The 57,671-nt window shown below is 72.7% G+C and carries 52 protein-coding genes and 1 pseudogene (2 of these 53 cut by a window edge); 20 read left to right on the forward strand and 33 right to left on the reverse strand.

The window, feature by feature from the left end; translation table 11 throughout:
- The 12 genes and pseudogenes from ACFE7W_RS12815 to hisI form a co-directional block, all read right to left on the reverse strand.
- On the reverse strand, positions 1-1,458 hold the 5' portion of the coding sequence (locus ACFE7W_RS12815) for a glutamate synthase subunit beta (protein WP_375425183.1). The gene continues 9 nt to the left of window position 1, outside the view; only the first 1,458 of its 1,467 coding nucleotides appear in the window; its start codon is at positions 1,456-1,458; its stop codon lies off the left edge, out of view.
- Positions 1,459-1,533: 75 nt separating this feature from the next.
- Positions 1,534-6,081: a glutamate synthase large subunit gene (gene gltB / locus ACFE7W_RS12820; RefSeq protein ID WP_375425184.1), complete on the reverse strand. Its 4,548-nt coding sequence runs from the start codon at positions 6,079-6,081 to the stop codon at positions 1,534-1,536.
- A 210-nt stretch (positions 6,082-6,291) separates the two neighbouring features.
- Entirely contained in the window at positions 6,292-7,317 is a 1,026-nt protein-coding gene (lgt, locus tag ACFE7W_RS12825; RefSeq protein ID WP_375425185.1) for a prolipoprotein diacylglyceryl transferase, read from the reverse strand.
- Between the two features lie 9 nt (positions 7,318-7,326).
- Complete coding sequence (locus ACFE7W_RS12830; RefSeq protein WP_375425186.1) at positions 7,327-8,055, reverse strand: DsbA family protein; 729 nt, start codon at positions 8,053-8,055, stop codon at positions 7,327-7,329.
- Entirely contained in the window at positions 8,052-8,579 is a 528-nt protein-coding gene (locus ACFE7W_RS12835) for a MauE/DoxX family redox-associated membrane protein (protein ID WP_375425187.1), read from the reverse strand. Before ACFE7W_RS12835 ends, ACFE7W_RS12830 begins: the two co-directional genes overlap by 4 nt.
- Complete coding sequence (gene trpA / locus ACFE7W_RS12840) at positions 8,576-9,457, reverse strand: tryptophan synthase subunit alpha (RefSeq protein ID WP_375425188.1); 882 nt, start codon at positions 9,455-9,457, stop codon at positions 8,576-8,578. Before trpA ends, ACFE7W_RS12835 begins: the two co-directional genes overlap by 4 nt.
- 116 nt (positions 9,458-9,573) lie before the next feature.
- Positions 9,574-10,830: pseudogene (gene trpB, locus ACFE7W_RS12845) on the reverse strand (tryptophan synthase subunit beta); the annotation flags it as partial.
- Between the two features lie 94 nt (positions 10,831-10,924).
- Positions 10,925-11,728 (reverse strand): indole-3-glycerol phosphate synthase TrpC, encoded by an 804-nt coding sequence (trpC, locus tag ACFE7W_RS12850; RefSeq protein ID WP_375425189.1) that lies wholly within the window; start codon positions 11,726-11,728, stop codon positions 10,925-10,927.
- A gap of 14 nt (positions 11,729-11,742) precedes the next feature.
- The gene (locus ACFE7W_RS12855) at positions 11,743-12,009 is read right to left on the reverse strand and encodes an HGxxPAAW family protein (protein WP_375425190.1); all 267 of its coding nucleotides are present in this window, start codon (positions 12,007-12,009) and stop codon (positions 11,743-11,745) included.
- A 6-nt stretch (positions 12,010-12,015) separates the two neighbouring features.
- On the reverse strand, positions 12,016-12,684 hold the full coding sequence (locus ACFE7W_RS12860; protein ID WP_375425191.1) for a Trp biosynthesis-associated membrane protein: 669 nt from the start codon (positions 12,682-12,684) through the stop codon (positions 12,016-12,018).
- Between the two features lie 22 nt (positions 12,685-12,706).
- Positions 12,707-14,269, reverse strand: a complete 1,563-nt coding sequence (locus ACFE7W_RS12865) for an anthranilate synthase component I (protein WP_375425192.1) — start codon at positions 14,267-14,269, stop codon at positions 12,707-12,709.
- Complete coding sequence (gene hisI, locus ACFE7W_RS12870; protein ID WP_375425193.1) at positions 14,266-14,667, reverse strand: phosphoribosyl-AMP cyclohydrolase; 402 nt, start codon at positions 14,665-14,667, stop codon at positions 14,266-14,268. The genes ACFE7W_RS12865 and hisI overlap by 4 nt, the downstream gene beginning before the upstream one ends.
- Positions 14,668-14,749: 82 nt before the next feature.
- Here hisI and ACFE7W_RS12875 point away from each other — a divergent pair, with 82 nt between their 5' ends.
- From ACFE7W_RS12875 to ACFE7W_RS12905, 7 genes are all read left to right on the forward strand, one after another.
- Entirely contained in the window at positions 14,750-15,409 is a 660-nt protein-coding gene (locus ACFE7W_RS12875) for a TIGR03085 family metal-binding protein (protein WP_375425194.1), read from the forward strand.
- Positions 15,410-15,450: 41 nt separating this feature from the next.
- The gene (locus tag ACFE7W_RS12880) at positions 15,451-15,984 is read left to right on the forward strand and encodes a hypothetical protein (protein ID WP_375425195.1); all 534 of its coding nucleotides are present in this window, start codon (positions 15,451-15,453) and stop codon (positions 15,982-15,984) included.
- Between the two features lie 46 nt (positions 15,985-16,030).
- Positions 16,031-16,240 (forward strand): hypothetical protein, encoded by a 210-nt coding sequence (locus tag ACFE7W_RS12885; protein WP_375425196.1) that lies wholly within the window; start codon positions 16,031-16,033, stop codon positions 16,238-16,240.
- Positions 16,241-16,310: 70 nt separating this feature from the next.
- A complete protein-coding gene (locus ACFE7W_RS12890; protein WP_375425197.1) occupies positions 16,311-18,842 on the forward strand; it encodes a glutamate--cysteine ligase in 2,532 nt (843 codons plus the stop codon).
- A 39-nt stretch (positions 18,843-18,881) separates the two neighbouring features.
- Complete coding sequence (locus ACFE7W_RS12895; protein ID WP_375425198.1) at positions 18,882-20,666, forward strand: N-acetylglutaminylglutamine amidotransferase; 1,785 nt, start codon at positions 18,882-18,884, stop codon at positions 20,664-20,666.
- Between the two features lie 12 nt (positions 20,667-20,678).
- Entirely contained in the window at positions 20,679-22,568 is a 1,890-nt protein-coding gene (locus tag ACFE7W_RS12900; protein WP_375425199.1) for a S9 family peptidase, read from the forward strand.
- The gene (locus ACFE7W_RS12905; protein ID WP_375425200.1) at positions 22,565-23,914 is read left to right on the forward strand and encodes a hypothetical protein; all 1,350 of its coding nucleotides are present in this window, start codon (positions 22,565-22,567) and stop codon (positions 23,912-23,914) included. The genes ACFE7W_RS12900 and ACFE7W_RS12905 overlap by 4 nt, the downstream gene beginning before the upstream one ends.
- Here the strand turns inward: ACFE7W_RS12905 and ACFE7W_RS12910 are convergent.
- From ACFE7W_RS12910 to ACFE7W_RS12945, 8 genes are all read right to left on the reverse strand, one after another.
- A complete protein-coding gene (locus ACFE7W_RS12910; protein ID WP_375425201.1) occupies positions 23,832-24,383 on the reverse strand; it encodes a hypothetical protein in 552 nt (183 codons plus the stop codon). The genes ACFE7W_RS12905 and ACFE7W_RS12910 overlap by 83 nt on opposite strands.
- A complete protein-coding gene (locus tag ACFE7W_RS12915) occupies positions 24,380-24,949 on the reverse strand; it encodes a hypothetical protein (RefSeq protein ID WP_375425202.1) in 570 nt (189 codons plus the stop codon). The genes ACFE7W_RS12910 and ACFE7W_RS12915 overlap by 4 nt, the downstream gene beginning before the upstream one ends.
- Positions 24,946-25,512, reverse strand: a complete 567-nt coding sequence (locus ACFE7W_RS12920) for a hypothetical protein (RefSeq protein WP_375425203.1) — start codon at positions 25,510-25,512, stop codon at positions 24,946-24,948. The genes ACFE7W_RS12915 and ACFE7W_RS12920 overlap by 4 nt, the downstream gene beginning before the upstream one ends.
- Positions 25,513-25,528: 16 nt before the next feature.
- Positions 25,529-26,500 carry a hypothetical protein gene (locus ACFE7W_RS12925; protein ID WP_375425204.1) on the reverse strand — a complete coding sequence of 324 codons (972 nt, stop codon included), beginning with the start codon at positions 26,498-26,500 and terminating at the stop codon, positions 25,529-25,531.
- Positions 26,501-26,623: 123 nt separating this feature from the next.
- Complete coding sequence (gatB, locus tag ACFE7W_RS12930; RefSeq protein WP_375425205.1) at positions 26,624-28,114, reverse strand: Asp-tRNA(Asn)/Glu-tRNA(Gln) amidotransferase subunit GatB; 1,491 nt, start codon at positions 28,112-28,114, stop codon at positions 26,624-26,626.
- Positions 28,111-29,628 carry an Asp-tRNA(Asn)/Glu-tRNA(Gln) amidotransferase subunit GatA gene (gene gatA, locus ACFE7W_RS12935; RefSeq protein ID WP_375425206.1) on the reverse strand — a complete coding sequence of 506 codons (1,518 nt, stop codon included), beginning with the start codon at positions 29,626-29,628 and terminating at the stop codon, positions 28,111-28,113. Before gatA ends, gatB begins: the two co-directional genes overlap by 4 nt.
- Positions 29,625-29,921, reverse strand: a complete 297-nt coding sequence (gene gatC / locus ACFE7W_RS12940; RefSeq protein ID WP_375425207.1) for an Asp-tRNA(Asn)/Glu-tRNA(Gln) amidotransferase subunit GatC — start codon at positions 29,919-29,921, stop codon at positions 29,625-29,627. The genes gatA and gatC overlap by 4 nt, the downstream gene beginning before the upstream one ends.
- Before the next feature lie 120 nt (positions 29,922-30,041).
- Positions 30,042-31,217 (reverse strand): DUF1015 family protein, encoded by a 1,176-nt coding sequence (locus ACFE7W_RS12945; RefSeq protein WP_375425208.1) that lies wholly within the window; start codon positions 31,215-31,217, stop codon positions 30,042-30,044.
- A 91-nt stretch (positions 31,218-31,308) separates the two neighbouring features.
- Here ACFE7W_RS12945 and ACFE7W_RS12950 point away from each other — a divergent pair, with 91 nt between their 5' ends.
- From ACFE7W_RS12950 to ACFE7W_RS12970, 5 genes are read left to right on the forward strand one after another with little or no spacing between them, the layout of a single operon-like run.
- Complete coding sequence (locus tag ACFE7W_RS12950) at positions 31,309-31,932, forward strand: amino acid-binding protein (RefSeq protein WP_375425251.1); 624 nt, start codon at positions 31,309-31,311, stop codon at positions 31,930-31,932.
- A 56-nt stretch (positions 31,933-31,988) separates the two neighbouring features.
- The gene (locus tag ACFE7W_RS12955) at positions 31,989-32,216 is read left to right on the forward strand and encodes a hypothetical protein (protein WP_375425209.1); all 228 of its coding nucleotides are present in this window, start codon (positions 31,989-31,991) and stop codon (positions 32,214-32,216) included.
- Positions 32,213-32,953, forward strand: coding sequence for a polysaccharide deacetylase family protein (locus tag ACFE7W_RS12960; RefSeq protein WP_375425210.1), 741 nt, complete (start codon positions 32,213-32,215; stop codon positions 32,951-32,953). The genes ACFE7W_RS12955 and ACFE7W_RS12960 overlap by 4 nt, the downstream gene beginning before the upstream one ends.
- Before the next feature lie 16 nt (positions 32,954-32,969).
- Positions 32,970-34,478 carry an MFS transporter gene (locus tag ACFE7W_RS12965; RefSeq protein ID WP_375425211.1) on the forward strand — a complete coding sequence of 503 codons (1,509 nt, stop codon included), beginning with the start codon at positions 32,970-32,972 and terminating at the stop codon, positions 34,476-34,478.
- Positions 34,478-35,341 carry a phytanoyl-CoA dioxygenase family protein gene (locus ACFE7W_RS12970; protein ID WP_375425212.1) on the forward strand — a complete coding sequence of 288 codons (864 nt, stop codon included), beginning with the start codon at positions 34,478-34,480 and terminating at the stop codon, positions 35,339-35,341. Before ACFE7W_RS12965 ends, ACFE7W_RS12970 begins: the two co-directional genes overlap by 1 nt.
- On the opposite strand, the gene ligA is transcribed toward ACFE7W_RS12970, so the two are convergent.
- Positions 35,338-37,572: an NAD-dependent DNA ligase LigA gene (gene ligA / locus ACFE7W_RS12975; protein ID WP_375425213.1), complete on the reverse strand. Its 2,235-nt coding sequence runs from the start codon at positions 37,570-37,572 to the stop codon at positions 35,338-35,340. The genes ACFE7W_RS12970 and ligA overlap by 4 nt on opposite strands.
- Positions 37,573-37,639: 67 nt before the next feature.
- Positions 37,640-38,482 carry a siderophore-interacting protein gene (locus ACFE7W_RS12980; protein ID WP_375425214.1) on the reverse strand — a complete coding sequence of 281 codons (843 nt, stop codon included), beginning with the start codon at positions 38,480-38,482 and terminating at the stop codon, positions 37,640-37,642.
- A gap of 28 nt (positions 38,483-38,510) precedes the next feature.
- On the opposite strand from ACFE7W_RS12980, the gene ACFE7W_RS12985 reads away from it, so the two are divergent.
- Genes ACFE7W_RS12985 through ACFE7W_RS13000 form a run of 4 tightly spaced genes read left to right on the forward strand, consistent with a single transcriptional unit; the run spans position 38,511 to position 42,533 of the window.
- Complete coding sequence (locus tag ACFE7W_RS12985) at positions 38,511-39,593, forward strand: FecCD family ABC transporter permease (protein ID WP_375425215.1); 1,083 nt, start codon at positions 38,511-38,513, stop codon at positions 39,591-39,593.
- Positions 39,590-40,663 (forward strand): FecCD family ABC transporter permease, encoded by a 1,074-nt coding sequence (locus ACFE7W_RS12990; RefSeq protein ID WP_375425216.1) that lies wholly within the window; start codon positions 39,590-39,592, stop codon positions 40,661-40,663. The genes ACFE7W_RS12985 and ACFE7W_RS12990 overlap by 4 nt, the downstream gene beginning before the upstream one ends.
- The gene (locus tag ACFE7W_RS12995; protein WP_375425217.1) at positions 40,660-41,496 is read left to right on the forward strand and encodes an ABC transporter ATP-binding protein; all 837 of its coding nucleotides are present in this window, start codon (positions 40,660-40,662) and stop codon (positions 41,494-41,496) included. Before ACFE7W_RS12990 ends, ACFE7W_RS12995 begins: the two co-directional genes overlap by 4 nt.
- 20 nt (positions 41,497-41,516) lie before the next feature.
- Entirely contained in the window at positions 41,517-42,533 is a 1,017-nt protein-coding gene (locus ACFE7W_RS13000; RefSeq protein ID WP_375425218.1) for an ABC transporter substrate-binding protein, read from the forward strand.
- 4 nt (positions 42,534-42,537) lie between these two features.
- Here ACFE7W_RS13000 and ACFE7W_RS13005 read toward each other — a convergent pair whose 3' ends face one another.
- From ACFE7W_RS13005 to ACFE7W_RS13045, 9 genes are all read right to left on the reverse strand, one after another.
- On the reverse strand, positions 42,538-42,936 hold the full coding sequence (locus ACFE7W_RS13005) for a hypothetical protein (RefSeq protein WP_375425219.1): 399 nt from the start codon (positions 42,934-42,936) through the stop codon (positions 42,538-42,540).
- Positions 42,937-42,968: 32 nt separating this feature from the next.
- Complete coding sequence (locus ACFE7W_RS13010) at positions 42,969-43,970, reverse strand: hypothetical protein (protein WP_375425220.1); 1,002 nt, start codon at positions 43,968-43,970, stop codon at positions 42,969-42,971.
- A complete protein-coding gene (mnmA, locus tag ACFE7W_RS13015) occupies positions 43,967-45,040 on the reverse strand; it encodes a tRNA 2-thiouridine(34) synthase MnmA (RefSeq protein ID WP_375425221.1) in 1,074 nt (357 codons plus the stop codon). Before mnmA ends, ACFE7W_RS13010 begins: the two co-directional genes overlap by 4 nt.
- Before the next feature lie 19 nt (positions 45,041-45,059).
- Positions 45,060-46,238: a cysteine desulfurase family protein gene (locus ACFE7W_RS13020; RefSeq protein ID WP_375425222.1), complete on the reverse strand. Its 1,179-nt coding sequence runs from the start codon at positions 46,236-46,238 to the stop codon at positions 45,060-45,062.
- A gap of 20 nt (positions 46,239-46,258) precedes the next feature.
- Positions 46,259-47,206 (reverse strand): electron transfer flavoprotein subunit alpha/FixB family protein, encoded by a 948-nt coding sequence (locus tag ACFE7W_RS13025; protein ID WP_375425223.1) that lies wholly within the window; start codon positions 47,204-47,206, stop codon positions 46,259-46,261.
- Between the two features lie 43 nt (positions 47,207-47,249).
- Positions 47,250-48,044: an electron transfer flavoprotein subunit beta/FixA family protein gene (locus ACFE7W_RS13030; protein WP_375425224.1), complete on the reverse strand. Its 795-nt coding sequence runs from the start codon at positions 48,042-48,044 to the stop codon at positions 47,250-47,252.
- A gap of 66 nt (positions 48,045-48,110) precedes the next feature.
- Positions 48,111-48,455, reverse strand: a complete 345-nt coding sequence (locus ACFE7W_RS13035; protein ID WP_375425225.1) for a hypothetical protein — start codon at positions 48,453-48,455, stop codon at positions 48,111-48,113.
- Entirely contained in the window at positions 48,452-48,952 is a 501-nt protein-coding gene (locus ACFE7W_RS13040) for a hypothetical protein (RefSeq protein ID WP_375425226.1), read from the reverse strand. The genes ACFE7W_RS13035 and ACFE7W_RS13040 overlap by 4 nt, the downstream gene beginning before the upstream one ends.
- A gap of 132 nt (positions 48,953-49,084) precedes the next feature.
- Complete coding sequence (locus tag ACFE7W_RS13045) at positions 49,085-49,882, reverse strand: enoyl-CoA hydratase/isomerase family protein (RefSeq protein WP_375425227.1); 798 nt, start codon at positions 49,880-49,882, stop codon at positions 49,085-49,087.
- A 190-nt stretch (positions 49,883-50,072) separates the two neighbouring features.
- On the opposite strand from ACFE7W_RS13045, the gene glgX reads away from it, so the two are divergent.
- On the forward strand, positions 50,073-52,172 hold the full coding sequence (gene glgX, locus ACFE7W_RS13050; protein ID WP_375425228.1) for a glycogen debranching protein GlgX: 2,100 nt from the start codon (positions 50,073-50,075) through the stop codon (positions 52,170-52,172).
- A gap of 6 nt (positions 52,173-52,178) precedes the next feature.
- Positions 52,179-53,153: an alpha/beta hydrolase gene (locus ACFE7W_RS13055; protein ID WP_375425229.1), complete on the forward strand. Its 975-nt coding sequence runs from the start codon at positions 52,179-52,181 to the stop codon at positions 53,151-53,153.
- Between the two features lie 126 nt (positions 53,154-53,279).
- On the opposite strand, the gene ACFE7W_RS13060 is transcribed toward ACFE7W_RS13055, so the two are convergent.
- Positions 53,280-53,597, reverse strand: coding sequence for a putative quinol monooxygenase (locus ACFE7W_RS13060; RefSeq protein ID WP_375425230.1), 318 nt, complete (start codon positions 53,595-53,597; stop codon positions 53,280-53,282).
- A gap of 115 nt (positions 53,598-53,712) precedes the next feature.
- Here ACFE7W_RS13060 and ACFE7W_RS13065 point away from each other — a divergent pair, with 115 nt between their 5' ends.
- Together ACFE7W_RS13065 and ACFE7W_RS13070 are read left to right on the forward strand one after the other, a co-directional pair.
- Entirely contained in the window at positions 53,713-54,885 is a 1,173-nt protein-coding gene (locus ACFE7W_RS13065; RefSeq protein WP_375425231.1) for a DUF3500 domain-containing protein, read from the forward strand.
- A 31-nt stretch (positions 54,886-54,916) separates the two neighbouring features.
- Positions 54,917-55,537, forward strand: coding sequence for a dihydrofolate reductase family protein (locus tag ACFE7W_RS13070; RefSeq protein WP_375425232.1), 621 nt, complete (start codon positions 54,917-54,919; stop codon positions 55,535-55,537).
- A 10-nt stretch (positions 55,538-55,547) separates the two neighbouring features.
- Here the strand turns inward: ACFE7W_RS13070 and glgP are convergent, their stop codons facing one another.
- Positions 55,548-57,671 carry the 3' portion of an alpha-glucan family phosphorylase gene (gene glgP, locus ACFE7W_RS13075; protein WP_375425233.1) on the reverse strand. The gene runs 459 nt beyond the window's last position, so only the last 2,124 of its 2,583 coding nucleotides appear in the window; its start codon lies off the right edge, out of view — the gene reads right to left on this strand; its stop codon occupies positions 55,548-55,550.

Raw genomic sequence — 57,671 nt, forward strand, 5'->3', positions numbered from 1 at the left:
CATCTGGCGGGCGGTCGGCGGGATCGGCTTGGGCAGCTTGGTCGAGCCGGACAGGTACTGGTCGACCCCGGCGGCGCAGGCGCGGCCCTCGGCGATGGCCCAGACGATCAGCGACTGGCCGCGGCCGGCGTCCCCGGCGACGAAGACACCGTCGACGTCGGTGGCGTAGTCGAGGTCGCGGCGGACGTTCCCGCGCTCGTCGAGACCGACCCCCAGCTGGGCGACGACGGTGTCCTTCTCGGGACCGACGAAGCCCATGGCCAGCAGCACGAGGTCGGCCGGGATCTCCTGCTCGGTGCCCTCGACCGGGGTCAGCCTGCCGCCCTCGAAGACGACTTCGGACATGGTCAGCGAGGTCACCTGGCCGTTCTCGTCGCCGTTGAACCTGGAGGTGTTGACCGAGTAGACCCGCTCCCCCGCCTCCTCGTGCGCCGAGGAGACCCGATAGGTCATCGGGTAGGTGGGCCAGGGCTGGTGCGCCGGACGCTCCTCGGGCGGGGTGGGCATGATCTCCAGCTGCCGGATGGACGCGGCGCCCTGCCGGATCGCCGTCCCCAGGCAGTCGGCGCCGGTGTCGCCGCCGCCGATGATGACCACGTGCTTGCCGTGGGCGCTGATCGCCGGCGCGTCGACCTTGCCGCGGGCGTACCGGTTGGCCCCGGGCAGGAACTCCATCGCCTGGTGGATCCCGTTCAGCTCCCGGCCCGGAACGGGCAGGTCGCGACCGATGGTCGAGCCGACGGCGAGGACGACCGCGTCGTAGCGCTCCTTCAGCTGGGGCCCGGTGATCTTGACCCCGACCTCGACACCGCAGCGGAAGTTGGTGCCCTCGTCCTTCATCTGGCGGATCCGGCGGTCGAGGACGGCCTTCTCCATCTTGAACTCGGGGATGCCGAAGCGCATCAGACCGCCCGGCTCCTCCGCACGCTCGAAGACCGCGACGGTGTGGCCGGCGCGGGTCAGCTGCTGCGCGGCCGCCAGCCCGGCGGGACCCGAGCCGATGACGGCGACCGTCCGGCCGGTGTGCCACTCGGGCGGCTGGGGCAGCACGCGGTGCTCGTCCCAGGCCTTGTCGATGATCGCGACCTCGACGTTCTTGATCGTCACCGGGTCACGGTTGATCCCGACCACGCAGGCCGTCTCGCACGGCGCCGGGCAGAGCCGGCCGGTGAACTCGGGGAAATTGTTGGTCGCGTGCAGCCGTTCCAGCGCCTCGTCCCAGTCGCTGCGCCAGACGAGGTCGTTCCACTCCGGGATGAGGTTGCCGAGCGGGCAGCCGGTGTGGCAGAACGGGATGCCGCAGTCCATGCAGCGGCCCGCCTGCTCGGAGATGATCGGCAGCAGCGCGCGCCCCGGCGTGCCGGGGTAGACCTCGTGCCAGTCGTGGATCCGCTGGGCCACCGGCCGCCGCTCGGCGACCTTGCGCGGCGTGCTCAGGAAACCCCGGGGGTCAGCCATTCTCGTGGTCCTTCGTCTTCGGGTGGGTCAGGGAAGGCGCAGCCTCTTCGAGGCTGTCGACAGGCTCAGGACGCATCACGACTTGGCTGCCTCCATCATCTTGACGGTGGTGGTCTCGTCGTCCAGACCCTCGGACTCGGCCTGCTCGCGGGCGGCGACCACCCGGGCGTAGTCGCGGGGCAGGACCTTGCGGAACCGGCCCTGGGCTGTCGCCCAGTCCCCGAGCAGCGCGGCGGCCACCTCGGAGCCGGTCTCCTCCTGGTGCCGGCTGACCAGCCCGCGCAGCAGCTCGCCGTCGGCGTCGCTGACTTCGAGGGCGTCGACCAGGTCGCGGTTGAGCAGCGATTCGTCGAGGTCGAGGACGTAGCCGATGCCGCCGGACATGCCGGCGGCGACGTTGCGCCCGGTGCTGCCCAGGATCACGGCCACCCCACCCGTCATGTACTCCAGGGCGTGGTCACCGGTCCCCTCGACGACCGCCAGAGCGCCGGAGTTGCGGACGCAGAACCGCTCCCCCACCATGCCGGCGATGAAGATCTCACCGGAGGTCGCGCCGTAGCCGATCACGTTCCCCGCGATGATGTTCTCCGCCGCCACGAAGCCTGCGGCACGGTCGGGCCGCAGCACGATCCGGCCGCCGGACAGCCCCTTGCCGAGGTAGTCGTTGCTGTCGCCCTCGAGCCGCAGCGTGATGCCGGCGGGCACGAACGCCCCGAAGCTCTGGCCGGCCGAGCCGGTGAAGGTGAGGTCGATCGTCCCGTCGGGCAGCCCCTCGCCCTGGGTCGCGAGCGTGACCTCGTGGCCCAGGATGGTTCCCACGGTCCGGTTGACGTTGCGGATCTTGAGCGAGGCGCGGACGGCCTCACCGGAGGTCAGCGCCGGTCGGCACAGGTCGATCAGCATCTGGTCCAGCGCCATCTCCAGCGCGTGGTCCTGGCCGGTGACGTTGCGTCTCGGCGTGCCCTCGGGCAGCTCGGGCGCGTGCAGGATGGGCGCGAGGTCCAGCCCGTGGGCCTTCCAGTGCTCCTCCGCCGGCACGGTGTCGAGCACCCCGACCTGGCCGACGGCCTCGGCCAGCGTCCGGAAGCCCAGCGCCGCCAGGTGCTCGCGCACCTCCGTCGCGATGAACTCGAAGAAGTTGACCACGAACTCCGGCTTGCCCGAGAACTTGGCCCGCAGCTCCTGGTTCTGGGTGGCGACGCCCACCGGGCAGGTGTCCAGGTGGCAGACCCGCATCATGATGCAGCCGCTCACCACCAGCGGCGCGGTGGCGAAGCCGAACTCCTCGGCCCCCAGCAGGGCGCCGATGATCACGTCCCGGCCGGTCTTGAGCTGGCCGTCGACCTGGACGACGATCCGGTCCCGCAGCCCGTTGATCAACAGGGTCTGCTGGGTCTCGGCGAGACCGAGCTCCCAGGGGCCGCCGGCGTGCTTGAGCGAGGTCAGCGGCGCCGCACCGGTGCCGCCGTCATGGCCGGAGATCAGCACCACGTCGGCCTTGGCCTTGGAGACCCCGGCCGCCACCGTGCCGACGCCGACCTCGGCCACCAGCTTGACGTGCACCCGCGCGGACGGGTTGGCGCACTTCAGGTCGTGGATCAGCTGCTTGAGGTCCTCGATGGAGTAGATGTCGTGGTGCGGCGGCGGTGAGATGAGCCCGACGCCGGGCGTGGAGTGCCGCGTCTTGGCCACCCACGGGTAGACCTTCTGGCCGGGCAGCTGGCCGCCCTCGCCGGGCTTGGCGCCCTGGGCCATCTTGATCTGGATGTCGGAGGCGTTGGTCAGGTAGTCCGAGGTCACCCCGAACCGGCCCGAAGCCACCTGCTTGACCGCCGAACGGCGCTCCGGGTCGTAGAGCCGGTCGCGGTCCTCGCCGCCCTCGCCGGTGTTGGACTTGCCGCCCAGCCGGTTCATGGCGATGGCCAGCGTCTGGTGCGCCTCCAGGCTGATGGAGCCGTAGGACATCGCCCCGGTCGAGAAGCGCCTGACGATCTCGCTGACCGGTTCGACCTCCTCGATCGGGACCGGCGTCCGGTCGCGGAACTTCAGCAGCCCGCGCAGCGTCATCAACCGCTCCGCCTGGGAGTCGATGTGGGCGGTGTACTGCTTGAAGATGTCGTAGCGGCCCGAGCGGGTGGAGTGCTGCAGCCGGAAGACCGTCTCGGGGTCGAACAGGTGCGGCTCGCCCTCCCGGCGCCACTGGTATTCCCCGCCGACCGGCAGCAACCGGTGCGCCAGCGGGATGCCGTCAGCCGGGTAGGCGCGCAGGTGCCGGGCCCGGATCTCGTCGGCGATCTCGCTCAGGCTGACCCCGCCGAGCTTGGAGGTGGTGCCGGTGAAGTAGCGGTCGACGACCTCACGGGACAGGCCGAGCGCCTCGAAGATCTGGGCCCCGGTGTAGGAGGCGACGGTCGAGACGCCCATCTTGCTCATCACCTTGAGGACGCCCTTGCCGAGCGCCTTGACCACGTTGGTCACGGCGACCTCGGGCTCGACGGAGGTGTAGACACCACTGCGGGAGAGGTCTTCGACGCTCTCGATGGCCAGGTACGGGTTGACCCCGGCCGCACCGTAGCCGATCAGCAGCGCGACGTGGTGCACCTCGCGGACGTCACCGGCCTCGACGACCAGGCCCACCTGGGTGCGCGTCTTCTCCCGCACCAGGTGGTGGTGGACGGCGGCGGTGAACAGCAGCGACGGGATCGGCGCGAGCTCGGCGTTGGAGTGCCGGTCCGACAGCAGGATGATCCGGGCGCCGCCCTCGATCGCCGCCGAGATCTCGGCGCACAGCTGGTCGAGCTTGGCGCTCAGCGCCTCCGCCCCGCCGCTCACCTCGTAGAGGCCGCGGGCGACGTAGGTGGAGTAGCCGGGCAGGTCGCCGTCCCGGTTGATCTTGACGATCTTGGTCAGCGCGTCGTTGTCGAGCACCGGGAAGGGCAGCACCAGCCGTCGGCAGGAGGCCGGGCCGGGGGCCAGCAGGTTCTGCTCCGGGCCGATCGTGTTGTACAGGGAGGTGACGAGCTCCTCGCGGATCGCGTCCAGCGGCGGGTTGGTCACCTGGGCGAACAGCTGGGAGAAGTAGTCGAACAGCAGTCGCGGCTTCTCACTCAGCGCCGCGATCGGGGTGTCGGTCCCCATCGAGCCGATCGCCTCGGCGCCACCGGAGGCCATCGGCGCCAGGATCAGCCGCAGCTCCTCCTCGGTGTAGCCGAACACCTGCTGACGCCGCGTGACCGAGGCGTGGGTGTGGACGACGTGGTCGCGGTCGGGCAGGTCCTTCAGCCGCATGCGGCCGCCGACCAGCCACTCCCCGTACGGGGCGGCGGCGGCGAGGTCGGCCTTCACCTCCTCGTCGGAGATCAGCCGGTGCTGGTCGAGGTCCACCAGGAACATCCGGCCCGGCTGCAGCCGGCCCTTCTGCACGATCTTCTCGGCGGGGATGTCGAGGACGCCGGCTTCGGACGCCAGCACCACGAGACCGTCGTCGGTCACCCAGTAGCGGCCCGGACGCAGCCCGTTGCGGTCGAGGACGGCCCCGACCTGGGTGCCGTCGGTGAAGACGACGCCGGCCGGCCCGTCCCAGGGCTCCATCAGGCAGGAGTGGAAGGCGTAGAAGTCCTTGCGCGCCCGGTCCATCACCGCGTTGTTCTCCCAGGCCTCCGGGATCATCATCAGCATCGCGTGCGGCAGCGAGCGGCCGCCGAGGTGCAACAGCTCGACGACCTCGTCGAAGGAGGCCGAGTCCGACGCGTCTGGCGTGCAGATCGGGAACAGCCGCTCGAGGTCGCCAGGGATCAGGTCCGAGCGCAGCAGCGTCTCCCGCGCCCGCATCCAGTTGCGGTTGCCCTTGACGGTGTTGATCTCGCCGTTGTGGGCGATCATCCGGAAGGGGTGCGCGAGCTCCCAGGCCGGGAAGGTGTTGGTCGAGAAGCGGGAGTGCACGACGACCAGGGCGCTGGCCATCCGCTCGTCCAGCAGCTCGGGGAAGACCAGCTCGAGCTGCTCGGTGGTGAGCATGCCCTTCCAGACGAGCGTGCGGCAGGAGAGGGAGGAGAAGTAGACCCCCGTCTCGTGCTGGGCGCGGCGGCGCAGGCAGTAGACCATCCGCTCCAGGGGCAGCCCGCTCTGTCCCTGCCGACCGGCCACGAGCAGCTGCTCGAAGTACGGCATGTTCGACCGGGTCAGGTTCGACAGCGACGAGTCGTCGGTACGCACCCGCCGCCAGCCGAGGACGGTCAGCTCCTCCTCGGCCGCGATCTGCTCGATGCCGGCCTTGGCCCGGGCCCCGGCCTCGGAGTCGGTGGGCAGGAAGGCCAGCCCCACCGCGTACGCGCCGGCCGCCGGCAGCTCGAAGTCGACCTCGGCACGCAGGAACGCGTCCGGTACCTGCATCAGGATGCCCGCGCCGTCACCGGTCAGCGGGTCCGAGCCGGTGGCTCCGCGGTGGTCGAGGTTGCGCAGCGCCTCCAGGCCCTGGCGGACGATGGCGTGGCTGGCGACGCCGGTCAGCGTGGCCACGAAGGCGACCCCGCAGGCGTCGTGCTCGAACGTCGGGTCGTAGAGGCCCTCGGCACGCTGTGACCACGACCGGGGACCCGGCGAAGGGGCAGGGGCAGCGGTCATGAGGGAACCTCCGTGGTCGAAGCCGGTGAGCCGGGCGGGCTCGGGTCCGGGGTCGTGGCGAACGGCTTGGGCGCGTTCCCCCCGGGGTGGAGCACGAGCAGCGGGGACCGCAGGAGGGACGACGATGGCCCGAAGGTGGGGAAAGGCTAACGCAGAGTGTTCTGACCACGCGCCGCAATAGTTGCGATCACCGAACGGCCCGGGCCGAGCCTAGTCAGTGGCCCCGACATCACCAGCCGAGCGGCCCGATCTGGACACCTCGGCTTCGGCGTCCGGCTCCGGCTCGGCGCCGGCGGCCGGCTCGGCGGCCGGTTCCTGCCCCTGGACGGGCTCCGGCCCCTCGACAGGCTCCGGCCCCTCGACAGGCTGAGGGATCAGGGGCCCGCTCGGTGCGCCGGCTTCGACGACGTCCTCGCGGCCGGGCCGGTTGCGGACCAGCCAGACCAGTACCGCCAGCGCGACGACGAAGGCGATCGCGGCGGTGTAGTTGTTCAGCCGGAAGCCACCGATCCGGTTGACGGTGTCGATCCGCAGCGCCTCGATCCAGAAGCGGCCGGCCGAGTAGAGCATCACGTACAGCGCGAAGACCTTGCCGTGGCCCAGGCGGTAGCGGCGGTCCACCAGGATCAGGACCACGGCCATGGCGAGGTTCCACAGCAGCTCGTAGAGGAAGGTCGGGTGGAAGGTCGCGTACTCCCCGTAGCCGCTGGGCCGGAACTGCGGCGCGATCTCCAGGCCCCACGGCAGGGTCGTCGGCCGTCCGAAGAGCTCGGAGTTGAACCAGTTGCCGAGCCGCCCGATGGCCTGGGCCACCAGCAGCGGCGGGGCGCAGGCGTCGAGCAGCGCCGGGAACCGGATGCCTCGGCGTCGGGCCACCAGGTAGGCGCCGAGCGCGCCGCCGGCCACGGCCCCCCAGATGCCCAGGCCGCCGTTCCAGATCTTGAGTGCGTCCACGGGATGCCGCCCGGGCCCGAAGTAGAGCTCGTAGTCGGTGATCACGTGGTAGAGCCGGGCGCCGATGATCCCGAACGGGATGGCCAGCACCAGGACGGTCTCCAGGCCGTCGGCCGACCCGCCGCGGGCCCGCCAGCGGCGGTTGGCGATCACCATCGCCACGATGATGCCCGCGATGATGCACAGCGCGTACGCGCGCAGCGGGAAGGCACCGAGGTGCCACACGCTCGAGCTGGGGCTCGGGATGAACTGCGGCATCGGCGCAGGAATGGTCTGGGGCACGGTCGCCTCCTACTTCGCGCCCGAGGCGGCGTCGATCAGGGCCTGCAGCTTGGCCGGGGTCAGGCCCTCGAGGGCCACCGGCGCGCCGTCCAGGAACATCGTCGGGGTCTGGGTGACGCCCTTGGCGTCGGCGGTCGCGTTCACCGAGGTCACCCAGCCGGCGTTGGCGCGGGAGGTGACGCAGTCGGTGAAGGCGTCCGTGGGTGCCGCCCCCACCAGGCTCGCCAGGTCGACGAGCTGGGCGTCGTTCCACTCCAACGCGGGGTTGGCGAAGAGGCCGAGGTAGAACGGGAAGGCAAAGCCGGCCTCGCCGGCGCAACCGACCGCGTTGGCCGCGGCGCTGGAGCTGGCGTCGATGAAGGACATCGGGTAGAGCTCGAGCCGGGTGGTGCCCTCGGCCACGGCCGTCGTCAGCGTCGGCCCGAGCTCGGTCTCGAAGTCGGCGCAGTGCGGGCAGTGGAAGTCCTCGTAGAGCGTCACCGTGGCCGGCGCGGCCTCGGCCCCGAAGCGGAGCGGCTGGCCGTCGGTCACGGTCTGCGGCGCCTCGCTCACGGCCGCGGCGACGTCGGGGGCGGTGGTCGGTGCACGCTTGGTCCGGTACGCCTGGAAGCCGATCCCGCCGGCCACCACCAGCACGACCAGGGTCAGCATCACCGCCAGCAGCACGTTGCGGTCCTGGCGCCGGCGCGCGGCCTGCTCGGCCGCCTGCGCCGCCGCCTCGCGGGCACGGACGCTCACCGCACACCGCGCAGCTCGGGGGCGGACCGGCCGAGCTCGACCGGTGGCGGCTTGGCCGGGCCCAGGGCCAGCGCCCCACGGCTCGCCGGCCGGACCACGAGCCACAGCGCGAGCAACAGCAGGCCCGTGTCCCGCAGGATCTCGCCTGTGTAGTGGGTCTGCCCCGCCGCCACTGCGCCGCCGCCGCCGAAGCAGCCGCAGTCGATGCTCAGCCCGCGGGCCGCCGCCGAGGCGACGCCGCCGAGGAACCCCACCAGCAGCACGCCCGCCACACCGGCTGTCAGCCGGGTCCCGACACCAACCCCCAGCAGGAGCCCGAGGACGATCTCCAGGAAGGGCAGGCCCCAGCCCACGGGCGTCTCCAGCGCCGCCGGCAGCAGCCGGTACGCGCGGACGGCCGCAACCGAGCCCAACGGGTCGACGGCCTTCGTCACACCGGCGACCACGAACACCCCGGCCAGGACCAGTCGGGCCGCGGTGGAGACCCAGGGCGCCGCCGCCCCAAGGGCGGGGCGGCGGGTCACGCCGTGACCAGCCGCGGGCCCGCTGCCGGCGCGCCCGTCCGGACCCCGTCGACCAGGTTCGCGACCAGCCGGCGCAGCGCCTCCAGGTCGTCCGGGGTGCCGGCGGCCTCCGCGTCCAGCAGCGTTCGAACCAGGGCCGAGCCGACGATGGCGGCGTCGGCGAAGCCGGTCACCTCACGCGCCTGGGCGCCGTCGGAGATGCCGAGCCCGACCCCGATCACGGCGTCCGGGTCGATGGCGCGGATCCGGCGGACGAGCTCCGGAGCAGCCGAGGAGACCGAGGTGCGGGTGCCGGTGACGCCCATCACGGCCGTCGCGTAGACCCAGCCGCGGCACGCGGCGAGGGTGGCCGCGATCCGTTCGTCGCTCGAGGACGGCGAGACCAGGAAGATGCGGTCCAGGCCGTGCGCGTCGGAGACCGCCAGCCACTCCGCCGCCTCGTCGGGCGTGAGGTCGGGGGTGATGGCGCCGGAGCCGCCGGCCGAGGCCAGGTCCCGGGCGAAGCGGTCGGCGCCGTAGCGCTCGATCAGGTTCCAGTAGGTCATCACCACGGCCGGCGTCCCGGTCGCCGCCACGGCCTCGGCGGCGGCGAAGGCGTCCCGGGTGCGGACCCCGCGAGCCAGCGCCCGGGTCCCGGCCTGCTGGACGGTCACGCCGTCCATCATCGGGTCGCTGTAGGGCATCCCGATCTCGACCAGGTCGACGCCTGGGCGCTCGTTGGAGCCGCAGAGTGCCCTCAGTGCACGCAGTGACTGCGGCACGTCGGGGTAGCCGACGTGCAGGAAGCCGACCAGCGCGCCCCGGCCCGCCGACTTCGCCGCGGCGAAGACCTGGCCGGTCCGGCCGAGGTCGAAGGCGCCTGGCGGGGACGCCGTCACAGCTGCACCCCGGTGGTGCTCGCCGGACCGTCCTCCTGCAGGCCGAGGTCGAGCCCGTCCTCGCTGCTGAGGTCGGTGCCCACGGGCGCTCCGGACTCCGAGCCGGTGCCGCGGGTGTCGATGTCAAACCACTGGATGGCGGTGTCGACGTCCTTGTCCCCGCGACCGGACAGGTTGACCAGGATCAGGGCCGGCTGGCCGTCGGCGCGCGGCGGCAATCGGCGGGCCAGCCGCACCGCCCCCGCCAACCCGTGCGCCGACTCGATGGCGGGCAGGATGCCCTCGGTCCGGCACAGCAGGCCGAACGCCTCCATCGCCTCGGCGTCGGTCACCGGCTCGTAGTGGGCCCGACCGGTCGCGGCGAGCCACGAGTGCTCGGGGCCGACGCCCGGGTAGTCCAGTCCGGCGGAGATCGAGTGTGACTCCTTGGTCTGCCCGTCCTCGTCCTGCAGCACGTAGGTGCGCATGCCGTGCAGCACCCCGACCTCGCCGGCGGAGATGGTGGCGGCGTGCCGGCCCGTCTCCATGCCGTCGCCACCGGCCTCGAAGCCGTACAGCGCGACGCCATCGTCGGGGATGAAGTCGGCGAAGATGCCCAACGCGTTCGAGCCGCCGCCGACGCAGGCGGCGACGGCGTCGGGCAGCCGGCCGTAACGGTCCAGCACCTGGGCCCGGGCCTCGGTGCTGATCACCCGCTGGAACTCCCGGACCAGCATCGGGAACGGGTGCGGCCCGGCGACGGTGCCGATCAGGTAATGGGTGTGGTCGACCGAGGCGACCCAGTCGCGCATCGCGTCGTTCATCGCGTCCTTGAGCGTCTGGGTCCCCGACTCGACCGCGATCACCTCCGCGCCGAGCAGCCGCATCCTGGCGACGTTCAGCGCCTGCCGCTCGGTGTCGACCTTGCCCATGTAGACGGTGCACTCGAGCCCGAACAGCGCCGCCGCGGTCGCTGTGGCCACCCCGTGCTGGCCCGCCCCCGTCTCGGCGATCACCCGGGTCTTGCCCATCCGCTTGGTCAGCAGGGCCTGGCCGAGGACGTTGTTGATCTTGTGCGAGCCGGTGTGGTTGAGGTCCTCGCGCTTGAGCAGGATCCGCGGTGCCGGGCCCTCAGCCGGGGCGCAGGCCTGGCTGAAGCGCTCCGCCTCGCTGAGGGGAGTCGGCCGTCCGGTGTAGTCGGCGAGCAGGCCGGAAAGCTCGGCCAGGAACGTCGGGTCCACCATGGCCGTCCGGAACTCATGGTCCAGCTGCTCGAGCGCCGCGTAGAGCGCCTCGGGGACGAACTTGCCGCCGAACTGCTCGAAGTGCCCAGACGCGTCCGGGGTGGCGAACTGCGCCTCGTCGGCCGGTGGCGGGACGGTGTCGGTGCTCACTCGATCTTCCTCACGGAATTCTCCGGGCGGACCCGGCTCTAGCCCCTTCGACAGGCTTGGGGAAACGGTGAAAGGCTCAGGGGAGGTCGTTGTTTCAGGAGCGGTGCAGGGCCGGGTGGGCGCCAGCGGCGACCAGGTCGGCCACGCCGTGCCGCGGGTCCCCACCGGTGACCAGCGCCTCGCCGACGAGCACCACGTCCGCGCCGGCCCGGGCGAGCTCGATCACGTCGTGCGGGCCGCGGACGCCGGACTCGGCCACCCGGATGATCCCCGACGGGATCGTGGGCGCCGTCCGGGCGAAGGTGGTGGTGTCGACCTCGAGGGTCCGCAGGTTGCGGGCGTTGACCCCGATGATGCGGGCCCCGGCGTCGACCGCCCGGGACACCTCCTCGGCGTCGTGCACCTCGACCAGCGGGGTCAGGCCGATCGACTGGGCGCGCTCGACCAGGCAGATGAGCTCGTCGTCGGTCAGGGCGGCCACGATCAGCAGCACCAGGTCCGCACCCGCGGCCCGGGCCTCGAACAGCTGGTACGCGGTGACGATGAAGTCCTTGCGCAGCACCGGCACGTCGACGGCGAGCCGGACCCGGACCAGGTCGTCGAGGCTGCCGGAGAAGCGCCGGGCCTCGGTCAGGACAGAGATGGCGGCGGCGCCACCGGCCTCGTACTCACCCGCGAGCCAGGCCGGGTCGCCGATCTCGGCGAGGTGTCCCTTGCTCGGGCTGGAGCGCTTGACCTCGGCGATGACCGAGACCCCGGGACCGTGCAGCACGGGCATCGGGTCCAGGGCGGGGTCGATGTGCTGCACCCGCTCCTTGAGCCGGTGCAAGGGCACCTGCTCCTGCCGGAGGGCCAAGTCCTCCCGGACCCCCGCGATGATGTCGTCGAGCGCACCCACGTCTGATCAGCTCGTCAGCGAGCGCCGTGCCCGAGGACCTGCAGGACCTTGACCAGGATGAGCCCCACGACCATCACCGCAACCGCCACCCAGAAGAGCACCCAGTTCTGCATCATGACGCCGATGCCGCCCATGATCGTGGCGAGCATCGCGATCAACGAGCCGGTCCACGCGGCGGTGGTCCGGCCGTGGTGGACGTGCTTGTCACCTCCGGCGGCCGAGCGGGACTCGGTCTCCCCCACGGTGTCACCTTCGACCCGCGTCCTCGTGCTGTCAGCCATACGTCCTCATTCCGGCGGTCGTGTCTGGGGCCCGTCGCCCATTGTGTCCCGGATGCCGTCGGAAAGCACATCGGGTGGGCTCTCGGTCGACGACAGATCGCGTCGGTCGGTCCGGGCCTCGGCGGTCGGGTCGAGCCCGGCGTCCTGGGCCCGCCAGACCGCCGCCGGGTCGTCGGCCGCCGTGACCCGCGCCGTGGCCGCGGCCCGGCTGAAGCGGTCCGCGCGCTGCGGCCACCGTGCCGCGGTCGTGGTGACCAGGACGCCGGCGGCCAGCACCAGCAGCCCGGCCGCCGCGTAGACGTAGGGCCAGAGCGACGCAGTGAGCGCGAACTGGTCGGCCAGGCTGACCTCGCGGATCCCGGCCTGCACGGTGGCCGCGTTGGGTCGCGGCCGGACCGCCCCCAGCACGGCGACGGCGGCGCCGGTCACGGCGCTGAGCACACCCACCAGCTGTCGCCCCCGGCGCCGGAGCACCAGCACCAGCAGCCAGCCGGCCAGGGCCACGACGCCCAGCGCCTGGCTCAGACCGGCCGTGGTCGCGGTGCCGCTGAACGAGACCGACACCCCGGTGCTGCGGACGCGCCACCAGGACTGGGCGCCGGCCAGCAGGGCCAGAGCGGCGCCGGCCAGGCCGGCGACCAGCGCCCGCGTACGCAGCCGAGCGCCTCCAGCCACCGGCGACGGGCCAGGAGACGGGTCAGCCACCGGCCACCCGCAGCGGCTCGAAGCTCTGGGCCACCGCGATGGCCCTGACCACCGCGGCGGCCTTGTTCTGGCTCTCCTGGTCCTCGGTCGGGGCGTCGGAGTCGGCCACGATCCCACCGCCGGCCTGGACGTAGGCGGTGCCGTCCTTGAGCAGCGCGGTCCGGATGGCGATCGCGGCGTCGGCGTTGCCGGCGAAGTCGAGGTAGCCGACCAACCCCCCGTACAGACCGCGGCGCGACACCTCCAGGCCGTCGATGATCTCCATTGCCCGCACCTTGGGGGCACCGGAGAGGGTGCCGGCGGGGAAGGCCGCCAGCACGACGTCGAGGGCGCTGCGCCCCGCCGCGACCCGGCCGGTGACGGTCGACTCCAGGTGCATGATGTGGCTGTAGCGGCGGACCTCCATGAACTCCACCACCTCGACCGAGCCCGGAGCGCAGACCCGGCCCAGGTCGTTGCGGCCGAGGTCGACCAGCATCACGTGCTCGGCGCGCTCCTTGGGGTCGGCCAGCAGCTCGGCCTCCAGCGCCGCGTCGGCCGCCGGGGTCGCGCCCCGCGGCTTCGAGCCGGCGATCGGGTGGGTGACCGCCGTGTCGCCGGTGACGGTGACCAGCGCCTCGGGGCTCGAGCCCACGATGTCGAACGGGCGGCCGTCGACGTCGGCGAGCCGCAGCAGGTACATGTACGGGCTGGGGTTGGTCAGCCGCAGCACCCGGTAGACCTCGAGCGCGTCGGCGGTGGTGTCGACCTCGAAGCGCTGGCTGACCACCACCTGGAACGCCTCGCCGGCGCGGATCTCCTCCACCGCGGCGCGGACGGCGGCCTGGAACTCCTCCGGGGTGCGCTGCCGGCGGACCGGGAGCGAGGAGTCGAACGCCGCGCTGACCACGGCTGAGGGTGTCGGCCGGGCGAGCAGGTCGGCCATCGCCTCCAGCCGGGCGACCGCGTCGGCGTAGGCCTCGTCGACCCGGTCGGGGCTGTCGTCGAAGTTGATCGCGTTGGCGACCAGCCAGACCTCGCCGTCGTGCTGGTCCAGGACGGCGAGGTCGGCCACCAGCAGGAAGGCCAGCTCGGGGATGTCCAGGTCCTTCGGGTTGCTGTCGGGCAGCACCTCGACCCGACGGACGGCGTCGTAGCCGAGGTAGCCGACCAGGCCCGAGGTGAACGGCGGCATCCCGCTGCTGGTGGCCGGGGGTATCAGGGGGTCGTCCCCCTGCTCGCGGTCATGGGGAGTGTGCAGGAGTCGGAGGGTCTCCCGGAGCGCGTCCAGCGGGTCGCCGCCGCTGGGCATCCCCGCCGGCGCGTGGCCGGTCCAGCAGGCCTGACCGTCCGCCTCGGTCAGCGTGGCCACCGACCGGACGCCGACGAAGGAGTAGCGCGACCAGACACCCTGCTCGGCCGACTCCAGCAGGTAGCTGCCCGGCGCGTTGCGGGCCAGCTTGGTGTAGAGGCCGACGGCAGTCTCCGCGTCGGCCAGGAAGCGGGCGTGCACCGGGACCACCCGACGCTCGGCCGCCTGCTTCCGGAAGCCGTCCAGGTCCGGGACGACCCTCATCGCCGGCCTCCGGCGGCGACCACCGCGGGCAGTCGGCGCGCGTCGAAGCAGGTCCGGTCGCCGGTGTGGCAGGCGGCCCCGTCCTGCCGCACGGTGACCAGCAGCGTGTCGCCGTCACAGTCCAGCCGGACCTCGCGCACCCACTGCCGGTGGCCGCTGGTCTCGCCCTTGACCCAGTACTCCTTGCGGCTGCGCGACCAGAAGGTGGACCGGCCCGTGGTCAGGGTCCGGTGCAGGGCCTCGTCGTCCATCCAGCCCACCATCAGCACGTCCCGCGTCCGCTCCTCCTGCACCACGGCGGCTACGAGGCCGGCGGGGTCGCGCCTGAGGAGGGCGGCGATCTCGGGGTCGAGGCGGGATTCGGGGTCGGGCTGGTCGGTCACGGGCCCATTGTTCACGCCCGCGTTGGTCGGGGCGAACGCGTTATGCGGCCGGTGGAGGCGACGGGACCCTCCGACCGGACCGTTAGCATGACGTCTCGTGACCTTCGCCAAGACCGAGCGCGCCGAGCTGTGCGACCTGCTGGACCAGGTCGGGCCGGAGGCGCCCACGCTCTGCGAGGGCTGGGACACCCACGACCTGGCCGTCCACCTGTGGATCCGCGAGACGGACCCGATCGGCGCCCCGGGCATCCTGGCCAAGCCGCTCTCGGGCCTGCTCGAGCGGCGGATGACCGAGATCCGGGCGCGGTGGCCCTTCGAGGAGCTGGTGGAGCGGATCCGCAAGGGTCCGGCACGGCTCTCGGTCTTCGCGATCCCGGGCGTGGACGAGGGCGCCAACACCACCGAGTACTTCGTGCACCACGAGGACGTCCGCCGCGCCGGCCCGCAGCCGCAGACCTCCCGCACCCTTCCGGTCGAGGTGGAGGAGTGGATGTGGCGCCGGCTCAAGCTGCTGGCCCGCGCGTGGTTCCGGCGGGTCCCCGTCGGGGTCGTGCTGGAGGCCCTGCACCTGGGCGCCGGCCCGGCCGGTGAGCCGGAGACCATCCGGGCGACCAGCGGCTCCTCGATCGTCACCCTGGTCGGGGCGCCGAGCGAGCTGATGCTCTACGCGCACGGACGTGGGGCCGTGGCCGAGGTCAAGCTGGTCGGCGAGCCCGACACGATCGAGCAGCTGACCAACGCCGACCTGCACCTCTGAGCCCCTCCGCCGCGCCGGCAGGTGTGGCTACGCTGGCGGGCATGGGCGTCCTCTCCTGGGCCCGGAAGCGCAGGGCTCGGTTCGAGCGGGTGCAGCTGGTGGACGGGTTGGCTCCCCTCGAGCCGTCGCTGCCGGAGCAGACCGACGCGGTCTTCGCCATCGTGGCCGAGGCGGTCCTGCTGCAGGACGCCGCCGAGGAGGTGCTGGTCTCGGTGGGCCGCGGGGAGCACCTCGGCCTGGTCGCACCCCGGGGCGGGCCGCTCGTCCGACGGTTCTTCGCCCTCCGCGATGCGCTCCCCCGGCCCCGGGACCCGTGGCTGCAGGCCCGGGTGGCGGCTCTGGACACCATCCTGCTGCACCACGCCATGCAGGTCGCCACGTCGATGGAGTTCCTGGCCGTCGCGGGCCGCTCGGACCGGTTGTCCGAGGTCACCGGCTCCTACGGCGGGCTGGGCCGCCCGGCCGAGCTGCTCGACCAGACCTACGCCGAGCTGAGAGCCCGTCGAACCGACGCGTCAGACCACGTGTCCGATATCTCCTCGGTGTCTGGTTCCCCGCGCGGACGGCCGATCTAGTCTGGTCGCAGGCCCGCAACTCGGACCGATGACCCCAGGAGCACCCGTGAGTTCACGTCCGGCACGCATCGTCACCATCGTGGTCGGGGTCCTCGCCCTGCTGATCGGGGGGGTCTGGACGGCCCAGGGCTCCAACCTGATGCCGGGCAGCGGCATGTCCGGACAGCGCCAGTGGCTCGTCATCGGGCTCGTGGTGGCGATCGTCGGCGTGCTGCTGCTGGTCCGCGGCTTCCGCCGCCCGCGCACCACCCGGTAGCGGAGCAGGCCTCTCGAACCAGAGGCGCGGGTCACCCCGACGTAACACGGGCTGGCTAGATTGCCTGCGGATGAGTGCCGAACTGACGCTGGGTGCCGAGGAAGAGCTGCACCTGATCGACCTGGACAGCTGGAAGCTCTCCGCCCGGGCCCCCCAGCTGCTGAGCAGGCTGCCCAAGGAGAACTACTCGGCCGAGATCCAACGGACCACGGTCGAGACCAACACCGAGGTCGTCGACTCTCTCGCCGGCCTGCGGTCGGAGCTGGTCCGGCTGCGCTCGGGCCTGGTCGAGGTCGCCGCCGAGGACAACATCGGGATCGCCGCCGTGGGCACCGCCCCGACGGCCGCGTTCGCCGACTTCGAGCTGACCACCACCGGCCGCTACGGGCGGATGCAGGAGCAGTACCGGATGCTCGTGGACGAGCAGCTGATCTGCGGGCTGCAGATCCACGTCGGGGTCAGCAACCGCGACCTGGCGGTGCAGATCATGCAGCGGCTCGCGCCGGACCTGCCCGTCCTGCTGGCGCTGTCGGCCAGTTCCCCGTACTGGAACGAGCAGGACACCGGCTACTCCAGCATCCGTTCGATCATCTGGCAGCGCTGGCCGAGCGCCGGCGCGACCGGTCCCCTGCACTCCGCGCAGGAGTACGACGACCTGCTCACCGACCTGATCAACACCGGCGTCATCGCGGACGCCAAGATGGCCTACTTCGACGTCCGGCCGTCCTCGCACGCGCCCACCCTGGAGCTACGGGTCTGCGACGCGACGCCCATCGTCGACGACGCCATCCTGATCGCCGGCCTCTTCCGCGCGGCCGTCCGGGCAGCCGAGGTCGACATCGCCAACTGCCGCCCGTTCGTCCCGGTCTCTGCGCCGCTGCACCGGGCGTCGGTCTGGCGGGCCGCGCGGGCCGGGCTCAGCGGTGAGCTGCTCGACCACCTGCGGCACCCCAAGCCGCACCCGGCGCGGCTGGTCGTCCGTGCCCTGGTCGCGCGGCTGCGACCGCAGCTGCAGGAGATGGGGGACTGGGAAGAGATCAGCGAGCTCGCCGAGAACGCCCTGGCCCGCGGCAACAGCGCCGACCGGCAGCGGGCGGCGTTCGCCGAACGCGGGCTCCTCAGCGACGTCGTCTCGCAGGTGGTCGCCGAGACCCGCGGACCCTCCGGGGGTCCCGAGCCGGCCGTCCCGGCCCTGCGCCGCTACCGTGCCCGCGCCGGTGACGAGGCGGTCGGGCCCGGGCTGGCCCCCCGGGTGGCCTACCGCGAGGTGATCGACTTCTACCGCAGGCTGGACGAGGCCGAGGTCCAGGCCCGCTCGCAGCGCCGCGACGCCTGGGTGGACGACGCGGGGCTGACCTTCGGGGTCGGGGGTGAGCAGCGTCGGTTCGCCGTCGACCTGGTCCCGCGCGTCATCAACCCGCACGAGTGGCAGGCGCTGGCCGCGGGACTCAGCCAGCGGGCGCGGGCCATCGAGTCGTTCCTGCAGGACGTCTACGGCGAACAGCGGCTGCTCCGCGACGGCATGCTGGCCCGCGACCTGGTCGAGGACTCCCCCGGCTGGCGACCGGAGGCGCTCCGGCTGCCCGCCGGTACGGTCCGGGCGCCCATCATGGGCTTCGACCTGGTCCGCAACGAGTTCGGCGGCTGGCGGGTGCTCGAGGACAACCTGCGCAACCCCAGCGGGGCGGCGTACGCGCTGGCCATCCGGGACCTGATGGACGCGGTGCTGCCCGACCTGCCCCGGCCGGAGGCCCTGGTCGACCCGGCCACCGCCCTGACCGAGCTGCGAGGCGGCCTGCTCGCGGGCCTGGACGAAGCCGCGGTACCCGCCCTGCTGTCGAGCGGACCGGACAGCTCGGCGTGGTTCGAGCACCGGCTGCTCGCCGAGCGGGCCGGGCTGCTGCTCTGCCAGGCCGACGACCTCGAGGTGACCGACGGTGAGGTGCGGCAGCGCGGCACCGGGACCCGGGTCGACGCCCTCTACCTGCGGCTGGACGTCGAGCTCGTCGACCTGGTGGCCGAGGACGGCCGTGCGGTCGGCGCCGAGATCTTCGAGGTCGCCGCCACGGGTGGCGTCCGGCTGGCCAACGCCCCGGGCAACGGGGTGGCTGATGACAAGGCGATGTACTGCTACGTCCCCGAGCTGATCGCCTACTACCTGGGCGAGCACCCGACCCTGGAGTCGGTGCCGACCTACCGGACCAGCGACGACGCCGAGTACCGGATCGTGCTGGACCGGGTCGGGGAGCTGGTCACCAAACCGGTCGACGGCCACGGTGGCCTGGGCGTGCTGATCGGCCCGGACGCCGCCGCCTCGGCCGTGTCCGAACGCCGGGCCGAGATCGCCGCCAACCCGGCCGGCTGGGTCGCGCAGGAGGTCGTCGCCCTGTCGTCCCACCCGACGCTGGAGGGCGGCCAGCTGGAGCCCCGGCACGTCGACCTGCGGGCCTTCGTGTACGTCAGCGGAACCGGCCCGGACGACTGCCGGCTGGCCGGTCTGGCGCTGACGCGGATGGCGCCCGAGGGCAGCCTCGTGGTCAACTCCTCCCGCGGCGGGGGCGCGAAGGACACCTGGATCATCGCGCCGGAGGACGCGCGATGAGACTTGGACCGACGACCGAGATGTGCGAAAGGGGTTCCCGTGTGCGGGTTGGCCGGTGAGATCAGGTACGACGGTCGGAGCGCGGACGTGGCGGCGTGCGCGCGGATCGGCAGCTGCCTCGAGCACCGGGGGCCGGACGGGGACGGCATCTGGGCCCGCGGTCCGGTCGCGCTGGCCCACCGGCGGCTGTCGATCATCGACCTCAGCGCCGCGGGCTCCCAGCCCATGGTGGACACCGCGCTCGGGCTGACCCTGGTGTTCAACGGCTGCATCTACAACTACCAGCAGCTGAAGGTCGAGCTCGAGGGCCTCGGTCACACCTTCTTCTCCACCTCCGACACCGAGGTGATCGCCAAGGGCTACGCCGAGTGGGGGCTGGACTGCGTCGACCACTTCCTGGGCATGTTCGCGTTCGCCGTCTACGAGCACCGCAGCGGCCGGCTCGTCCTGGGCCGGGACCGGCTGGGCATCAAGCCGCTCTACCTGGACCAGACACCCGACCGGCTGCGCTTCGCCTCGACGCTGCCCGCCCTGCTGGCCGGCGGTGGCACCGACACCTCGATCGACCAGACGGCCCTCTCGCACTACCTGACCTTCCACAGCGTGGTGCCGGCCCCGCGGACGATCCTGAACGGGATCAAGAAGCTGCCGCCGGCCACGGTCCGGGTGGTGGAGCCGGACGGTACCTTCGTCGACCGCCGCTACTGGTCGCCCGACTTCAGCCGCGACCCCGACCGGGCCGACTGGACGTCGCAGGACTGGGAGGCGGCGCTGCTGGAGAGCCTGCGGGTGGCCGTCGACCGCCGGATGGTCTCCGACGTGCCCGTCGGGGTGCTGCTGTCGGGCGGCATCGACTCCTCGCTGGTGGTGGCGCTGCTGGCCGAGATGGGCCAGACCGATCTCAAGACCTTCAGCATCGGCTTCGACTCCGCGGGCGGTGAGTCGGGCGATGAGTTCGAGTACTCGACCCTGGTCGCCCAGCGGTTCGGGACCGACCACCATCGGATCAAGATCGACAGCTCGCGGCTGCTACCGGGCATCGACGCGACGGTCTCGGCGATGAGCGAGCCGATGGTCAGCCACGACTGCGTGGCGTTCTACCTGCTGAGCGAGGACGTCAGTAAGAGCGTCAAGGTCGTGCAGTCCGGTCAGGGTGCCGACGAGGTGCTCGGCGGCTACGACTGGTACCCACCGCTGTCCGGGGTGCCGCGGGCGGACGCGGTCGAGGCGTACTCCCAGGTCTTCTTCGACCGGCGCTGGGACGCGATGAGCTCGATGCTGAACCGGGACTGGCTGCTGGACCACGACGCGCCCACGGCGTTCGTCACCGAGGGGTTCGGCCGGCCGGGGGCCGAGACGGCCGTCGATGCGGCGCTACGTAACGACACCACCGTGATGCTGGTCGACGACCCGGTCAAGCGGGTCGACAACATGACGATGGCGTGGGGACTGGAGGCCCGGGTGCCGTTCCTGGACCACGAGCTGGCGGAGCTGGCGGGCCGGATCCCGCCCGAGCTCAAGCTGGCGGACGGCGGCAAGGGCGTGCTCAAGCGGGCGAGCCGGGGCGTCGTCCCCGATGAGGTGATCGACCGCACCAAGGGCTACTTCCCCGTTCCGGCCATCCGTCAGCTCGAAGGGCCCTATCTTGACCGGGTGCGCGACGCCCTGACCGACCCCCGGGCCTTGGCACGGGGCCTCTTCGACGCCGGAACCGTGGACGCACTGCTCGCCGACCCGAACCGGACCCGGACCACCCTCGGCTCCAACGCGCTGTGGCAGCTCGCCCTGCTCGAGATGTGGCTGCAGCACCATGACGTGGGCTGAGGGGGACCTCGGTTGACGGGGACCCGAGTCGCCGGAGCCGAGGCCGAGGCCGGCACGCTGGCGGAGGGCACTCTCGCGAACACCACTCTTGCGGACACTCTCGTCGACGCCTGGGGCAGCTGGGGCCCGACGCTGACCCCGGACTGCCGGCGGATCGCGTTCGTCAGCGACCGCAGCGGCGTGCCGCGGGTCTGGGTGGACGAGCTGCCGCCGCGCAGCGACCCGCCCGAACCGAGGATGGTCGAGCTCTCCGAGGACCCGGTCGTCTCGGTCAACTGGTCCGCCGACGGCGCCTGGCTGGCCTGCTGCCTGGCCACCGACGGCGGGGTCCGGACCCAGGTGTGGGTGGTCCGTCCCGACGGTGGCGGGGCCCGGTGCATCGCCGGCTCACGCGACCAGCACGCCGAGCTGGGACCCTGGACGCGGAGCGGTCACCGCGTGGTCGTGACGTTGCCCGGCGAGCAGGCCGGGGACCCGACGGTCTGCTTCCTCGCCGACCCGTCCACGGGCACGCTCACCGAGCTGGCCACCGGCGACCTGATCAGCGTGCTGGACCTGAGCGTCGACGAGGACTTCGTGATCGTCAAGGACGGCCAGCGCGGCAAGCAGTTCTGCGTGGTCGTCGACCGCGTCGCCGACGCCGACTTCCCCCTGCTGCCCTACCCCGCCCTCGGGTCGACCGACCGGGCGATCATCCGGCCGGCCCCGGACCTGGACCCGGAAGACCTGATCGCCTACGTCTCCACCGACGCGGGCCTGCCCCGGCGTCAGGTCGTGGCCGTCCCGTTGGGTGCCCAGGGCTGGCGCGGTCGGGCCGGCGTGCTGGCCGCCCGCGAGGACGCCGAGCTCGAGGGCCTGGACGCCGACGACCCGGGCCGGCTGCTGCTGCTCGTCTGGAACGTCGCCGGAGCCAGCGAGCTGCAGCTGTTCGACACCTCGACGCTGGTCGCCCGGCCGGTCCCCGACGTCCCGGGCCAGGTGGTCACCGGCGCCCTGCTCAGCCGGGACGGCTCCACGGCCGTGATGAGCGTCGAGGGTCCCGAGCGGCCCCGCGAGCTGTGGAGCCTGGACACCGCCAGCCTGACCTGGACGCAGGTGACCAACGCCCCGTTGCTGCCGGACACGGTGCTCGTGCGGCCGAGCCTGGAGACCTTCACCGGCCGGGACGGGCTGCCGCTGACAGGCTGGCTCTACCGGGTTCCCGGCCAGGTCGGGCCGGGGCCGGCGATGCTGAGCCTGCACGGCGGCCCGGAGGCGCAGGAGCGGCCGACCTTCAACCCGCAGCACCAGGCCATGGTCGCCGCCGGCGTCGCGGTGTTCGCCCCGAACATCCGCGGCTCGTCCGGGTTCGGCCGCACGTTCGTACATGCCGACGACGTGCACGGCCGCCGCGACGCCTTCGACGACGTGCTGGCCTGCCGCGACCACCTGCTCGCGATCGGCGTGGCCGACGTCGGCCGGATTGCGGTCACCGGCCGCTCGTACGGGGGCTACCTGACCCTGGCCATGCTCGCCTTCTCCCCCGGTATCTTCGCCGCCGGGGTCGACATCTGCGGCATGTCGGACCTGCACACGTTCTACCACGACACCGAGCCCTGGATCGCGGCGGCCGCCGTCAGCAAGTACGGCGACCCGGAGCGCGACTACGCGCTGCTGCGGGCCATCTCGCCGCTGCACGCCGCGGCCAACATCGACGTCCCGCTGCTGGTGGTGCACGGAGAGCTCGACACCAACGTTCCCCTCGGCGAGGCCACCCAGATCGTCGCGGCGCTGACCGCTCTGGGACGCCCGGTGGAGTACCTGCAGCTCGACGGCGAGGGCCACGAGTACCGCCGGGCCGACTCACGGCGGCTGCTGGTGGCGCGGATGCTCGACTTCCTGGTCCCCCCGCTGGGCTCGTGAGCGGCTTCGACGAGCTGCTCGGTCTGGCCGCCGAGACGCTGCGGCTGTGGCGGGGGCACCTGTGGACCCTGAGCGCGTGGTTCTGCCTGGGCGTCGCCGTGCACACCGCGGGCCTGGTGGCCTCGGCGAAGCTCGGCGCCACCCACCCCGTGCTGGCCACCGTGGTCTTCGTCCTCGGGGTGGTGGCGACCCTGGTCGCGCTGGTGCTGATGATCCACACGGTGCAGCCCTCGCTGCGTGCCCCGGCCGGCCTCGACCCCGACCCGGCCGCCCTGGCGAGGCGCCGGATCCCCGGCGGCGTCGTCCTCCGCGAGGGCCGGCTCGAGGTGGTGACGGCCGCCGTCGGCCCCTTCCTCGCGGTCTACGCGGTCTGGGGCTTCGTCGACGACCAGGTGACGGAGCTCTTCGGCACGAACTACCGGCTGCTGGGGCTGGACCCGCAGAGCTTCTCGATCAGCTTCGCTCCTGACCGGCTGCGCTTCTACCTCGTGCTGTCCGTGGCGGTCTGGGTGCTCCGACAGGCGCTGCGGCTGGTGCCGGCGAGGCGGCCGCTGCTGGGCGTGCGGCTGGTCGGGGTGCTGGCCGAGGCGGTCTGGGTGTTCGGCGTTTTCGCCCTGCTCGTGATCCTCGGCAAGGTGGTGCGCAGCTGGCTGCGTGGCCGGGTCGCCTACGCCGCGCTGGACGAGGGGTGGCAGCGGCTGCTGGCGGCGCTGCCGAGCTGGCCGCTGCCGTTCGGTCTCACCCTCCCGCGCGCGCTGGCCGGGCTGGTCGCCCAGGTGACCGGGACGGTGCTGCCCGGCGCCTGGCACGCCGTCGTGCCGCCGCTGGTGTGGTTGGCCCTGACGGCCACGGTGCTCGGCTGGCGGAACCTCGGCAGTGGCGACCTGCTGGCCGGGATCCCGCTGGCCGGCCGGATCAAGGGTCGACGCCTGCCCGGCGGCAGGCGCACCCGTACGGTCGCGGCCCTGCTGACCGGCGACCTCCGGACCAAGTACCTACCCGTTCTCGAGGCCCTGCAGCTCGTGGCCCGGAGCGGTCCGGCGTTCATGAGCGCCTACCTCCTGCTGGCCACCCTCATCACCAGCCTGCAGACCTGGTTCGACATCGCGTCCTCGGTGGTGCTCGGCCCGCGCAGCGCGGCGGCCTCGCTGGCCACCGATCCCGTCCTGACGCTGCTGTCGGGACTGCTCGTCACCCCGCTGTCGATCGCCCTCTACGCCGCGGGCTTCGACCGCGCGCTGGCCGCCGTCGGCGGGATCGAGCTCAGGGTGAGAACACCACCACGTGAGCGTCGTCGTCCCACGAGAGCCGCCACGTCACCCGCGACCCGTACCCCGCCGGGATGACGTAGCTCTCGCCGACGGTCACCGGGACGTTCCGGGCCAACGGCGCGTCGTCGGTGCCCGAGCAGGTGAGCCGCTGCGGGCGCCGGAGGTCGTAGGTGTAGTCGAGGTCGTCGGTCCAGACGGTGCCGTCGTCGGCGACCAGGGTCGCGTCGCAGAAGTGGGCGTCGAGCGGGACGGTGTCGTCGAGGATCGTCTGCTGCCAGGTGACGAGCACCAGCACCGAGCCGGCCGGTCCCGTGACGGGAGGGTCACCGGCGTCGGTGTCGGGCATCGTCGCAGCGACCGCGATGGAGCGGACGGACACCTGGGTGCCGGCGAGCGTGACGCTCTCGCCCACCCGGGCGGCGAGCGCCGCCGCCGGCGTCCGCTGGGCGTAGTAGAGGTAGCCCTGACCCCCGGTGACCAGGACCGCCACCAGCAGCGCCACCGCGAAGGCGGCCGGTGCGGACCGCCACCAGCGACGCCTCACGGGGTGACCCGGACCGTGGCGTCGGTCACCTTGAGCGGCCCCGGCAGCCGAGGGGTGTCAGGCCCGAGCCCGAGGTCGACGCGGACAGCCCGGGAGTAGACGTCGAACGCGGCGGCGTCGTGGTCGACCTGCAGCACCGCGCCGGCCACCCGGTCGTCCGGCACCTCGAAGACCTCGGTCGCCACCCGGGTGAAGCCGGGATCGGTCGCACTGAGCTCTGAGGAGATGGTGTCCTGACGCGCCTCGTACTGCCGGCCGTCCCGGGTGCTCAGGGTGACGTCGCTGAAGAACACGTGGGCGCGGGTCACCCGCGCCTCCACCGCGACGACGACGAAGGTGGCGTCGCTGACCAGCGGGTCCCCGTAGGACTTGACCACGGAGCCGGTCAGCCGGACCGAGGTCACCCGGACCGTCGCGTTCTCCAACCGTCCCCACTCACCGACGCCGACGTCGTCCCAGCGGCGCCGGTAGTCCATGGCCGGGTCCGGGGTCGCGACGGTGAGGGCGACGACCAGCACCAGGCATCCGACCAGGGCCAGCAGCCCCGGACGGGACCAGCGGCTCATCGGTTGTCTGGACACGGCAGGTCGAGGTGGGCTCGCGGCGTGGCGGTCACGTTCCACTCACCGGTGGTGAAGAGGTAGTTGGTGCCCTGCCGCTCGTCGCGGACGAGCACCCGGACGACCGGCGGTGACTGAGCCGGCGCGTTCGGCCAGCGGTAGTCGACGGTGATCTCCTGCGGCACGTCGGGGTCGAAGTCGCCCTCGCGCGGGCCTTTGAACTCGGGGTCCTCGCTGACGGGGAGCGTCGCCGTGGGCGTGGCCACGGTCACCAGGCGCGGGTCCATCCCGTAGACCGACCGCATCCCGGTGAAGGTGGCGCGCAGGTGCACCCGCAACGCGGGTCCGGCCTTCGGGTCGTACCGATCGGCGGGGATCAGCTCGACCGTGTGCACCACCAGCTGCCACCGGGCCAGGTCCAGCACCTCGTCGGCGTCGGCGCTCCGACCCTGGGCACCCCGCCCGGACCGGAACCCCCCGAACCCCGCCACCAGAGCCAGCACGACGACGACCGCAACGACCGGCACGAGCCACAGCCGTACGACGCCGCGCAGCTCTCCTCGGGTCACGGTCGCCCAGCCTAGGTCAGCGAGGGTCGTCGAGTGTGCGCGAAAGGGGTTCGAAAGCGCGGCGACGGCGCGATTCGCGCACACTCGGACTGAACAGAGCCACCCACTCGGCCGTGAACTTTGGATCGGGGCCTTTGTAGCCGCCCGCCCGCAGCGCCTGCAGCACGCGCCCGACCACAGCTCGCGGCCGATTCATCCGAGCAGCCGTCATCCGCACCAGCGTGCGGCCCTCCGCCGCGAAGCCTTCGTGCCGCTCGATGTCTCGGTTCCACTGCCACCGGTCCCGACGGTGCTGGTCACCCTCGTACTCGAGCAGGACCCCGAACTCGCGGTAGCGCATGTCCACCCGACCCACCGCCTCGAACTCATCACCGACCAGCGGGTTGCACTCGGGCTCGGGCAGCCCAGCGAGGACCAGGCACAGCCGGAGCTCGGTCTCGCGGGGCGAGTCCACTCTGGCCCGGACCAGCCCCGCCGCACGCCGGGCCAGCAACGCACCGCGGCCACGGGCCGTCGACGCCGTCGCCACCAGGAGCTCGGACGTCACCTGCCTCGTCCGCACCAGATGGTCGCCCGCGCTGACCAGCTCGACCAGGTCGAGTGCGGGTGCCGCGCCGACGAAGGCGCGCTCAGCGTGGACCACCCGGTGCCTCGCCGCGGGCAGGACGGCGGTACGAGTCACCTGAAGCCCGGGCCGCCGGACCGGGTGGACGTGGGTGGTGACCAGATGCAGCGGCCGCAGCGGACCCACCGCAAGGCCGTAGCAGCGCAGTGCGGTCACACCAGTCACGACGGCGTCGGACGGGGCCACCCGGAGCGCCGCCTCGACCAGGAGCGCAAGCGTGACCTCGGAATCCCCGGCGAGGTACGCGCCGGAAAAGATGCGCTGCACTGCTGGCCCTCGCAGCCGGCTCGGCGTCAATCCGGCGCGCATCGCGTCCTGGGTCGTGAAGGCGCCAGGCGGCAGCTGGCTGGGCAACGGATCCACCCCGTCAGCGTCGCCTCGAGGGGACCCTCGCAGGTGGCCAGCGACTCATCTGTGGATGGCGCCGCCGAGTGTGCGCAGATGTGGACAACTGTCGTCAGCTGACCACGATCTGCGCACACTCGATCAGCTGAGGCGCTCCAGGATGAGCTCGCGTACCCGACCCGCGTCGGCTTGACCGCGCATCTGCTTCATCACCGCGCCGATCAGGGCGCCGGCGGCGGCGACCTTGCCGGAGCGGACCTTGTCGGCCACGCCCGGGTTGGCGGCGATGGCCGCGTCGACCGCGTCGCCCAACGCCCCCTCGTCGGAGACGACCGCCAGCCCGCGGGACTCGACCACCTCGGCCGGGCTGCCCTCGCCGGCGGCGACGCCGTCGAAGACCTGCCGGGCCAGCTTGTCGTTGATCGTCCCGGCCTCGACGAGCGCCTGGATCTCCGCCACCTGGACGGGCGAGACGCCGGTGTCCTCGAGGTCGACGCCCTGCTCGTTGGCGCGCCGCGCCAGCTCGGTCAGCCACCACTTGCGGGCCGACTGCGGGGACGCGCCGGCCGCGACCGTCGCCTCGATGGCGTTCAGCGCTCCGGCGTTCACGACGTCGCGCAGCTCGAGGTCGGAGAAGCCCCATGCGGCGCTCATCCGGCGCAGCCGCTCGGCGGGCGGCTCGGGCAGCGTGCCACGAAGCTCCTCGACCCACTCCCGCGACGGGGCGACGGGTACCAGGTCGGGGTCGGGAAAGTAGCGGTACTCCTCCGCCTGCTCCTTGGAGCGCCCGGCCGCCGTGGTGCCCGGGCCCTCCTGCCAGTGCCGGGTCTCCTGCGTGACCCGGCCACCGTCGCCGAGCAGCGCGGCTTGGCGGGTGATCTCGTACCGGACGGCCCGCTCGACGCTGCGCAGGGAGTTGACGTTCTTGGTCTCAGTCCGGGTGCCGAGCGGGGACTCAGGCGTCGGCCGCAGCGACACGTTCGCGTCGCAGCGCAGCGAGCCCTGCTCCATCCGGACGTCGGAGACGCCGAGCGCGCGCAGCAGGTCGCGCAGCATGGCCACGTAGGCCCGAGCCACCTCCGGCGCCTTGTCGCCCGCCCCTTCGATCGGCTTGGTCACGATCTCGATCAGCGGCACGCCCGAACGGTTGTAGTCCAGCAGCGAGTGGTCGGCACCGTGGATGCGGCCCGTAGCGCCGCCCACGTGCAGGGACTTGCCGGTGTCCTCCTCCATGTGAGCGCGCTCGATCTCGATCCGGTAGGGCCGACCATCGACCTCGACGTCGGCCCAGCCGTCGTAGGCGATCGGTTCGTCGTACTGGGAGATCTGGTAGTTCTTCGGCTGGTCGGGGTAGAAGTAGTTCTTCCGCGCGAACCGGCACCACTCCGCGATCGAGCAGTTCAGCGCCAGCCCGATCCGGATCGCCGACTCGATCGCGAGGGCGTTGACCACGGGCAGCGAGCCCGGCAGCCCCAGGCAGACCGGGCAGGTCTGGGTGTTCGGCTCGGCGCCGAACTCGGTCGAGCAGCCGCAGAACATCTTCGAGGCCGTGTTCAGCTCGACGTGCACCTCGAGCCCGAGCACCGGGTCGAACGTGGCCATGGCCTCGTCGAAGGGCATCAGCGCGGTCATGCCGATGCTCCGCTCAGCGCGGGGATCCGGTCCAGCAGGTGGCCGCTCCACTGCGCGGTGAGCGCCCGCTCCAGGGCCGCGCCCACGCGGTAGAGCCGGTCGTCGGCCAGCGGCGGGGCCATCACCTGGAGTCCGACGGGCAGCCCGTCCTCCGGCGCCAGGCCCACGGGGAACGAGGCGCTGGCGTTGCCGGCCAGGTTGGACGGGATGGTGCAGAGGTCGTTCATGTACATCGCCAACGGGTCGTCGACCTTCTCGCCCAGCCGGAAGGCGGTCGTCGGGGTGGAGGGTGAGATCAGCACGTCCGCCGCCCCGAACGCCGCCTCGAAGTCACGGCTGATCAGGGTGCGGACCTTCTGCGCCTGGCCGTAGTACGCGTCGTAGTAGCCGCTGGACAGGGCGTACGTCCCGAGGATGATGCGGCGCTTGACCTCCGGGCCGAAACCGGCCTCGCGGGTCGCGGCCATCACCTGCTCGGCGCTCGTGGTGCCGTCGTCACCGACGCGCAGCCCGAACCGCATCGCGTCGAACTTGGCCAGGTTGGACGAGCACTCGCTCGGCAGGATCAGGTAGTAGGCCGGCATGGCGTAGACGAAGTGCGGGCAGGACACCTCGACGATCTCCGCCCCGAGCGAGGCCAGCAGCTCGACCGACTCCCGGAAGCGCTGCTCGACGCCCGGCGCGTAGCCCTCGCCGCCCAGCTCGGTGACCACGCCGATCTTCATCCCGCGGACGTCGCCGGACTTCGCGGCGGAGACCACGTCGGGAACAGCGGCGTCGATCGAGGTCGAGTCCAGCGGGTCGTGGCCGGCGATCACCTGGTGCAGCAGGGCCGCGTCCAGCACCGTCCGGGCGCACGGCCCGGGCTGGTCCAGGCTGGAGGCCAGCGCGACCAGGCCGTAGCGGGACGTGCCGCCGTAGGTCGGCTTGACGCCGACGGTGCCGGTGACGGCGGCAGGCTGGCGGATCGAGCCGCCGGTGTCGGTGCCGATGGCCAGCGGGGCCTCGAAGGCCGCGAGCGAGGCCGCCGAGCCGCCGCCGGACCCGCCAGGGATCCGGTCGAGGTCCCACGGGTTGTGGGTCGGGCCGTACGCGGAGTTCTCGGTGGAGGAGCCCATCGCGAACTCGTCCAGGTTGGTCTTGCCCAGGACCACCAGGTCGGCGTCCAGCAGCCGTTGGGTCACCGTCGCGTTGTACGGCGGCGTCCAGCCCTCAAGAATCCTCGACCCGCAGGTCGTGGGGGCTCCGGTCCAGGTCAGCACGTCCTTGAGGGCCAGCGGAACCCCGGCCAGCGGGCCGAGCGGCTCACCGGCAGCGCGCTTGACGTCGACCGCGGCGGCGGCGGCCAGCGCGCTCTCGCCGTTGACGTGCAGGAAGGCGTGCACGTCCGGCTCGACGGCAGCGATCCGGTCCAGGTGCGCCTGGGTGATCTCGACCGCGCTCTGCTCGCCGGACGCGATCCGGCCGGCGAGCTCGACGGCGGTGGCGTGGGTGGTGTCGCTGGGGGTGCTCACCGCTCCTCCTCGAGGATGCGGGGCACCCGGAACCGGTCCTGCTCGGCGGCGGGCGCACCGGCCAGCACGGCCTCCCGGGGCAGCGACGGGCGCACCACGTCCGGCCGGAAGACGTTGGTCAGCGGCAGGGCGTGAGAGGTCGGCGGGATGTCCTCGGCCGCCACGTCGGACACGTGCGCGACCGACTCCAGGATCACGTCCAACTGCGGCACCAGCACCTCCAGCTCATCCGCGGACAGGTCGATCCGGGCCAGCCGGGCCAGTGCGGCCACGTCGTCGGCAGTCAGTGCCACCTGCAGAGTCTCCTCGTCATGGGTCGGGCGGCCGTCACCCGACCGCTGATCATCCTAGGGGCGGCCCCTCATCCGAGCCGGCGGACTCCCAGCCGCGGACGTGCTCGGGCCCGGATCAGGTCACGCCAGCGGCCGGAGCACCAGGCCGGTCTTCAGCTTCGGGGTGAAGAACGTCGACTTGGGCGGCATCAGCAGCCCCTCGAGGGCGGTGCGCCGGATCTCGGCGACGCTCACCGGCCGGATCAGCACGGCGGCGCTCGCGGCCCCGGTGGTGACGGCGTCGAGTGTCTCGGCCAGTCCGTGCTGGTAGGTCACCGTGGCGTTCGACCCGTCCAACGCCAGCTCCAGCCAGGCGCCGTCCAGCGCGCGGGCGCCGTCGAACACCGCCTGTCTCGGTATCAGCCGCCAGGCCACGTCCGGTCCGACCAGGACGAGGAACCCGTGTTCCTCCATCGCCGCCAGCGTCGCCGCGTCCGGGAACGGGGTCGGCTCCAACGCGAACCAGGGCTGCAAGGCCCGGATCAGGTCGTCGAGGGAGACGCCGGCGTACAGCCGGTGGATGGCGGCCACGCTGAGCTGGTCGGCCACGAGCTCCTGGACGAAGGTCAGCGTCTCCTCGGCGGCGGAGTCGTGCCGGCCGGTGGCGGCCCGGACCTCGTCGCGGTAGGTCCGGCTGACGGCGTAGCGGTGGTGGCCGTCGGCGATGAGGACGTCCGCCGAGCCGACGGCGGCCGCGACGGCCGCCACCCGGTCCGCGTCGGCCACGCGCTCCACCCGGTGCTCCACGCCACCGCCGGTGACCGTGCCCAGCAGTTCCCCAGGCGCCGCGAGCAGCTGGGCCAGCCCGGACGCCAGCGAGAGCCCCCAGACCGGCGACAGGTTGGTCGCGGTGGCCCGGGTCAGGTCCAGCCGGTCGGTCGAGTCCTTCGGCGTCGTCCGCTCGTGCGGCAGCACGCCGCCCGCGCCATCGTCGACCACCTCGAGGCCGCCCAGTACCCCGGCGATGACCCGGATCGCGCCCGTCGCGTCGGCGAAGCGCATCCGGTACAGCGTGAAGGTGGGCTCCCGGTCCGCCACCAGCACCCCGTCGGCCCGCCACTGCCGCAGGACCGCGGCCGCCCGCTCGTAGCGCTCGGGTCCACCCCGCGGGACGTCCACGCGGACGATGTTGTGCTCCGAGCGGGCCGCGAACGCGCCGACCTCGGCCTCGCTGAGCACGTCATAGGGAGGCGCGGTCACGGCGTCGAGGTCGTCGGCTCCGTAGCGGAGCGCAGGAAAGGGGAGGAAGCGGGGCACCGCACCAGGTTGGCACGCGGGACTTCGTCGACGACCGCGCCGGGCCTGAAACCCCCCGGTAATCACGGTGTTGGAGGATGACCCCGTGTTCCTGATGCGCATACGCCTGCCCGACCGACCCGGATCGCTGGGTGCGGTGGCCACCGCTATGGGCGGAGTCGGCGGCGACATCAACGCCGTCGAGATCGTCGAGAAGGGTGACGGCGGCTTCGTGGTGGACGACTTCATCGTCGACCTGCCGCCCGGTCAGCTGCCCGAGAACATCATCACCGCCTGCCAGAGCCTCGAGGGCGTCAAGGTCGAGTGGATCTCCCGCTACCCCGAGGGCGGCGGCCTGCAGTCCGACCTTGAGGCGCTGGAGCGGATGACCGCCGACCCCAGCCACGCCGCCGAGACGCTCGTCTCGCTCTGCCCTGTCGTCTTCCGGTCGCACTGGGCCACCCTGCTGCAGACCGAGGCCGGCCAGGCCGCGCCCGTCTACTCCACCACCCTGGCCCCCGACCTGACGCCGGCGATCGCCGCCACGTTCGGGCCGTTCGACGTGACCCACCGGGTGGACCTCGCCTCCGGCTGGAGCCCCGGCTGGGGCGACACCACGCTGGTGGTGACCCCGCTGACCCGCGACCGGGTGATCGCCATCGGCCGGCTGGGCGGACCGGCGTTCCTGGACTCAGAGATTGCCCGGCTGCACCACCTGGCCGCGCTGGTGAAGTAGGGCGCTCCCCTTCCGCGGAGCGGCCCCCGGCATGGACGCCCTCTAGAGTGGACGGCGTGCCGAAGATCTTCAGCAACCTCAACCTGAACGGGTGCACGCCGCCGCGCGTGCAGCCGACCATCGGTGAGTGGGGCCCGCTGAAGGTGCCCAGCACCAAGGCCAAGAAGCGGATGCGGATCTGGGTGGGGCTGGCCCTGCTCGGCGCGATGATCGCGCTCTTCCTGCTCGGCTGGTACGTCTACCACGCGATGACCGGCAGCTGGGGCTTCGGCATCGGCTCGTGAGAGCACCTCGTCCGGCCGCGGGCGCCGCCCTGGCGGCTGCCTCGATCGCTACCCTGGGAGGTGCGTACCACCTCGGTTTCGGCGCCCACTCCCAACGCTTCGGCCCCTTTCCCTACACCGCTGCGGTCCCGGGCGAACAGCCGGTCATGGCGCTCACCTTCGACGACGGGCCGAACGAGCCGTGGACGAGCCGGCTGCTCGACGTCCTCGGCGAGCGCGGGGTCCCGGCCACGTTCTTCCAGGTGGGACGCTGCGCCGAGCGCCATCCCGGGACCACGCTCCGAGTGCTCGCCGAGGGCCACGTCCTCGGCAACCACAGCCTCAGCCACTCCTTCTCCCGCTACCTGAGCCAACCGCGGCAACGGGAGGAGATCGCCGGCGGCGCCGCGGTGCTGCACGCGATCACCGGCCGGAGGCCCACCCTCTACCGGCCGCCTTGGCTCTGCCACTGGCCCTGGGTGCTGCGCAGCGTGGTGGCGTCCGGCTCGTCGGTGGTCTCGGGCACGTTCGCCCACCCGCTCGAGGTGTTCCAGCCGTCGGCTTCCCGGCTGAGCGCCGGAGCGGCGACCAGGGCCCGGCCCGGCGCCATGCTGATCCTGCACGACGGCCGCGAGGCACGGGGCGGCCACCGCGCGCAGACCGTCGCCGCCGTGGGCCCGCTGGTCGACCGGCTGCGCAGCCGTGGCTACGGCTTCACCACGGTGGACCGGCTGCTCGGCGTCGCCGCCTACCGGTGAGGGTAGGGCGAGGACTGTGACCGCCCCCGTCTCCGCCGTGGCACCGACCCGGGCTCGGCTGCGGCTGCTGCTGGTGGCGCTGGCCCTCGCGCTGCTGCTCTCCGAGCTCGACCAGACCGTCTTCGCCACCGCCCTGCCCACCGTCGTCGGGGAGCTCGACGGCGTCGGCGACATGCTCTGGGTCAACACCGCCTACGTCCTCGCCGGGACCGTGACCATGCCGCTCTACGGCCGCCTCAGCGACCTGATCGGCCGCCGGCCGCTGCTGCTGGCCGGCCTGCTGGTCTTTCTCGCCGGCTCGGTCGTCGGCGGGCTGGCCCCCAGCATGGCCGTCCTGATCACCGCCCGAACGGTCCAGGGCCTCGGCGCCGGCGGCATGATCATCCTGGTCCAGGCGGTGGTGGCCGACGCCGTCCCGGCGCGGGAACGGGCGGCCTACCTGAGCGCGGTGGCTGCGGTGTTCGCGGTCGCCGCCGTCCTCGGACCGGTGCTGGGCGGCTGGCTGACCGAGGGCCCGGGCTGGCGCTGGGCCTTCTGGGTCAACCTCCCCGTCGGCGGCCTCGCCCTGGTGGCGGTCGCTGTCCTGCTCCACGAACCGCCCCGGAACCGCGCTCGGCTGCGTCCCGACGTCGCGGGCTTCGGGCTGCTGACCCTGGCCGTCACCGCCGTCGTGCTGCTCGCCTCGTGGGCGGGGACCCGGTTCGCCTGGGGCTCACCGGCGGTGCTCGGGCTCGCGGTCGTCGCAGTCCTGGCCACGGCCGCGTTCGTGGCCGTGGAACGGCGGGCCGCCGAGCCGGTGCTGCCGCTGTCGCTGTTCGCGGACCGGACGTTCCGCGCGGCGGTGCTGGCGGGGCTGGCCATGGCGGTGGCCATGTTCGGCACGGTCGGCTATCTGCCGACCTACCTGCAGATGGTCACGGGACTCGGCCCGACGGCCGCCGGGCTGGCCATGCTCAGCCTCGTCGCCGGCATCGGGCTCTGCACCGTGGGCTCAGCCCGGCTGGTCCGCCGGACGGGCCGCTACCGGACGCTCACCCTGCTCGGCTCGGTGCTCACCGCGGTGGCGCTCGCCCTCCTGGCCACCCTCACCCCGGCGACGCCGCTGCCCCTCACGGCCGGCTACCTGTTCGGTCTCGGGGCCGGGATCGGCTGCGCCTGGGAGGTGCTGGTGGTCGTGGTGCAGAACTCCTCGCCGCCCTCGCTGGTGGGCACGGCCACGGCGGCCAACAGCTTCCTGCGCGAGATCGGGGTCTGCCTCGGCTCGGCCGTGGTGGGCGCTGCCTTCACCTCGCGGCTGGCGCGCGCACTGCCGGTGACGCCCGAGGACCTGACGCCGGAGCGTGTCCGGCTGCTGCCGCCCGAGGCCCGGGCCGGCGTCGCCACCGCCTACAACGATGCCCTCACCCCCGTCTTCGGCTGGCTCGTGCCGGTGATGCTGCTGGCCGTGCTGGCCCTGGTCGCACTACGGGAGGTACCGCTACGCTCCATTCTTGCAACGATGGAAGAACCCGCCGAGGAGCGATGATGACCCTCACCCAGACCCGCCAGACCGATGAGCTGCCGCTGCCGCCCGACGCCGATGAGGAGACCGTGGGGATCGTCCGCGGCCTCTACACCGACGGCATCATCGCCCGGCGCGGTGCCTTCAGCCGGGAGTGGGCGGCGCAGATGGGGGCTGACCTCGAGACGGCCTTCACCGAGGCGCGCAGCCGCGAGAACGGGGCCGTCGGCCGCGGACCGAACCGGTACTACGTCGAGATCCACCCCGAACAGCTCAGCGGGTTCGTCGACCTGGTCGACCACCCGTGGGTGCGTCGGGTGGCCGAGGCGGTGCTCGGACCCGACTACGAGATCGTCGAGGTGGGCTTCGACATCCCCTTCGCGGGCGCGAAGCAGCAGCCGTGGCACCGCGACTTCCCGATGCCGGACGCGACCAGGACCGGAGGCCGGCTGACCTCGCTGGCCTTCAACCTCACCGCCGTCGACACCGCCGAGGACATGGGTCCGTTCGAGATCGCGCCCGGCACCCAGTGGGACTGGTCGGCGGAGTTCGACCACGGCATGTTCCCGCCGAAGCACCTCTACCCGCGGTACGAGGAGCGGGCCGTCCGGAAGTACCCGTCGATGGGCGACATCTCGGCCCGCTCGGCGCTGACCATCCACCGGGGGACCGAGAACCACTCGCAGCTCTCGCGTCCCGTCCTCGTGCTGGGCCTGGACGCGCCAGGGGCCGGCAACGCCGAGCACCACGCGATGGCCCTCACCCGAGCCTTCGATGCCGTGCTACCCGAGCGTATCCGTGCGCACCTGCCCTGCCCGGTCGTCGAGGAGCTGACGCCGATCACCCAGCTGCACACCATCGAGGGCCTGATGATGGGCGAGGCTTAGGTTGGCTCCCCCTCACCCGCCGGCACCTCCTCTGGCTCGGCCTTCTTGGCTCTGGTCTTCCTGGGTCTCGGCGTAGCCTCCTCGGCCCCCGGCTCCGGTGCCGGCTCCTCGGCGCGGGTCGCGATCTCTCCCGCGGCGTCGGGACCGTCCTCCAGCAGCACCCGAAAGGCCTCGACCCCGTCGAGAACGGGCACCCGGAGCTCGACCGCGCGGTCGGCTTTCGAGCCGGGCGACTCCCCCACCACCACGAACGCGGTCTTTTTCGAGACCGAGCTGGCGACCTTGCCGCCGCGGGAGGTGATGGCCTCCGCCGCGGTGTCACGGGTGAAGCCGGTCAGGCCGCCGGTGACCACGATCGAGAGCCCAGCCAGGCTCTGGTCCCGCTGCTCCGGCTGCTCCTCGGTCATCGCGGCGCCCGAGAGCTGCCACTTGTGGACGATCTCGCGGTGCCAGTCGACGGCGAACCACTCGGCGATCGTCGTGGCCATCGTCGGCCCCACGCCGTCCACCGCGGCGAGCTCCTCGGCGCTCGCGTCAGCGATGGCGTCGACCGAGCCGAACGCGCGGGCCAGGTCCGGCGCGGTCGACGGTCCGACGTGCCGGATGCTCAACGCCACCAGGAACTTCGAGAGCGGGCGCTCTCTTGCGGTCTGGAGGTTGTCCAGCAGCTTCTGGCCGTTGGCGCGCAGCGCTCCGTCCTTGGTGCTGAAGAACGGGACCCCGTTCAGCTGCTCGGCGGTCAGGTCGAAGAGGTCGCCCTCGTCGCTCAGCAGACCGCTGTCCAGCAGCGCCGTCGCCGACTGGTAGCCGAGGTTCTCGATGTCGAGCGCTCCCCGGCTGGCCACGTGGAAGAGCCGCTCCCGCAGCTGCGCCGGGCACGAGCGGTGGTTGGGACAGCGCAGATCGGCGTCCCCCTCCTTCTCGTGCCGCAGCTCGGTGCCACAGGCCGGGCAGTGGGTGGGCATCAGGAATGCGTGCTCGTCGCCCGTGCGCAGAGCGACGACCGGGCCGACGATCTCGGGGATGACGTCGCCCGCCTTGCGCAGGACCACGGTGTCCCCGACCAGGACGCCCTTGCGCTCGAGCTCGGAGGCGTTGTGCAGGGTGGCCATCCCGACCGTGGAACCCGAGACCAGCACCGGCTCCATCAGCCCGAAGGGGGTCACCCGGCCCGTCCGGCCGACGTTGACCTCGATGGCCAGGAGCTTGGTGGTCACCTCCTCGGGTGGGAACTTGAACGCGATCGCCCAGCGCGGCGCCTTGGCCGTCGAGCCCAGCTGGTCCTGGACGGTCCGTTCGTCGAGCTTGACCACCACGCCGTCGATCTCGTGCTCCACGGAGTGCCGGTGCTCGCCGAGGTACTCGATCCGGGCCCAGACGTCGTCCAGGGTCGGCGCGAGACTGCGGTGCGGGCTCACCGGCAGGCCCCAGCCGGCCAGGGCCTCGTACGCCTGCGACAGCCGCTCGCGGGTCCGGCCCTGCCAGACGCCGATGCCGTGGCTGACGAAACCGAGCCGACGCGACGCCGTGACCCTGGGGTCCTTCTGCCGCAGCGATCCCGCCGCCGCGTTCCGGGGGTTGGCGAAGGGGGCCTTGCCCTCGGCGACCAGCGACTCGTTCAGGGCGGCGAACTCCGCGGTGGCGAAGTAGACCTCGCCGCGCACCTCGAGCAGCTCGGGCGGCTCGTCGGTGGTCAGCGTCCGCGGGATGACCGAGATGGTGCGGACGTTGTCAGTGACGTCCTCACCGACCGTGCCGTCGCCGCGGGTGGCAGCCCGCACCAGTCGTCCGCGCTCGTAGACCAGGTCGAGAGCGAGGCCGTCGACCTTGAGCTCGCACAGGTAGCCGGACGCGGCCACCCGCGCCTCGCCCAGCTCGCGGACGGCCCGACCGGCCCAGCGCTCGAGCTCCTCACGGTTGAAGACGTTGTCCAGGCTCATCAACCGCTGGAGGTGCTGCACGGGGGTGAACGTCGTCGACGGTGGCCCCCCCACCTGCTGGCTGGGCGAGTCCGGCGTCCGCAGCGCCGGGAACTGCTCCTCCAGCGCCGTCAGCTCGCGCATCGAGTGGTCGTACTCGCCGTCGGAGACCGTCGGGTCGTCGAGGACGTGGTAACGCCAGCGCGCCTCGTTCAGCTCATCGCTCAGCTCCGCGTGCCGGGCGCGCGCGGCGTCGTCCGGCGGCGCCTGCTCAGCAGGGATCGCGTCGGCGAGATCGGTGTCGTTGACCACCCGAGCACAGTAACCGCGGCCTCCGACAGTTCTCGCGAGCCACGTTTCGCGCCCGCGGGCCGGGGCCTCAGACGGGCAGCGGGCGGCGCGTCTCGTGCTTCCAGAAGCCCGAGAACGTGATCCGCGACTTCGGCAGCCCGGCCCGGTGCAGGTGGCGGCGCCCTTCGGTCGCGAGCCTGGACTCCCCCACGACGAAGGCGTAGCCCTGGTCGTCGGTCGGCACGTGCCGCCGCAGCTCGGCCAGCGCGCCGCGGCCGGGAACCGGGTGCCCGTCACCGACCTGCTCGCGCACCACCCAGGTCACCGCGACACCGGCTGGGGCGTCGAGCTCGCGGACGTCCGCGGCGGTCGGGACCTCCTGGATGATCCGTCCGACGACATCCCGCGGTAGCGACCTGGCGATGCCGGCGACGGCAGGCAGGCCGGTCTCCTCGGCGACGACGATGACCTCGCTCGCGTCGTCGGGGCAGTCGAAGATCCGACCCTGGTCGAGCAGGGCCAGCTGGTCGCCGGGCCGTGCAGCGCACGCCCAGACCGCAGCGGCGCCCTCGAGCTCCCCGGCCGCGTTCGTGTGCACGACGAAGTCGACATCCAGCTCGGCGGAGCCGTCGTCGAGGACACGGAAGCCGGCGACCGTGTAGTTGGCGCAGTGTGGGCGCTCGGCCGCCGGGACCGCGAGGTAGGGCTGGTACCAGTCCCGCCCGCCGATCTCCGGCAGCGAGAGGTCCGGCTGGTGCGGCAACGGGACGAAGAGGCGGAACCAGTGGTCGTAGCCGGCGAAGCCGAACTCGTGCAGGTCGGGCCCGCCGACGCTCACCCGGTGCATCGACGGCGTGTACCGCCCCGCGCGAAGGACACGGGCCCGGAAGAGCCGTGGGTGCGTCGGCATCAGACGCGGGAGGTTCGCCATCAGGGAAGGCTAACCTAAGATGTCCGCCGTGCCAGTCCCCACCGCTCGGGCCCGACCCTGGACCCCCGCCTCCCCGGCCGCGCCCCCGGCCGACGCCGTCGGCCTGCACCGGTCCGCGCGCCGACGCCGGCTCGCGGTCGTCGTCGGGCTCGTGGCCGTCCTGCTGGTCGCGGTCGTCGCGAGCCTGCTCCTCGGCAGCAACCCCCTCGGGGTCGGCCAGGTGATCGAGGGGCTGCTGCGTACCGGGTCGAGCACCGACGCGGCGGTCGTCTGGGGCTCCCGGGTGCCGCGGACGCTCATCGGGGCGGCGGTGGGAGCGGCACTCGGCGTCGCGGGGCTCCTGATGCAGGGCCACACCCGCAACCCGCTCGCCGACCCCGGCCTCTTCGGCGTGTCGGCCGGAGCCGGCCTGGCGGTGGTCCTCGGCGTGTACGTCTTCGGCGTCACCGGGACCGGCGCCACCGTCTGGCTGGCGCTCGCCGGCGCCCTCGCGGCGAGCGTCGTCGTCTTCTCGGTGACGATCGCCGGCAGCGGGACGGCCAGCCCCGTGCCGCTCGCGCTGGCCGGCGCCGCCGTCTCCGCGCTGCTCGGCGCGCTGACGTCGTTCGTGGTCCTCACCGACCAGGACTCCCTCAGCGCCTACCGCCTCTGGGTGGTGGGGTCGATGGCCGCACGCCAGCTCGACGTGCTCGCTGCCGTCTGGCCCTTCCTGCTCGCCGGGCTCGCACTGGCGGTGTGGAACATCCGCGCCCTCGACGCGCTGGGCCTCGGCTCCGAGCTCGCGAGGGGTCTCGGCGAGAACCTCGTCGCCGCCCGGCTGGTCGGGCTCGGCGCGATCACGCTGCTCGCCGCCGGCGCGACCGCGGCCGCCGGGCCGATCGGCTTCGTCGGCCTGACCGTGCCGCACGTGGCCCGGGCCCTGGTCGGTACGGGGCACCGCTGGGCCCTGCCGGTGTCCGCCCTGGTGGGCGCGTCTCTGGTGCTGGGCGCCGACGTCCTCGGGCGGCTGGCCGGCGGGTTCTCCGAGGTCGAGGTGGGCATCGTCCTCGCCGTGGTCGGCGGCCCGGTCTTCGTGCTGATCGCCCGCCGCCGATCGCTGGTCTCCCTGTGACGGTCGAGATCGCGGCACCGGGCAGCCGGGGCGTCCGCTTCGGGCCGGTGGGCCTGGCCTGGCGGCCGCGGGTGCTCGCGGTCACCGTCGCCGCGGTCGTCCTCGCCCTGGCGCTGGTCGTGCTCGGGGTGGCGATCGGCTCGACCTTCATTGCCCCGGCCACCGTGGCGCGCTCCCTGCTGGGGCTGGGGAGCGGCCCGGAGGCCTTCATCGTCACCACGCTGCGGCTGCCTCGGGTCCTCACCGGCGCGCTCGTCGGTCTGACCCTCGGCGTCGCCGGCGCGCTCACCCAGACGTTCACCCGCAACCCGCTCGGGACGCCCGACATCATCGGCGTCACCTCCGGGGCGAGCCTCGGCGCGGTGGCGGCGATCGTCCTGGGCGGCGGCACCTACTCGGTCTCGGCCCTCGTGCTCGGTGGCGGTATCCCGGTCGCGGCGACGATCGGCGCCCTCGTGGCCGCGGTCGTGGTCTACGGCCTCGGCTGGCGCGGCGGGGTGCAGAGCTACCGGCTGGTGCTCGTCGGGATCGGGGTGAGCGCCACCCTCGACGCGGGGACGAGCTACCTGCTCGTGCGCGCGAAGATCACGCTGGCGGCGGCCGCGTCGCAGTGGCTCGTCGGCAGTCTGTCGAGCACGTCGTGGTCGAGCACCTGGCCGCTGCTGGCCGTCACGGCGGTGGCCGTCCCGATCGCCCTGGCCACGAGCGCAGCGCTCGGGATCGGCCAGCTCGGCGACGAGGTCGCCGTCGGCGTCGGGCTCGGGGTGCAACGACACCGGTTGCTGGTGATCGCCCTGGCCGTCGTGCTCACCGCGGCTGCCGTCGCGGCGGCCGGCCCGGTGGGCTTCGTGGCCTTCGTGGTGCCGCAGATCGCGCTCCGGCTCGCCGGGACCGACCGGCCACCGCTGCTGCTCGCCGGGGCGCTCGGCGCCACCCTCGTGCTCGCCGCCGACCTGCTCGCGCGCGCCGCCTTTCCCTGGCAGGTGCCCGTCGGCATCGTCACGACCGTGATCGGCGCCCCGTACCTGATCTGGCTCCTGATCCGCCACCGCAAGGAGATGTCCCGATGACCGCACCCGTGCTCGAGGCCCGTCGGCTCACGGTCGGCTACGACCGGCAGCCGGTGCTGCGCGACCTCGACCTCCGGATCGAGCGGGGGACGGTCACGACGTTCGTCGGCGCCAACGGCTGCGGCAAGTCCACCCTGCTCAAGGCGCTCGGCCGGGTGCTCCGACCCCAGGCCGGTGAGGTGCTGCTCGACGGGGTCCCGATCCGCCGGAAACCGAACCGGTCCGTGGCCCGGCGGCTGGCGATCCTGCCGCAGTCCCCGGTGGCCCCGGCGGGAACCAGCGTCTTCGACCTCGTCATGCGCGGCCGGAACCCCCACCAGTCGTGGGCGAGGCCCTGGACCGCCGAGGACGCCGCCGTGGCCGAGCACGCCATCGCCGCGACCGGCCTGACGGAGGTCGCCCACCGCGATGTGGCCACCCTGTCCGGCGGGCAGCGCCAACGCGCCTGGATCGCCCTCGTCGTCGCCCAGCAGGCCGAGACGCTGCTGCTCGACGAGCCCACGACCTACCTCGACCTGGCCCACCAGCTCGAGGTGCTGCGGCTCGTCCGGCGGCTCAACCGCGAGCAGGGGTCGAGCATCGTCCTGGTCCTGCACGACCTGACGCTGGCCGCGCGCTACTCCGACCGGCTCGTCGTGCTGCACGAGGGCCGGGCGGCCGCCGACGGGACACCGGCGCAGGTGCTCACCCCGGAGCTGTTGGCACGGGCGTTCGGCCTCCGGGCTCGCGTGCTCGCCGATCCGGTGACCGGCACCCCGATGGTGGTACCCGAAGCCGACGAGCACGACCTACCGATCCAGGCCGGATTCGCCGACGCGGAGGTATTAGGTTAGCCTCACCTAATGTGAATTCCTTGAGAAGCCGCCCTCTCGGCGCCACCCTCGTGACCGTCCTCGCCTCGGCCCTGCTGCTCACCGGTTGCTCGGGCACCGGCGGCACCGATACCTCTGACGGCACCGGCGGCGGCGCGAGCGCGTCGACCGGTGCCTGGTCCTACACCGACGCCACCGGCGCCACGGTCACGGTCGACCACCGACCCGAACGGGTCGTCGTCATCAACGACCTCGCGCTCTCGTTCGTGCAGTACGGCCTGCGCCCGGTCGGGACCTTCGGGCAGCTCGCGATGGCCAAGGACGCCCGCTTCGCCGACCTCGACACCACCGGCATCGCCCAGCTCGGCGTGGCCTACGGCGACATCGACCTGGAGCAGCTCGCCTCGCTGAAGCCCGACCTCGTGGTCACCTCCGTCTACCCGACCGACGGCAAGGGCACGCTGGACACGACCCAGCCTGGCTACGGCTTCAAGGACCAGGAGCAGCAGAAGCAGATCGAAGCCATCGCGCCCGTCGCCCAGGTCAAGTGGGGCGGCGAGGGCAAGGACGTCATCGAGCACATCGCCGACCTCGCCACGTCCCTCGGCGCGCCGAAGGCGACCATCGACGCCGCCGAGCAGCGCTTCGACACCGCCCAGGACGCGCTCGAACAGGCCGCGCAGCAGAAGGACCTGTCCGTCGTGTCGATGTACGCCGACGGCGACGGCGCCTACGTCACCCGGCCGAGCGACGAACCGGTGCTGCAGCTGTACTCCTCGGTCGGCGTCGACTTCGTCAACCCGAAGCCCAAGGGCTACTACTGGGGCATCTACTCGTGGGAGAACGCCGGCCAGATCACCGGTGACGTCCTCCTGCTGTCCCAGCAGGGCTACCAGGTGGCCGACCTGAAGAAGCAGCCGACCTTCGCCGACAACGCCGCGCTGAAGACCGGGCAGGTGCACAGCTGGACGTTCCCGGCGCTGGACTACGCCTCGCAGGCCGACTACATGACCAAGCTCGCGGGCTGGCTCGGGGACAGCCGCAAGCTCACCTCGTAAGGGCTCAGCGGGCCCGTGGCACGTCGGCCGAGACCGGGCCGGTCTTGGCCGACGGCAGCTCGCGGTAGGTGTAGGAGCAGTACGCGGTCACCCCGCAGAGGTACAGCACGCCCCAGAAGACGTGAATGCTGCGGGCGCCGGCGAACCCGAGCGCCACCTGGACGGCGACGGCGATCAGTAGCCCCAGCGGCAGGTAGAAGACCCAGCCGGGGCCGCCGCCGCGGCGGTGACCGAAGCCCAGCACCACCGCGAGCACGGTGAGCACGAGGACGGCGAACGCGTTGGTCGCGTGCGCGATCAGCAGGCCGCGGCCGCCCTCGAGGTAGCCGGAGCCGAGCCCGGCCTGCGCGATGGCGAAGGCGAAGAGCAGGGTGGACAGGATGCGGAGCTGCTTGGTCTGCACGCCCTCATCATGCCGCGTGCGGCCGGCCAGAGTTAGTCGGTGAGCTGCTCGGTCAGGATCGCCGCAGCCTGCCGCACCGTCCGGAGGCTCTGCACGGCCGCTGCCGCGGTCTGACCGGCCAGGCCGCAGGCCGGGGTCAGCACCAGCCGACCGGTCAGCAGGGCCGGGTCCAACCCGAGGGCTCGCAGCGGCACCAGGGCCCGCTGGGCGACCTGGTCGGCCGACCACGCCCGATCGGTAGGGAGGGCACCCAGGCCCAGCACGAGCCCGGCCTCCAGGGCGGCGCCCAGCACGTCCCAGTCACCGGTGGTGAGCTGGTCGAGATCGAGGGCCAGCGCGCGGACACCGGCCTGGTGCAGCAGCGCGACCGGCGTACCGGCGGCACAGCAGTGCACAGCGAGCGGCACCGACCCGAGCCGGTCGACGAGCTGGCGGTACGCGCCGCTCGCCTCGGGCAGGTCGACGACCCGGTGCCGGGAGAAGCCGCTGGCCGTCGGCACCGAACCCGCGAGCACGGCGGGCAGCAACGGCTCGTCCACCTGGACGACCAGGTCGAGGTCGGGCAGTCGGCGCTGCAGCTCCTCGGTCAGGTCGCCCAGCCCCTGGGTCAGCGACTGGCCGAGGTCACGCCGGGCTCCGGAGTCGGCGAGCACCCGGTCGCCGCGGGGACGCTCCATCGTCGCGGCCAGGGTCCAGGGTCCGGCGGCGGAGAGCTTGAACCGGCCGGCGTAGCCCTGGGCCAGCTCTTCGAGCAGGTCGAGATCGGAACGCAGGGTCGACCTGGCCACCCGGTGCTCGCGGCTGGAGCCGTCGGTGAGCCGCCAGCCGGCCGGCTGCAGGTCGACCGACAGCCCCGCCAGCAGGGCCGTGGTCCGCCCGACCAGCTGCCCGTGCGGTCCGCGACCGGGCAGCTCGGGCAGGTACGGCAGCTCAGGGGCCTCGCCAAAGGCGATGGCGATGGCGTCGGCCATGTCGGTGCCCGGCCACGAACCGATGCCGGTGCTGAGGACGTGGTCCGCTAGCAACGCGGTCACGGCTGGGTGGCCGCGATGGTGGCGCTGCCGACCACCCGGCTGCCGTCGTAGAGGACGGCGGCCTGGCCGGGCGCGACGCCCGCGGCGGCCTCGTCCAGCTGCAGCTCGACCCGGTCGGACTCGATCAGGGCCGACGCGGCCAGCGCAGCCCCGTGCGCCCGGACCTGGACGTGCCCGCGCCACGGGCCGGGCACGACGGGCCCGGCCCAGCGGGGACGCCGGCCCTCGATCCGACGGACGGCCAGCGCCTCGTGCGGGCCGACGGTGACCGTGTTGTCGACCGGGGAGATGTCCAGCACGTAGCGCGGCCGGCCGTCCGCGGCCGGGACGCCGAGCCGGAGGCCGCGCCGCTGGCCGACCGTGAAGTGATGACTGCCCTCGTGCGCCCCGACCGGCTCTCCCGCCTGGTCGACCACGACGCCTGGCCGAGACCCCAGGTGCCGGTCGAGGAAGCCGGCGGTGTCGCCGTCGGGGATGAAGCAGATGTCGTGGCTGTCCGGCTTGTCGGCGACCAGCAGGCCACGTCGCTGCGCCTCGGCCCGCACCTCGGACTTGAGCGAGCCGCCGACGGGAAAGAGTGAGCGCGCCAGCTGGGCGCCGTCGAGGACACCGAGGACGTAGGACTGGTCCTTGCCCGCGTCCAGCGCCCGGTGCAGCTCGACCCTTCCGACCGTGGCCACCAGGGTGGCGTAGTGACCGGTGCACACCGCGTCGAAGCCGAGCGCGACGCCGCGGTCCAGGACGGCGGAGAACTTGATCTTCTCGTTGCAGCGCAGACAGGGGTTCGGGGTGCGCCCGGCGGCGTACTCGGCCACGAAGTCCTCCACCACGTCGGCGGCGAACCGGTCGGAGAGGTCCCAGACGTAGAACGGGATGCCCAGCCGGTCGGCGGCCCGCCGCGCGTCATGGGCGTCCTCCTTCGAGCAGCAGCCCCGGGCGCCGGAACGGAAGGACTGCGGGTTCTTCGACAGCGCCAGATGCACGCCGGTCACGTCGTGCCCGGCGTCCACGGCGCGCGCCGCCGCGACGGCGGAGTCGACGCCACCAGACATCGCAGCCAGGACTCTCATGCGGGCCATTCTCGCAGGCTCAGACGAACGCGGCCGCGGCCCGAGCCCGGCTGACCGCCTCGGGCAGGGCGGCCAGCAGCGCGCGCACGTCGGCCCGGCTGGAGCTGTGACCGAGGGAGAAGCGGAGCGCCGAGCGGGCCGCGGTCTCCTCGACGCCCATCGCGGTCAGCACGTGGCTGGGCTGGGCCACCCCGGCGGAGCAGGCGGAGCCGGCCGAGCAGTCGATGCCCGCGGCGTCCAGCAGCATCAGCACCGAGTCCGCGGCGCAGTCGGCGAACCCCAGGTTCGTCACGCCGGGCAGCGAGTCGGCGGCGGCGAGGGTGCCGTTGAGACGAGCACCCGGGACCGCGGCCAGCACCCCGTCGACCAGCTCGGCGCGCAGCGCCCGCAGCCGCGCCTCCTCGGCCACCAGACCGGCCACCGCCACCTCGACGGCCGCCGCGAACGCCGCGATCGCCGCGACGTCCAGGGTGCCGGAGCGGACGTCGCGCTCCTGCCCGCCGCCGTGCTGGACGGCGGTGAGCGCGGTCGAGCGCCGGGCCAGCAGGGCGCCCACCCCGTACGGGCCGCCGAGCTTGTGGCCGGTGAAGGTCATCAGGTCCAGGCCACTGGCGGCGAAGTCGAGCGGCACGTGGCCGACGGCCTGGACGGCGTCGCTGTGCGAGACGGCCCCCACGGCCGTGGCCAGCCGAGCCACCTCGGCCACCGGCTGCCGGGTGCCGACCTCGTTGTTGGCCGCCATCACCGAGACGACGGCGGTGCGCTCGTCGACGAGTCTCTCGGCGGCGGCCAGGTCCAGCCGCCCCATGACGTCGACGGGCAGCAGGTCCAGCTCGGCGCCCTCGGCCGCAGCCAGCCAGCTCGCGGAGTCGAGGACGGCGTGGTGCTCGACCGCGCTGACCACGACCCGGTTCCTGCGGCCGTCGCGGCGGCTCCAGTAGCCGCCCTTGACGGCGAGGTTGTCGCTTTCGGTGCCGCCGGAGGTGAAGATCAGCTCGGCCGGACGGGCCCCGACGCGGTCCGCGATGAGCTCACGCGAGTCCTCGACGACGCGCCGGGCGGCCCGTCCCGAGCCGTGCAGTGCGGACGCGTTGCCGACCCGGGTCAGCTCACGGGTCATCGCCTCGACGGCGGCCGGCACCATCGGCGTGGTGGCAGCGTGGTCCAGGTAGACGCGGGACGCGCGGGGAACGGACACGCCAGGCAGCGTACTCAGCGTCAGGAACGACGCCTGGCCACCTCGGCCGCGACGGCGGGCAGCACGGTGTGCAGGTCACCCACCACGCCGAGGTCGGCGAGGGCGAAGATCGGGGCCTCGGCGTCCTTGTTCACCGCGACGATGGCCTTGGAGGTCTGCATGCCCGCCCGGTGCTGGATGGCTCCGGAGATGCCGGCGGCGATGTAGAGCTGCGGCGAGACGGTCTTGCCGGTCTGGCCCACCTGGTAGGCGTGGGGGTACCAGCCGGAGTCCACGGCCGCCCGTGAGGCGCCGACAGCCGCACCCAGGCTGTCGGCCAGCTGCTCGACCTCGTCGAAGTTGCCTCCGGTGCCACGGCCGCCGGACACCACGACGGCCGCCTCGCTCAGCTCGGGCCGGCCGCTGGCCTGCTTCGGCTCGACGGCGACGATGCGGGCGCCCTTGGCCTGGTCGGAGATCGTGACCGCGAAGCTCTCGACGGCCGGCGTGGCTGCCGCGGGCTCGGGCGTGACCGCGTTCGGCTTCACCGTGATGACGGGGACGCCCTGGGTCACCGACGCGTGCACGGCGTAGCTGCCGGCAAAGACGCTCTGGGTGGTCGAGCCGTCGGCCGCGACGTCGATGGCGTCGGTGATGAGGCCGGAGCCGAGCTTGACCGCGAGCCGGGCCGCGACCTCCTTGCCCTCCGCGCCGGAGGTGACCAGCACCGCGGCCGGCGTGGTGGTGGCGGCGATCTGCGCGAGCGCCTCGGCCTTCGGGGCGACGAGGTAGTCGGTGACGGCCGGGTCGGTCACGGTCAGCACCCGGGTGGCGCCGTACTCGCCCAGCCTCGCGGCGACCGCGCCGGTCGCCTCGCCGAAGACGACGACCACGGGGTCACCGATCCTCCCGGCCAGGGTCAGCAGCTCGAGGGTCGGCTTGCCGACGGCACCGTCGACGAGGTCGGCGACGACGAGGACCTGGGACATGAGGTGCTCCTGCTTCTTCGGTGAACTCGGACTTGTCGACGGCTCAGACGTACTTGCCGGCGGTGAGGAACTCCACGAGGGCGACCGAGCCGGCGCCGCCGTCGTCGGTGACGATCTGCCCGGCCTGCTTCGGCGGCCGCGGCTGGGCCTCCAGCACGGTGGTCCAGGCGGCGCCCAGGCCCACGCCGGCCGGGTCGACGCCGAGGTCGGCCAGGTCCCAGGTCTCGACCGGCTTCTTCTTGGCGGCCAGGATGCCGCGCATGGAGGGGTAGCGGGCCTCTCCGGACTGGTCGGTGACGCTGACGACGGCGGGCAGGGCTGCCTCGACGACCAGGGTGGCCGTGTCGCCGTCCCGGCGGATCCGGACGCCTCCCTCGACCAGCTCGAGCGTCGCCCCGAAGGTCACGGCCGGCCAGCCCAGACGCTCGGCGACCATGGCGGGGACGACGCCGCCGCTGCCGTCGGTGGAGGCCATGCCGCACAGGACCAGGTCGGGCGCGGCCTTCGCGACGGCCGCGGCCAGGATCGTGCTGGTCCCGAGGTAGTCGGTGCCGTGCACGGCGTCGTCGGTGACCCGGATGCCGCTGGTCGCGCCCATCTGCAGGGCCCGCTTGATCGCGTCGGCGGCGGCGTCGGGGCCGAGGGTCAGCGCGACCACCTCGACGTCACCGTCGGCATCGTCGGCGTCGTCGGCGATCCGCAGCGCCTGCTCGAGGGCGTACTCGTCGAGCTCGGACAGCAGGCCGTCGCTAGCGCCGCGGTCGAGGGTGCCGTCGGCGGCGAAGGTGCGCTCTCCGGAGGCGTCGGGCACGTACTTGACCAGGACGACGATCTTCATGGGCCGTATATTACTCACGAGTAACAAGCGGCGGGAAGCAACGAGGCGGCCTGGTTCGGCCGGGGCTCAGGCCGGCAGCCAGAGATCGGCCTCCGAGGCTGCCAGGCACCGGTTGCAGCGGCCGAGCAGGCCCGACCAGCCCAGGGCGCGGAGGGCGGCGGCAACCTGCGCGGCCACCAGGCACGGGTGGTCGAGGACGTCGAACCAGCCGTAGCGCAGGGTCGCCACCGCCGCGAGGACGAAGCGGTTGTCCTCGCGGAGGTAGTTGATCTCCAGCGACGACTCGGCCCCGGCCTCGACGTCTCCGAGCAGCTGCTTCAGCTGGCGGCGCCGAGGGTGCCGGGCTCGCAGCTCCAGGGCCGCCGCCAGCCGGGCCGGTCGCGTCCGGCGCTGCTGGACGGCGGTGGTCACGAGGGCGACGACCTCGCCTCGGTGCTGGCCGCACAGAGGTCGAGGACGGTGTCCTCCACGCTCAACCGTGGCGGGGAGCCGACCGAGGGGCCACGGATGCCTGGCTGGTCCTGCAGGAACAGCCAGTTGTCCGACCGCGTCCGCGAGCCGTGCGGGCGCACCAGGACGTCGAGGGGCCGCGGCGGCTCGAGGACGAGATGGTGCAGGTGTGCGGACGCGGACGGTCCCAGTCGGGCTCCGTCACCACCCTTCAGCACGCCGGCCCACGCGAGGGCTTCCCACTCGGGTGACACATCCGCGGTGCGGAAGATCCCCGCGGCCAGGCGTCGCCAGCGCTCCTCGCGCACCAGCCGGGTCAGCACGTGGTCGCTCATGCCCAGCCCGCGAGCCTGCTCGCGAGTCACCACCCCGGCCTGCAGGACGGACAGCCGCTGGATCGACTCCGGAACGCGTCGGCGAGGATGCACCCGATGATCGTGAGCCGCCGCAGCAGTCATCTGGGAGCCTCGCGGAAGGCTGTGGATGACGGCGAGTCGGCCGGCCGGCCTGTGGACAAGCAGACGGAAGTGAATCCTCACGCGACTACGCGTGAGGATCCACTTGCGTATGGCTCGGGAGCTGCTCCGGCGCTAGCGGCCGGCGAACCTCGCCTGACCCGGGCCGTGCTCGAGGAACGAGCGCATCCCGATGGCCTGGTCCTCGGTGGCGAACAGGGCGGCGAACTGCATCCGCTCCAGCTGCAGCCCCGTCTCCAGGTCCACGTCGCCCCCGCGGTCGACGCACTCCTTGGCGGCCCGGAGCGCCAGGGCCGGGCCGCCGACGAACTGACGCGCCCAGGCCAGGGCCGTGGGCAGCACGTCCTCGGCGGCGACCATCTGGTCGACCAGCCCGATGGCGAGGGCCTCGGCCGCCCCGACGAAGCGGCCGGTGAAGATCAGGTCCTTGGCCCGGCTGGGGCCGACCAGCCGGGTGAGCCGCTGGGTGCCGCCGGCGCCGGGGATGATGCCCAGCAGGATCTCGGGTTGCCCGAGAGTCGCGTCGACCGCCGCGATCCGGACGTCCGCGCAGAGGGCCAGCTCGCAGCCCCCGCCCAGCGCGTAGCCGTTGACCGCGGCGACGACGGGCTTCGGGATCCGCGAGACCGCGGTGAAGGCGTCCTGCAGGGCGGAGGACCGCGCAACCATCTCCGGGTAGCCCAGCCCGGCCATCTCGTGGATGTCCGCGCCGGCGGCGAACACCCGTTCGCCCCCGCTCAGTACGACGGCGGCGATGTCGTCCCGTTCGCCGCACTCTGCCGCGGCAAGACCGATCCGGCGCTGCAGGTCGGCATTCAGCGCGTTCACCTTCGGCCGGTCCAGCCGCAGGACGGCCACCCCGTCCTCGACCTCGAGGCGGACAGGCTCGCGGGCCGCTGCGTCGTCGCTCATGGCCCGACCCTAAGCCCGGGCGTCATGCTGGCCGGTAGCCGCGGACCACGGTTGTCGGTCGAGCCGATTTGCGCCGTCCGGTCGGCAAGCAGGACCGCTTCCGGTTACGCTCTGCCCGGGCAGACATCGATGTCACCCCCGGCCCGGCCGGTGCGACTGCACCGGTCACACGACCCGAGAGCTTGCGACCATGACCACCACGGCACTGCCCGTACCGGCCGACACGTCCCTGCTCGGCGCGCACGTCCGCGACAGCGGGACCACGTTCGGACTCTGGGCGCCGCGGGCGACCCGGGTCGAGCTGGCCCTCGTGGACGAGGACCGGCAGCAGACCAACCACGACCTCGCGCTCGGCCGCGACGGCGTGTGGAGCGTGCACGTCCCCGGCGTCGGCGCCGAGCAGCGCTACGGCTACCGGGTGCACGGGGAGTGGGACCCCACCGCAGGCACCCGGTTCAACCCGGCGAAGCTGTTGCTGGACCCGTACGCCCGCGCGGTCACCGGCGGGGTCGACTACTCCGGCCCGATCCTGGACCACACGCCGGAGTCGAACTACGTCCCCGACACCCTCGACTCCTTCGCCGCCGTCCCGCTGAGCGTGGTGGTCGCCGACTCCCCCGCGCCCCGACCGATCGCCGACCGGGTCCCGCTGGCCGACTCGGTGATCTATGAGCTGCACGTGAAGGGCTTCACCCGGCTGCACCCCGCCGTGCCGGAGCACCTGCGGGGCAGCTACGCGGGGCTGGCCTACCCGGCCGTCGTGCAGCACCTGGTGGATCTCGGCGTGACGGCGGTCGAGCTGCTGCCGGTGCACCAGTTCGTCTCCGAACCGTTCCTGATCGGTCGTGGGCTCTCCAACTACTGGGGCTACAACACCCTCGGCTACTTCGCCCCCCACTCGGCCTACGGCTCGGTCGGGACGCTGGGCCAGCAGGTCCGCGAGTTCAAGGAGATGGTCTCGACCCTGCACGACGCGGGCATCGAGGTGATCCTCGACGTGGTCTACAACCACACCGGCGAGGGCGGCCACGAGGGCCCGACGCTGGCCTTCCGGGGCCTGGACCACCTCGGGTACTACCGGCTGACCGCCGACCAGCGCAACGACTACGACGTCACCGGCTGCGGCAACTCCGTGGACACCTCCGAGCCGGGCGTGCTGCGGCTGGTGCTGGACTCGCTGCGCTACTGGGTGACCGAGATGGGCGTCGACGGCTTCCGCTTCGACCTGGTCACCACGCTGCTGCGCGACGAGCGGCACCACGTCGACCAGGAGCACCCGTTCAAGGTCGCGGTCCGCGAGGACCCGGTGCTCAGCCAGGTGAAGATGATCGCCGAGCCCTGGGACATGGGGCCCTACGGCTACCAGGTGGGCGCCTTCGGCGACGGCTGGAGTGAGTGGAACGACCGCTTCCGCAACTACGTCCGCGACTTCTGGCGCGGCAACACCCACGGCGTCTCCGAGCTGGGCCAGCGTCTGGTCGGCTCCCCCGACATCTTCGCCGAGCGCGCGCCGCAGGCCAGCGTCAACTTCATCACCGCCCACGACGGCTTCACGCTGCGCGACCTGGTGACCTACAACGTCAAGCACAACGGCGCCAACGGGGAGTCCAACCGTGACGGCACCGAGGACAACCGCTCGTGGAACTGTGGCGTCGAGGGCGACAGCGGCGACGGCCACGTCGTCGGCCTGCGGCACCGGCAGACCGCCAACATGATGGCGACCCTCTTGCTCGCGGCCGGCGTGCCGATGATCACCGCCGGCGACGAGCTGGGCCGGACCCAGGGCGGCAACAACAACGCCTACTGCCAGGACTCACCGCTCTCGTGGGTGCACTGGGACACGGTCCACGACTGGGCCGACCTGACCGACCTGAGCCGGCGGCTGCTGCAGCTGCGGGCCGAGCACCCGGTGCTGCGCCGGACCGCCTACCGGCACGGCCAGGAGCTGCTCGACGCGGCCGGACGACCGAACGGGCGCAAGAACCTGGCGTGGTTCGGGGGCCACAGCAGCGAGATGACCGAGGACGACTGGAGCGACGGGACCCGCCGGACGTTGGGGGTCTACCTGGCCGACGACGACCCCGACCGCAGCTCCGACGACGCGCTCCTGATCTGGCTCCACGGCGGCTCGGACGCCGTCCAGGTCGACCTGCCGGGCGGCTGCTGGGGCCACACCTACTCCGTGGTCGCCCACACGGGAGCCGAGGGCGAGCTGCCGACGGACAAGCTCGCCGCCGGCAGCCACCTCGAGATCCCCGGCCGCACGGTCGTGGTGCTGCAGGTCGACTGAGGCGCGGTGAACCTCCGGACCCGGCTGCTGGTGGGCGCGGTGCAGCTCTTGCCGCGACCCGACCCCCCGACGGCCGCGTACCTGGTCGGCGCCCGGCGTGAGCTGCCCCGGCCGCTGGCCCGGGTGGTGCTGGGGCCGGTCGGTCGCAGCATCGACATCGACGACCTCTCCGTCCCCGTGCCCTCCTCGGTGGGCGAGCCGGCTCGGCTCCGGATCCGGCTCTACCGGGCCGCCGGTACCGAGGGCGCGACGCCGCTGGTGGTCAACTTCCACGGCGGCGGCTTCGTCCTCGGTAACCTCACCGCAGCCGACTGGCTCTGCGGCAACCTCGCCGCCCGGGCGCCCGTGACGGTCGCGTCGATCGAGTACCGGCTGGCGCCCGAGCACCCGGCGCCGATCCCGTTCGAGGACTGCTGGGCGGCGACGCAGTGGCTGGTGGAGCACGCCGCGGGGCTGGGCGCCGACCGCGAGCAGGTCTCGGTGATGGGCGAGAGCGCCGGCGGCAGCCTCGCGGCTCTGGTCGCCCTGGCCGGCCGGAACCGGGCGCGCGCCGACCCGTCCTGGCCGGTGCTACGGCACCAGCTGCTGCTCTACCCCTCCACCGACCTCACGCTGGCCTCGCCGTCGGTCACGGAGCTGCCGGACGCCCCGCTGCTGCCGCGGACCACGATGGACTGGTTCGGACGCTGCTACATGCCCCAGGGCCTGCCCCACTCGATCGCCGCCGACGACCCGCGGGTGAGCCCGCTGCATGCCTCCGACCACTCGGACCTGCCCCCGACGCTGGTGGTCGCCGCCGGACAGGACCCGCTGCGCGACGATGCCCTCCGCTACGCCGACGCTCTCGAGGGCGCCGGCGTCCGGGTTCGCCGGGTGGTCTACCCCGACGCCATCCACGGCTTCGCCTCCATCCCCCTCTTCGAGCCCGCCGCCAAGGCAGCGCTGTCCGAGATCGTCGCCGAGCTCAGCCACAGCTCCTGAAAGTCGACCACGACCGGATCGCGCGCCTCCGTCGAAAGGAGGAGCCGGTGAACACGTTCTTCGTTCACCGGCGACGACGTCGACGGAGGGCTGGAGCGCGATCCGCAGCCGAGCGGAGCGAGGCAGTCAGATACGGCGTAGCCGCTGGATGTTCAGCCCGTCGTCGTCGAGCAGCTCGGGGATCCGGGCGACGAACTGCCGCAGGTGCGGGGCGTCGAGGTGAGCGTCGAGGGCGTCGCCAGACTCCCAGTTCTCGTAGAAGTAGAAGAGACCCGGGTCGCTGGTCGACTCGTGCAGGTCGTAGTTGACGTATCCGGCTTCCTGCGTCGTCGGCTCGACCAGCGCCTCGAACGCGGAGCGGAGCTCATCTTCTCGACCGGGCCTTGCACGCATGAAGGCGACGACGGTCAGCGGGTCGGGACGGGAGTCGGTCGGGGTGGTCACGGGCTTTTCCTCGAGACATCGGCGTATCAGGGAGCGACCGGGCCGGGCTCAGCCGCGGTTCCATGACTACCACGGTGGACACGACGTGGGGGCGGCACCGGCTACATTCCAGGCCATGGCCAACGAGGGCACCAGCACCGGGGAGTCGAGCGTTCGCCGGGAGGCAGCGACGCGGATGGCCGAGGCGGCGGCCGCCTGGCTGGACAGCCTCGACGAGGTGCAGCGACGAACCGCCCGCGGAGCTGTCCCCGCCGACGACGCCAGCGACACCGAACGCCGCCGCTGGTTCTACACCCCGACCGACCACGGCGGCCTCACGGTGCACCAGCAGCGCCCGGCGCAGCAGCAGGCGGCGATGCGCCTGGTCAGTACCGGTCTCTCCCGTCCCGCCTACGTGACGGCGGCGACGATCATGGGGCTGGAGAACGTGCTCGACCAGCTCGAGGGCTTCGTCACCCGCTTCGACCGCGAGCGCGGCCGCGACCCGGGCCAGTACTATCTGCGGGTCTTCGGAGAGCCGGGCGGCACCCGGCCCTGGGGCTGGCGCTTCGGCGGCCACCACGTCTCGTTGAACAACCTGGTGGCGGACGGTGAGCTGGTGGCGACGACCCCGTGCTTCCTGGGTGCCGACCCGGCGACCTCGCCGCTGCTGGGCGGCGCGACGAGCCGGCCGCTGGGTCGGGTCGAGGACCTGGCCCGCGACCTGGTCCGCTCCCTCGGCACCGACCTCATGGCACGGGCACTGCTGCTCCCGCGGGCGCCGTCGGACTTCGTCACCGCGAACCGGACGGTGCTGGCCGAGGGCGACCAGGTCATCCCGCTCTCCGGCGTCTGGCGAGACGAACGGTTTGCCGACCCCGTCGAACAGGCGAAGCTGCAGGCGCTGAGCGACCGGATCGACGAGGCGGCCGGGCTGACCGAGCACGACCACCGGACGGTCGCCTACTCCCTCGCCCCGAAGGGCGTCCCGGCCGCGCACCTCGACGCCGAGCAGCGCGGCCTGCTGCAGGCCCTGCTGGGCACCTACCTGGACCGGGCTCCGGCCGGGCTCTCGCCGCTGGCGACCTACGCCGACGACGCCGTCCTCGACACGGTGCACTTCGCCTGGGCCGGCTCGACCGAGCCGGGTCTGCCGCACTACTACCGACTGCAGGCGCCACGGCTGCTCCTGGAGTGGGACAACACCCAGCGCGACGCCAACCACGCGCACTCGGTCTGGCGTGACCCGACCACCGACTTCGGTCTCGACGCGCTCGCCCACCACCGCGCCGCCCACCACAGCGCGTGAGCGCGTCCGAGCGGTGGTCGAGGATGCGACCATGACCTTCACCACCAGCCACATGTCGATCTCGCTCGACGGCTTCGTCGCCGGCCCCGACCAGAGCCGGGAGAACCCGCTCGGGCGAGGCGGGCTCGACCTGCACCGCTGGCACCTTCCCGGCGACGGGTCGGCGCACGAGGTGGACCAGGACTGGACGGACCGCCTGATGCGGCCCCGCGGGGCCTACATCATGGGCCGCAACATGTTCGGTCCGGTGCGTGGGGACTGGTCGACGGACCCGGACTGGCAGGGCTGGTGGGGTGACGAGCCGCCGTACCACGCGCCGGTGTTCGTGCTGACCCACTACGCCCACGACCCGGTCCCGATGGCCGGCGGCACCACCTTCTTCTTCGTGACCGACGGCATCGCCGCGGCCCTGGCCCAGGCCCGGGAGGCCGGCGACGGCGACGTCGACATCTCCGGGGGCGCCTCGGCGGTCCGTCAGGTGATGTCCGCCGGAGAGCTCGACGAGCTCTCCCTGGACATCGCCCCGGTCCTGCTGGGCCGCGGCGAGCGCCTCTTCGACGGCATCACCGGCCTCCACCTCGACGTCCTCGAGGCCGCCCACTCACCGCTGGCGACCCACGTCCGTTACGGGGTCAGCAGAACGAGGGCCTGACCACCGCAGATCACACCGGCTCAGCGCTCGGCGGGGTGGGCATGTCGGCGGGAAGCGTTGCCAGACCCATCTCGGCGGGGCTGGCGAGCTGGGGGTGGTGGGGGACGACCCGGACGGTGTAGCCGATGGCGCCGGAGCGCTTGGCCTCGACCCAGCCCTCGTAGCGGCGCAGGCCGTCGCCCACGTCGGTCCCCGTGGGGAAGGGGTTGACGTGCGGCTCCTTCAGCTGGTCGTCGGAGTCGAGCCGTCCGGTGACCAGCTGCACCTCGATGTCGTTGGGGCTCAGCTCACCGAGCCGGACCAGCGCGCTCACGTGCAGCTTCGCACCGATCTCGAGCTGGTCGCCGTCCAGGCTCTCGACGTGGTCGACCTTGACCTCGGGCCACGCGGCGCGGACACGGCGCTTCCAGCCGGCCAGGCCCTCCGCGCCAGCCCCGCCGCCGTCCACCGCATAGGCGGAGGCGGCCGCCGGTCCGTAGAGGTGGGTGACGTAGTCGCGCACCATCCGCGACGCGAGCACCTTCGGCGCGAGGCCGGCGATGGTCTCCCGGATCATCTGCACCCAGCGCTCGGGGACGCCGCCGGAGGCGTCGTAGAAGCGGGGCACGATCTCGCCCTCGATGATGTCGTACAGCGCACGGGCCTCGAGGTCGTCGCGCTGGTCGGCGTCCTCCACGCCCTCGGCCGAGGGGATCTCCCAGCCGAACGCCGGGTCGAACCACTCGTCCCACCAGCCGTCGCGGATGGACAGGTTGGCAGCGCCGTTCAGCGCGGCCTTCATGCCCGAGGTGCCGCAGGCCTCGTAGGGGCGCAGCGGGTTGTTCATCCAGACGTCGCAGCCCGGGTAGAGCGGCTTGGCCATCGAGATGTCGTAGTCGGGCAGGAAGACGATCCGGGAACGGCACTCCTCCTGGTCGGCGAACTGCACCATCTGCTGGATCAGCGCCTTGCCGCCCTCGTCGGCGGGGTGGGACTTGCCGGCGATGACGATCTGGATCGGTCGCTTCGGGTCGGTCAGCAGGGCCTTGAGCCGCTCCGGCTCGCGCAGCATCAGGGTCAGCCGCTTGTAGGAGGGCACCCGGCGGGCGAAGCCGAACGTGATCACGTCGGGGTCGAGCACGCCGTCGACCCAGTCGGTGGGCAGCCCGCGGTTGGCGCTGCTCTCGGTGAGCCGCGCCCGCGTCATGGTCACGAGCTCGGCCCGCATCCGGCGCTTGAGAGCCCAGATGGTCTTGCTGTCCACCTTCGCGAGGGCGTTCCAGTCGTACCCGTCGATCACCGACGGTGCGGTGGACCCGGTCGGGGCCTCGAGCAGCTCGAGCAGCTGGCGGTGCACCCAGGTGTGGTGGTGGACACCGTTGGTGATGGAGGTGATCGGCACCTCGCTGGTGTCGAAGGACTTCCAGAGCCCCTGGAACATCTCGCGCGAGACCTCCCCGTGCAGCAGTGAGACCCCGTTGGCGCGCTGACCGAGCCGGAAGCCCATCACGGCCATGTTGAACATGTCCGGGTCGCCGCCGGGGTAGTCCTCGCTGCCCAGCGACAGCACCCGGTCCAGCGGCACCTCGTCGAAGCCGCCGAACTGCTCGGTCATCAAGGAGTGCGGGAAGCGGTCGATGCCCGCGGGCACCGGGGTGTGGGTGGTGAAGACGGTGCCGGCGCGGCAGCGCTCGAGGGCGGCGTCGAAGTCCAGACCGTCGTTCATGTACTCCCGGATCCGTTCGAGCCCGAGGAAGCCGGCGTGGCCCTCGTTGGTGTGGAACACCTCGGGGGCGGGGGCGCCGGTCACCCGGCAGTAGGCCCGGATGGCGCGGACGCCGCCGATCCCGAGCAGCACCTCCTGGGCGAGCCGGTGGTCGGTGCCGCCGCCGTACAGCCGGTCGGTGACGTCGCGCTCGGGGCCGGCGTTGCTCTCCACGTCGGAGTCCATCAACAGCAGCGGCACCCGACCGACAGCCGCGAGCCAGACCTGCGCGTGCAGCGTGCGCCCGCCGAGGGGCACCTCGATCCGCACCGGCCCGTCCTCGTCGTGCAGCAGCGTCAACGGCAGCGCGTTCGGGTCCAGCAGCGGGTAGCGCTCCTGCTGCCAGCCGGCCGCGTTCAGCGACTGGCGGAAGTAGCCCTGCCGGTAGAG

The sequence above is a fragment of the uncultured Friedmanniella sp. genome (assembly GCF_964244285.1).
In the GTDB taxonomy this organism is placed as follows: Bacteria; Actinomycetota; Actinomycetes; order Propionibacteriales; family Propionibacteriaceae; genus Microlunatus.

What these genes read in the sequence shown, in the direction of transcription:
- ACFE7W_RS13030 (WP_375425224.1), bottom strand. Translation starts at nt 48,044, where the DNA reads ATGAAGATCGTCGTCCTGGTCAAGTACGTGCCCGACGCCTCCGGAGAG.
- ACFE7W_RS12970 (WP_375425212.1), top strand. Translation starts at nt 34,478, where the DNA reads ATGACCCTCACCCAGACCCGCCAGACCGATGAGCTGCCGCTGCCGCCC.
- ACFE7W_RS12880 (WP_375425195.1), top strand. Translation starts at nt 15,451, where the DNA reads ATGGGCGTCCTCTCCTGGGCCCGGAAGCGCAGGGCTCGGTTCGAGCGG.
- mnmA (WP_375425221.1), bottom strand. Translation starts at nt 45,040, where the DNA reads ATGAGAGTCCTGGCTGCGATGTCTGGTGGCGTCGACTCCGCCGTCGCG.
- ACFE7W_RS13065 (WP_375425231.1), top strand. Translation starts at nt 53,713, where the DNA reads ATGGCCAACGAGGGCACCAGCACCGGGGAGTCGAGCGTTCGCCGGGAG.
- ACFE7W_RS13045 (WP_375425227.1), bottom strand. Translation starts at nt 49,882, where the DNA reads ATGAGCGACGACGCAGCGGCCCGCGAGCCTGTCCGCCTCGAGGTCGAG.
- gatB (WP_375425205.1), bottom strand. Translation starts at nt 28,114, where the DNA reads ATGACCGCGCTGATGCCCTTCGACGAGGCCATGGCCACGTTCGACCCG.
- ACFE7W_RS12995 (WP_375425217.1), top strand. Translation starts at nt 40,660, where the DNA reads ATGACCGCACCCGTGCTCGAGGCCCGTCGGCTCACGGTCGGCTACGAC.
- gltB (WP_375425184.1), bottom strand. Translation starts at nt 6,081, where the DNA reads ATGACCGCTGCCCCTGCCCCTTCGCCGGGTCCCCGGTCGTGGTCACAG.
- ACFE7W_RS12980 (WP_375425214.1), bottom strand. Translation starts at nt 38,482, where the DNA reads ATGGCGAACCTCCCGCGTCTGATGCCGACGCACCCACGGCTCTTCCGG.
- ACFE7W_RS13070 (WP_375425232.1), top strand. Translation starts at nt 54,917, where the DNA reads ATGACCTTCACCACCAGCCACATGTCGATCTCGCTCGACGGCTTCGTC.
- ACFE7W_RS12855 (WP_375425190.1), bottom strand. Translation starts at nt 12,009, where the DNA reads ATGGCTGACAGCACGAGGACGCGGGTCGAAGGTGACACCGTGGGGGAG.
- ACFE7W_RS12890 (WP_375425197.1), top strand. Translation starts at nt 16,311, where the DNA reads ATGAGTGCCGAACTGACGCTGGGTGCCGAGGAAGAGCTGCACCTGATC.
- glgX (WP_375425228.1), top strand. Translation starts at nt 50,073, where the DNA reads ATGACCACCACGGCACTGCCCGTACCGGCCGACACGTCCCTGCTCGGC.
- ACFE7W_RS12865 (WP_375425192.1), bottom strand. Translation starts at nt 14,269, where the DNA reads ATGAGGGTCGTCCCGGACCTGGACGGCTTCCGGAAGCAGGCGGCCGAG.
- ACFE7W_RS13025 (WP_375425223.1), bottom strand. Translation starts at nt 47,206, where the DNA reads ATGTCCCAGGTCCTCGTCGTCGCCGACCTCGTCGACGGTGCCGTCGGC.
- ACFE7W_RS13040 (WP_375425226.1), bottom strand. Translation starts at nt 48,952, where the DNA reads ATGACTGCTGCGGCGGCTCACGATCATCGGGTGCATCCTCGCCGACGC.
- ACFE7W_RS12915 (WP_375425202.1), bottom strand. Translation starts at nt 24,949, where the DNA reads ATGAGCCGCTGGTCCCGTCCGGGGCTGCTGGCCCTGGTCGGATGCCTG.